The sequence below is a fragment of the Pseudoalteromonas sp. SR44-5 genome (assembly GCF_014163675.1).
GTDB classification, from domain to species: Bacteria; Pseudomonadota; Gammaproteobacteria; order Enterobacterales; family Alteromonadaceae; genus Pseudoalteromonas; species Pseudoalteromonas rhizosphaerae.
Genome location: NZ_JACJDT010000021.1, coordinates 19695 through 73431, shown reverse-complemented (window position 1 = coordinate 73431; position 53737 = coordinate 19695). Strand labels below are relative to the sequence as shown.

At 40.3% G+C, this 53737-nt stretch carries 46 protein-coding genes; 18 read left to right on the top strand and 28 right to left on the bottom strand.

Going from position 1 to position 53737, the window contains the following annotated elements; all coding sequences use genetic code 11:
• Nucleotides 1-422: 422 nt before the first annotated feature.
• Genes H5154_RS12855 through H5154_RS12840 form a run of 4 tightly spaced genes read right to left on the bottom strand, consistent with a single transcriptional unit; the run spans nucleotide 423 to nucleotide 6913 of the window.
• Complete coding sequence (locus tag H5154_RS12855) at nucleotides 423-2825, bottom strand: GNAT family N-acetyltransferase (protein ID WP_182718523.1); 2403 nt, start codon at nucleotides 2823-2825, stop codon at nucleotides 423-425.
• A complete protein-coding gene (locus H5154_RS12850; RefSeq protein ID WP_182718522.1) occupies nucleotides 2825-4021 on the bottom strand; it encodes an MFS transporter in 1197 nt (398 codons plus the stop codon). Before H5154_RS12850 ends, H5154_RS12855 begins: the two co-directional genes overlap by 1 nt.
• A complete protein-coding gene (locus H5154_RS12845) occupies nucleotides 4018-5334 on the bottom strand; it encodes a lysine N(6)-hydroxylase/L-ornithine N(5)-oxygenase family protein (protein WP_182718521.1) in 1317 nt (438 codons plus the stop codon). Before H5154_RS12845 ends, H5154_RS12850 begins: the two co-directional genes overlap by 4 nt.
• Nucleotides 5327-6913, bottom strand: coding sequence for an aspartate aminotransferase family protein (locus tag H5154_RS12840; protein ID WP_257325151.1), 1587 nt, complete (start codon nucleotides 6911-6913; stop codon nucleotides 5327-5329). The genes H5154_RS12845 and H5154_RS12840 overlap by 8 nt, the downstream gene beginning before the upstream one ends.
• A 129-nt stretch (nucleotides 6914-7042) precedes the next feature.
• Between H5154_RS12840 and H5154_RS12835 the strand changes: the two genes are divergently transcribed.
• Complete coding sequence (locus tag H5154_RS12835) at nucleotides 7043-9130, top strand: TonB-dependent siderophore receptor (protein ID WP_182718526.1); 2088 nt, start codon at nucleotides 7043-7045, stop codon at nucleotides 9128-9130.
• Between the two features lie 15 nt (nucleotides 9131-9145).
• Nucleotides 9146-9889, top strand: a complete 744-nt coding sequence (locus tag H5154_RS12830; RefSeq protein WP_182718520.1) for a siderophore ferric iron reductase — start codon at nucleotides 9146-9148, stop codon at nucleotides 9887-9889.
• A 60-nt stretch (nucleotides 9890-9949) separates the two neighbouring features.
• Here the strand turns inward: H5154_RS12830 and glmU are convergent, their stop codons facing one another.
• From glmU to rpmH, 21 genes are all read right to left on the bottom strand, one after another.
• On the bottom strand, nucleotides 9950-11308 hold the full coding sequence (gene glmU, locus H5154_RS12825) for a bifunctional UDP-N-acetylglucosamine diphosphorylase/glucosamine-1-phosphate N-acetyltransferase GlmU (RefSeq protein ID WP_182718519.1): 1359 nt from the start codon (nucleotides 11306-11308) through the stop codon (nucleotides 9950-9952).
• A 317-nt stretch (nucleotides 11309-11625) separates the two neighbouring features.
• Nucleotides 11626-12048 (bottom strand): F0F1 ATP synthase subunit epsilon, encoded by a 423-nt coding sequence (locus H5154_RS12820; RefSeq protein ID WP_145241679.1) that lies wholly within the window; start codon nucleotides 12046-12048, stop codon nucleotides 11626-11628.
• Between the two features lie 13 nt (nucleotides 12049-12061).
• Nucleotides 12062-13447, bottom strand: coding sequence for a F0F1 ATP synthase subunit beta (gene atpD, locus H5154_RS12815; protein ID WP_145241681.1), 1386 nt, complete (start codon nucleotides 13445-13447; stop codon nucleotides 12062-12064).
• Between the two features lie 33 nt (nucleotides 13448-13480).
• On the bottom strand, nucleotides 13481-14341 hold the full coding sequence (gene atpG, locus H5154_RS12810; RefSeq protein ID WP_145241683.1) for a F0F1 ATP synthase subunit gamma: 861 nt from the start codon (nucleotides 14339-14341) through the stop codon (nucleotides 13481-13483).
• Nucleotides 14342-14401: 60 nt separating this feature from the next.
• Nucleotides 14402-15943 carry a F0F1 ATP synthase subunit alpha gene (gene atpA / locus H5154_RS12805; protein ID WP_145241685.1) on the bottom strand — a complete coding sequence of 514 codons (1542 nt, stop codon included), beginning with the start codon at nucleotides 15941-15943 and terminating at the stop codon, nucleotides 14402-14404.
• Nucleotides 15944-15957: 14 nt separating this feature from the next.
• The gene (atpH, locus tag H5154_RS12800) at nucleotides 15958-16491 is read right to left on the bottom strand and encodes a F0F1 ATP synthase subunit delta (protein ID WP_145241687.1); all 534 of its coding nucleotides are present in this window, start codon (nucleotides 16489-16491) and stop codon (nucleotides 15958-15960) included.
• 15 nt (nucleotides 16492-16506) lie between these two features.
• Nucleotides 16507-16977 (bottom strand): F0F1 ATP synthase subunit B, encoded by a 471-nt coding sequence (gene atpF / locus H5154_RS12795; RefSeq protein WP_145241689.1) that lies wholly within the window; start codon nucleotides 16975-16977, stop codon nucleotides 16507-16509.
• Between the two features lie 52 nt (nucleotides 16978-17029).
• Nucleotides 17030-17263 (bottom strand): F0F1 ATP synthase subunit C, encoded by a 234-nt coding sequence (atpE, locus tag H5154_RS12790; RefSeq protein ID WP_009838908.1) that lies wholly within the window; start codon nucleotides 17261-17263, stop codon nucleotides 17030-17032.
• Nucleotides 17264-17331: 68 nt separating this feature from the next.
• The gene (gene atpB, locus H5154_RS12785; protein WP_145241691.1) at nucleotides 17332-18174 is read right to left on the bottom strand and encodes a F0F1 ATP synthase subunit A; all 843 of its coding nucleotides are present in this window, start codon (nucleotides 18172-18174) and stop codon (nucleotides 17332-17334) included.
• A 15-nt stretch (nucleotides 18175-18189) separates the two neighbouring features.
• Complete coding sequence (locus H5154_RS12780; protein ID WP_182718518.1) at nucleotides 18190-18570, bottom strand: ATP synthase subunit I; 381 nt, start codon at nucleotides 18568-18570, stop codon at nucleotides 18190-18192.
• Nucleotides 18571-18712: 142 nt separating this feature from the next.
• Nucleotides 18713-19630: a ParB/RepB/Spo0J family partition protein gene (locus H5154_RS12775; protein WP_145241695.1), complete on the bottom strand. Its 918-nt coding sequence runs from the start codon at nucleotides 19628-19630 to the stop codon at nucleotides 18713-18715.
• Between the two features lie 17 nt (nucleotides 19631-19647).
• Nucleotides 19648-20433 carry a ParA family protein gene (locus H5154_RS12770; RefSeq protein WP_145241697.1) on the bottom strand — a complete coding sequence of 262 codons (786 nt, stop codon included), beginning with the start codon at nucleotides 20431-20433 and terminating at the stop codon, nucleotides 19648-19650.
• A 14-nt stretch (nucleotides 20434-20447) separates the two neighbouring features.
• Complete coding sequence (rsmG, locus tag H5154_RS12765) at nucleotides 20448-21068, bottom strand: 16S rRNA (guanine(527)-N(7))-methyltransferase RsmG (RefSeq protein ID WP_182718517.1); 621 nt, start codon at nucleotides 21066-21068, stop codon at nucleotides 20448-20450.
• A gap of 15 nt (nucleotides 21069-21083) precedes the next feature.
• Nucleotides 21084-22973, bottom strand: a complete 1890-nt coding sequence (mnmG, locus tag H5154_RS12760) for a tRNA uridine-5-carboxymethylaminomethyl(34) synthesis enzyme MnmG (protein WP_145241701.1) — start codon at nucleotides 22971-22973, stop codon at nucleotides 21084-21086.
• Nucleotides 22974-23401: 428 nt separating this feature from the next.
• The gene (gene mioC / locus H5154_RS12755; RefSeq protein WP_182718516.1) at nucleotides 23402-23851 is read right to left on the bottom strand and encodes an FMN-binding protein MioC; all 450 of its coding nucleotides are present in this window, start codon (nucleotides 23849-23851) and stop codon (nucleotides 23402-23404) included.
• A 637-nt stretch (nucleotides 23852-24488) separates the two neighbouring features.
• Complete coding sequence (locus H5154_RS12750; protein ID WP_182718515.1) at nucleotides 24489-25277, bottom strand: isocitrate lyase/phosphoenolpyruvate mutase family protein; 789 nt, start codon at nucleotides 25275-25277, stop codon at nucleotides 24489-24491.
• A gap of 416 nt (nucleotides 25278-25693) precedes the next feature.
• Nucleotides 25694-27058 carry a tRNA uridine-5-carboxymethylaminomethyl(34) synthesis GTPase MnmE gene (mnmE, locus tag H5154_RS12745; protein WP_145241707.1) on the bottom strand — a complete coding sequence of 455 codons (1365 nt, stop codon included), beginning with the start codon at nucleotides 27056-27058 and terminating at the stop codon, nucleotides 25694-25696.
• 126 nt (nucleotides 27059-27184) lie between these two features.
• On the bottom strand, nucleotides 27185-28819 hold the full coding sequence (gene yidC, locus H5154_RS12740; protein WP_182718514.1) for a membrane protein insertase YidC: 1635 nt from the start codon (nucleotides 28817-28819) through the stop codon (nucleotides 27185-27187).
• Nucleotides 28820-28827: 8 nt separating this feature from the next.
• Complete coding sequence (gene yidD / locus H5154_RS12735) at nucleotides 28828-29103, bottom strand: membrane protein insertion efficiency factor YidD (protein WP_182718513.1); 276 nt, start codon at nucleotides 29101-29103, stop codon at nucleotides 28828-28830.
• Nucleotides 29104-29229: 126 nt separating this feature from the next.
• Nucleotides 29230-29655, bottom strand: a complete 426-nt coding sequence (gene rnpA / locus H5154_RS12730) for a ribonuclease P protein component (protein WP_145241711.1) — start codon at nucleotides 29653-29655, stop codon at nucleotides 29230-29232.
• A 7-nt stretch (nucleotides 29656-29662) separates the two neighbouring features.
• The gene (gene rpmH / locus H5154_RS12725) at nucleotides 29663-29797 is read right to left on the bottom strand and encodes a 50S ribosomal protein L34 (RefSeq protein ID WP_004335215.1); all 135 of its coding nucleotides are present in this window, start codon (nucleotides 29795-29797) and stop codon (nucleotides 29663-29665) included.
• 507 nt (nucleotides 29798-30304) lie between these two features.
• On the opposite strand from rpmH, the gene dnaA reads away from it, so the two are divergent.
• The 9 genes from dnaA (at nucleotide 30305) to H5154_RS12680 (ending at nucleotide 42501) form a co-directional block, all read left to right on the top strand.
• Nucleotides 30305-31696 (top strand): chromosomal replication initiator protein DnaA, encoded by a 1392-nt coding sequence (gene dnaA, locus H5154_RS12720; protein WP_145241713.1) that lies wholly within the window; start codon nucleotides 30305-30307, stop codon nucleotides 31694-31696.
• 13 nt (nucleotides 31697-31709) lie between these two features.
• A complete protein-coding gene (dnaN, locus tag H5154_RS12715; protein ID WP_149983170.1) occupies nucleotides 31710-32813 on the top strand; it encodes a DNA polymerase III subunit beta in 1104 nt (367 codons plus the stop codon).
• A 6-nt stretch (nucleotides 32814-32819) separates the two neighbouring features.
• Nucleotides 32820-33914, top strand: coding sequence for a DNA replication/repair protein RecF (gene recF, locus H5154_RS12710; RefSeq protein ID WP_145241717.1), 1095 nt, complete (start codon nucleotides 32820-32822; stop codon nucleotides 33912-33914).
• A 12-nt stretch (nucleotides 33915-33926) separates the two neighbouring features.
• A complete protein-coding gene (gene gyrB / locus H5154_RS12705) occupies nucleotides 33927-36353 on the top strand; it encodes a DNA topoisomerase (ATP-hydrolyzing) subunit B (RefSeq protein WP_149983171.1) in 2427 nt (808 codons plus the stop codon).
• A 143-nt stretch (nucleotides 36354-36496) separates the two neighbouring features.
• Nucleotides 36497-37399 (top strand): glycine--tRNA ligase subunit alpha, encoded by a 903-nt coding sequence (gene glyQ / locus H5154_RS12700; RefSeq protein ID WP_182718512.1) that lies wholly within the window; start codon nucleotides 36497-36499, stop codon nucleotides 37397-37399.
• Between the two features lie 2 nt (nucleotides 37400-37401).
• On the top strand, nucleotides 37402-39471 hold the full coding sequence (gene glyS, locus H5154_RS12695; RefSeq protein ID WP_182718511.1) for a glycine--tRNA ligase subunit beta: 2070 nt from the start codon (nucleotides 37402-37404) through the stop codon (nucleotides 39469-39471).
• 61 nt (nucleotides 39472-39532) lie between these two features.
• Nucleotides 39533-39982: a hypothetical protein gene (locus H5154_RS12690; protein WP_182718510.1), complete on the top strand. Its 450-nt coding sequence runs from the start codon at nucleotides 39533-39535 to the stop codon at nucleotides 39980-39982.
• Between the two features lie 202 nt (nucleotides 39983-40184).
• Nucleotides 40185-40652 carry a DUF3015 family protein gene (locus H5154_RS12685; RefSeq protein WP_149983174.1) on the top strand — a complete coding sequence of 156 codons (468 nt, stop codon included), beginning with the start codon at nucleotides 40185-40187 and terminating at the stop codon, nucleotides 40650-40652.
• 37 nt (nucleotides 40653-40689) lie between these two features.
• Nucleotides 40690-42501 carry a DUF4105 domain-containing protein gene (locus H5154_RS12680; RefSeq protein WP_182718509.1) on the top strand — a complete coding sequence of 604 codons (1812 nt, stop codon included), beginning with the start codon at nucleotides 40690-40692 and terminating at the stop codon, nucleotides 42499-42501.
• Between the two features lie 30 nt (nucleotides 42502-42531).
• Here the strand turns inward: H5154_RS12680 and tusA are convergent, their stop codons facing one another.
• From tusA to fadB, 3 genes are all read right to left on the bottom strand, one after another.
• Nucleotides 42532-42771 (bottom strand): sulfurtransferase TusA, encoded by a 240-nt coding sequence (gene tusA / locus H5154_RS12675; RefSeq protein WP_182718508.1) that lies wholly within the window; start codon nucleotides 42769-42771, stop codon nucleotides 42532-42534.
• 203 nt (nucleotides 42772-42974) lie between these two features.
• Nucleotides 42975-44144 (bottom strand): acetyl-CoA C-acyltransferase FadA, encoded by a 1170-nt coding sequence (gene fadA / locus H5154_RS12670; RefSeq protein ID WP_149983177.1) that lies wholly within the window; start codon nucleotides 44142-44144, stop codon nucleotides 42975-42977.
• Nucleotides 44145-44148: 4 nt separating this feature from the next.
• Complete coding sequence (fadB, locus tag H5154_RS12665) at nucleotides 44149-46308, bottom strand: fatty acid oxidation complex subunit alpha FadB (protein WP_182718507.1); 2160 nt, start codon at nucleotides 46306-46308, stop codon at nucleotides 44149-44151.
• Nucleotides 46309-46502: 194 nt separating this feature from the next.
• Here fadB and H5154_RS12660 point away from each other — a divergent pair, with 194 nt between their 5' ends.
• From H5154_RS12660 to H5154_RS12630, 7 genes are all read left to right on the top strand, one after another.
• Nucleotides 46503-48389: a transglycosylase SLT domain-containing protein gene (locus H5154_RS12660; RefSeq protein ID WP_182718506.1), complete on the top strand. Its 1887-nt coding sequence runs from the start codon at nucleotides 46503-46505 to the stop codon at nucleotides 48387-48389.
• 88 nt (nucleotides 48390-48477) lie between these two features.
• Entirely contained in the window at nucleotides 48478-49800 is a 1323-nt protein-coding gene (gene pepQ / locus H5154_RS12655) for a Xaa-Pro dipeptidase (protein WP_182718505.1), read from the top strand.
• 68 nt (nucleotides 49801-49868) lie between these two features.
• Nucleotides 49869-50483, top strand: a complete 615-nt coding sequence (locus H5154_RS12650; protein WP_182718504.1) for a YigZ family protein — start codon at nucleotides 49869-49871, stop codon at nucleotides 50481-50483.
• Nucleotides 50484-50534: 51 nt separating this feature from the next.
• Nucleotides 50535-51986: a TrkH family potassium uptake protein gene (locus H5154_RS12645; RefSeq protein WP_182718503.1), complete on the top strand. Its 1452-nt coding sequence runs from the start codon at nucleotides 50535-50537 to the stop codon at nucleotides 51984-51986.
• A 54-nt stretch (nucleotides 51987-52040) separates the two neighbouring features.
• The gene (locus H5154_RS12640) at nucleotides 52041-52721 is read left to right on the top strand and encodes a flagellar brake protein (protein ID WP_182718502.1); all 681 of its coding nucleotides are present in this window, start codon (nucleotides 52041-52043) and stop codon (nucleotides 52719-52721) included.
• Between the two features lie 452 nt (nucleotides 52722-53173).
• Nucleotides 53174-53386 carry a calmodulin gene (locus H5154_RS12635; RefSeq protein ID WP_182718501.1) on the top strand — a complete coding sequence of 71 codons (213 nt, stop codon included), beginning with the start codon at nucleotides 53174-53176 and terminating at the stop codon, nucleotides 53384-53386.
• A 77-nt stretch (nucleotides 53387-53463) separates the two neighbouring features.
• Entirely contained in the window at nucleotides 53464-53682 is a 219-nt protein-coding gene (locus H5154_RS12630) for a calmodulin (RefSeq protein ID WP_145241750.1), read from the top strand.
• The last annotated feature ends 55 nt before the right edge of the window (nucleotides 53683-53737 follow it).

The window sequence follows — 53737 nt, the reverse complement described above, 5'->3', positions numbered from 1 at the left end:
TCGGCTGTTAGAACTCAATCTGTACGAGTGCCCACACAGATGATTGCTTTATATTGTTAAAGAACGTTGCGGTTAAAGTTAAACTTTATCTCACTAGGGCTGCGCATATTACGCTTTCCTATTTTTTTGTCAACACTTAATTTTTAGTTTCTTTTAAAAGATTTCAAAGCTAAGTTTTACTCGACTTACTTACCGTTTGTTCAGCGCTTTTCATTGCTGCCTGCCGGGTCAGTGGATGCGCATTATAGGGATATTCTTGAGGCCGTCAACGCTTTATTTCAGTTTTATTAAATTAATTAACTATTTGCTCAAAAGGCATACAAACAAGGCGTTGCAGCGTTATTTTCGCTTAAATTTTCAGCTATGAGAGCAACCAAGCTGCGCATACAGACCTGATCCATCTCATAGCTAAATAGCAATTATTAAACTGTTGCACTGTTATCTTTTTTAATTGGATTAAATGCGGCTATCGGATTGATTAATTTTCCTTCAAATTTAAGATTTTTTGCCGGATCTGCCAAATCTATCATTTGCTGATTATTACTTAACTGTAATCGGTTTAAACACGACAAGGTAAAATCAGCACTAAATAGATCATACTTGATAAACTTATCTTTTAGTTCTGGGTGTGATTGTTGATAGCTAATTACACACTCTGCAACTTGTTGCCAAAAGTCTCGTTCTGAATAGTCGTTTTGCTGATCAAGGATATCAGCCACGAACCTAAAGAAACAATCAAACACATCTGTAAAAATTGACAACACTTTTAATTCATCGGGCACATCCACAGTTAAGCGTTGAATATTATCCGCCAGTACTAAATCTTTATTAAGAATAGCTATCTCCTCGGCAATATCTTTCATTATTGCTTTGGCTGGAATGTTGTTCTCAAGTAACAGGATCAAGTTTTCACCATGAGGCATAAAGACTAAGTCATGGGAGTAGAAACAATGAAGGAGTGGATCTAAGTATGCTTTTAGATATTTAGCAATCCATATATGAGTACCTATCTTGGCTGATTTTATCAAAGCAGGTAATAACGCTTGTCCTTGATTATCTATATGCAGCAGCGACGCCATGGTCATTAAGCGCTGATTACTCTTTATCTTTGGCATTGGGCTTTCACGCCAAAGTGCAGAAAGCATTTTTCGATATGGACTGTATTGATCGGTTGCGGCTTCTAGAGCGTGATTATAATAACCAATTGCTGCAACCTCACGCAGAATTGTAAAACCGGATCCAGCTAAGTACGGATCCTGTGATACTACTTGTGCTACCCAATCGTTAATTGCGGGAGTTGCACTCATATAATAAGGCGATAAACCACGCATGAATCCCATATTCAAAATTGACAGTGCGGTCTTTACATAGCGTTTATGCGGATGTGTTTTATTGAAAAAAGTACGAATAGACTGCTGCGGCTGATATTCATCTTCACTGTATCCTAAGCAAACCAAATGCTGATCAGCAATATCGTTAGAGAATAACGACGCGAGTTTATTAAACCACTGCCAAGGATGAACGGGGAAAAAAAAGTAATCGTCACTATTTACTCCACGCGCTAATAGCTTTTGCTTAAATGACTCTATGGTGTGCGTCGATAGCTCTTGCGTTATGAGTGTTTGATAATCTAAATCATCGGTGGTCGAAAACACCACTCTATCTTTATGCGCACCTAGCCAAACCAACTGTAAGTGCGCGCCAGTCTCTGGTGCGTATTGGCGATAATCATTGGTATCAAACCCTATTCGACCATTGTTTGCTATAAAGCAAGGATGACCTTCCGTCATCGCACTCTCTACCTGTTGAAAATCCGCAGTGGTGAGTTGCTCGGCAGTCAATGCTGGCAGCTGATGCTTATAAGCACTGCCATATAAAGTACTGGCTATTTCTTCTAAATAAGTAGGCAGCATAGCTTGGCTGATACCTAAACTATGTTGTAACTCACAAATAAAGGCGATTGAATCGAGCTCGGCTACTTGGTTATCTATTTGTTTTTCAATTGAGTCTGCTGCTATATGCCAGTGATTCAAATACCCCAGCTTGGCTTTAAAGCGATAAACAATGCTTTCTTTGTCTGTACTGAGCTCAAAATATTGCCAATCTGCATCTTCATTGGTCAATTGCGGTTTTATCAGCCGCTCATGAGCAAACTCACTCAAAGCTTTGCGAACATGTAACCTATTTACATGCCGCCATAGCTGTGGCGTTAAATGACTGACGGCTTGCTCTGGGCTCAGGGGAATGTGCTTCATAGTATTATCCTTATTTAATGCGTGATAAAAGTTATCACGCGTGCAAAATGCGAGATGTGCGGTTTTATGAGTTAACCTAACCGCAGATTGATAACGAAAGCCGGCTTTAGTATTCAAACAATGAATTTTGTTATTGCGAATATCGGGTTCAACAATAACGCGCTGATTTTTGTCATTAGCAAAAATGAAATTCATCACCAGTTGAAACACCGACCAAGTAAAGCCATGCACCTTGTTATTGCTTTGGGCAATCAGAATGTGCATGCCAATATCACCTGCTTTGACGGGGTAATGATTACCTATTTCATCTAATAGAGGGTCATATAACTCAACTAAAAAACACGCGCTATTGTTTGCGTAGCCGATATAAATATCACTATGTGCTAACAGGCTTTGATATTCTTGCTGTAACTGCTCAATAGTAAATTCCTGCATGCCCCAAAACTGCGCATGAGGCTGAGTAACCCACTGGTGAATTAACGCGAGATCTTGTGCTAGGCTAAATGGCCTTAAGCTAAGCTCTGCGATATTAGTAAACTGCTGACAAAAAACAGCTGTTGTAATGGACATTATTGAGCCCTCGTGGTCGATGCCAGATTGGCGCAAGGAGTATGGCGTCGACTTTGCTTGCTCAGTAGCCATAAACAACAAGCAGATATAGCGAGCCCACCAGCGGCGACCCAAAAAGGTATTACTAAACCAGAGCTTTTAACCAGCAAACCCGCGCAGTAAGAAGCTAAAAGTACACCTAAGCTTTGGCAAAAACTGACTTTACTAAAATCTTCAGCGTACTTGTCTGGCGTACTCACTTGGTAAAGCAGCAGATCAAGACGCACAATAATAATGAATAGCGATAGACCGAACAGGCAGCGTCCTGCGATCACTACTAAGTAAAGAGGGCTGGCTTGTAATGCAACGCCTGTAATGATCAACATAAAGACAACTAATAAGTTGATGGGGTTGCGATTTGTGTGCTGCCGCCAATGATTAAAGCACAGCGCAAGCAATGCCATAAAAGCAGGGATAGAAAACACAACACTCGCTAGGACGATACTGGAGGTGTCGCTAATACTTTGCCAATATGCCGCAAAAAAAGGCCGGATCAAAAAAGCACTAAAGTAAAAGCACAACATAACAATGCCAAGTTGATATACAGGCCAACGACTTGATGAAGTGATTGATGTTTTTGCTACTGGAGGCGACTGATTTTTACTAGGCGCTAATCTTATGAGATAGGCGCACACAAAAACCTGAGTAAAATCGCTTAGAGCCATTATTAAAAATGCGGCTTTGCCAGGAAGAGCCGATAACACAAAGCCACCAGCAAGTGCGCCAAGTATGGCGCCAAAGTGCACCACAACACTAAGCATTGCAATCGTCGCAACGTGATTTGTTTTCGCTTCCAAGCTCATTAAGTATGGATAAACCAGTAAATAGCTGGCTTTAAAAGCAAACATAGCCATGGAGGAAAACCAAAACCAATTTAAGTCGCTAGCAAAAAAGCTACTGACACTAAATACACCCGCAGCAATTTGGCTATAAACCAATAAAGGTAGCACATTAATGTATTTACTAATGAAGGCCCAAATAGGAAAACATACCATGACAACAAAGCAGCTGGCAGCAATGTAAGTGCCAACATAGGCAGGGTCACTTATATTAAATACCGCACTAAAGAAAGTAGGATAAAACGGCAATAACATTGAATCACTGAGCACTGCAAATACCGTTACCGCGATCAACAAAACTTTAAACTGCTTACTCATGCGCGAAACTGCTCTACTTCGTCGCTTAACTCATAATTGGGCGCAGCAAACTCCTGAAAAGCTATTTTACGTTCTATTGGATAATATTCATGTCCGGTGATCGCACGAATAATACAAGAGTTGCGATAACATGCCATGCCTAAATCAGGAGTCACAAAACCATGGGTGTGTTGCTCTGTATTTTGTACAAAAATACGTTGATGCTGCTTGTCTATTGAGTAATTACGAGCAACTTGATAAAGCCCCGCGTCGTCACTATCAATGCAATGACTGATCCCTGCTAAAAAGCTCGGTTGGTAAGACTGATAACCCGTTGCAAAAATAACGCTTTGGGTGTTTAGTGAATAACCTTGCTGCTGTTCAGTTTGCTCTAAGCTAAGTTCAAAACCCTGCTGGTGGCTCAGGTAGGTCATATCAATCAATGCCGAGTTTGTGTGCAAGCTTACTGGCAATTTAGCTGTTAGCCGTTTGCTATACAGCAAATCAAAAATATTGTTGATCAATTCGCTATTAATACCTTTATAGAGATTATGCTGACGACGATTTAACTGCTGGCGTTTTTGTTCTGGTAATTGATAAAAATAATCAACGTATTCTGGTGAGGTCATTTCTAACGTTAATTTAGTGTATTCGAGCGGGTAAAACCGTGAAGAACGAGTAAGCCAATTTAGTTGATAATTATGCTGATCAATCTCTTGTAATAAATCATAAAAAATCTCAGCGGCACTTTGCCCGCTACCAATAATGCTGATCGACTGTTTTTGCTGTAATTGGCTTTTATTGGCTAAGTAGTTGCTAGAATGAATAACCCCCTCTTGCAACTTAAATGCTTGAGCACATTGAGGATGACGTGGCACCGGCCCGGTGCCTAACACTAAATGTTTAGCTAGATACACTTGTTCTGCTGTTTGTACTATATAAATATCTTCGTCTTGGCTGTACTCAACATGCTGAACCTCTGAATTAAAACGTATATTAGGCAGCTGCTTTGTTGCCCACTGGCAATACTGATTATATTCTTGGCGAAGTAAGAAAAAGTTTTCCCTAATATAAAAAGAATACAGTCGACCTTGCTGCTTTATATAGTTTAAAAAGCTATAAGGGCTAGTTGGGTCAGCAAGCGTTACCAAGTCAGACATAAAGGGGGTTTGTAAACTTACCTCAGGAAGCATCATGCCTGGATGCCAATTAAACTCAGCTTTTTTATCTAAAAAGAGACTGCTGACTCCTTCAAGTGGCGCAGTTAAACATGCCAGACTTAAATTAAATGGCCCTAAACCAATACCAATAACATCATAAATGGACTTATCCATAGCTAACTTCCTCCAGTGCAAGACTTAAAGGAGCATGTTCGTTCGCTAAATCACTTGCTAAGTATTGATAACCATATTGCTTTATAAGCCTTACAACTTGCTGGATATCATTGATAGTGGTGGCACAGTTCAGTAAGGTGAACTTTAAATATTGTTTATCTGCTACCTTAGTTGCCGCGATCAACGCCTCACCTTGGCGAGATAACTGTTTACGAATATATTTATTTACGGCGTCCAATTCACTATCTGTAGCACCGCTATCGCCAACAAAACGAAATACCAGTGTACTTAACTGCGGCTGATGAATAATTTCAATATCTGCTTCAGAGGCTAATAACAAATAACCTTGTCGTGCTAAATGCATCACTTGTTCAAATGCTACACCTAAGTTTTGAGCTCCTACCGTACGCAGTGAAAACCACAACTTTAACGCATCAAAACGTCGTGTGGTTTGAATGCTCTTATTGCATAGATCTGGCGTTCCCGCTTGTTGCTGACTTAATGGGTTTAAATATTCGGCATGATAAGTAACAACTGATAGATGTTGCTTATCTTTTACAAAAAAAGCACTGCAGCTAACAGGCTGAAAAAATGACTTATGGTAATCAATAGTGACCGAATCTGCGCATTCAATACCCGCTAACTTGTGTTTATTATTGGGCGTGATTAATAAGCCCCCGCCATAAGCAGCATCAACATGAAGCCACGCACCACAGCGCTTAGCTATTTCAGCTATCTGCGTTAATGGATCGATACTACCAAAATCAGTTGTTCCAGCTGTTGCAACGATGGCCATAACGATATCGCCTTGTTGCTGACAGTGTTCGATCGCCTGATTTAAAGCGGTCATATCCATTCTAAAATATTCATCACACGGAACGCTTACAACAGCATCGTAACCAAGTCCTAAAATTGCGGCGGCTTTTTGAATACTAAAATGGCTAACTTTTGAGGTGAAAATTTTTAGTCGCCTAAAGTCGTGTGGTAAACCTTGCTGTTTATTAGTATGCCCTGCATATAAATGGCACTGAAAATCACGAGCTAACAACATCGCCATCAAATTAGATTGCGTACCACCACTGGTAAATACGCCATCAGCCTGCTCACCAAGCGCCAGTTTTGAGAGTGTCCAATCTACGATACTTTGTTCAATAAAAGTGGCACCACCACTTTGATCCCAGGTCTCTACAGCAGTATTAATCGAAGTAGCGAGCAATTCAGCAAGGATACTTTGATAAACAATCGGACAATTTAAATGCGCGAGATAGCGTGGATTATTAAAATAAACAGCATCTTTAAGATAAAGCTGAGCAACTTCTTCTAGTGCGTCCGGTATATCAAATAGCGGTTGATTAAGGTCAATACCAATAAATTTTTTAGCTAGCTCCTGCGGTAATATACCGCTAAATGGTTTTTGTTGTGTTGCGATTGTTTGCTCCAACAATTGCATAACCTGCTCAAGACCTATTTTAAAATTATCTATATTTTCCTTATTAAACATTGAATTAAGCATTGAACTTGCTTCATTAGTTGAAGCTTGCTGCTGTGAATCCGCCAGTAACACATTTAACTGAACCATGAGCACGATCACCTTTAATTGAAAACAATTGATAAATCTAAATGAGAATGTATACTAATCGCGTTTCCAATAAAGTGTCAATGGTTTAATTCTAGTAAAATTTAAGGAGTGATTGTGTTAAAAAAATCAATGTTTGGACTATCTGCAATATCATTATGTTTAATGAGTAACTATGGGTTTGCTGCAGAAAAGCCAGCCGCAGACGACATAGAAAGTATTGAAGTATATGGAAAAAGTTATCGTTCAACAGGGACCAAATCGAGTTTGACACCGATTGAATCGCCTATGAGTTTTGAGGTTTACGACAATAAATTACTAGAGTTACGCCAAGTAGATACCGTTAATGAAGCATTGCGCTATGTTTCTGGGATCACACCTGAAAATCGCAGTACAGTAACGATTTTTGACCAATATACGATTCGTGGTTTTGAAAGTTACCGTAATTTTTACGATGGTTTACCGCTGCAATACAACCTAGCTTATAACTTAGCTCCACAAGTAGATGCGTATGCAACACAAAGTGTCGAAATTTTAAAAGGCCCAGCATCGGTTTTATACGGATCGGCACCTCCAGGTGGCATGGTTAACCAAACAGCAAAAACGCCACAAGCATCCTCTGAGCACAATATTAGAGCCCGAATTGGTAGCAATAGCTTGGCTGAATTAGCTTTAGATAGCACAGGCGCTATTACCGACGGCGTTAATTATCGCTTTATTGCACTTGCCCGTAGCCGCGACGGCCAACAGCAAACAACCGAAGAAGAAAGAATCACCATTGCGCCCTCAGTAACTTTTGAGATAAGTGAGCAAACAAGCTTAAACCTTAACTTATATTATCAAGACGATCCTAAAATGGTGCCATCAACGCCATTACCCGCGAAAGGCACACTTTACGAAGCCAGTTACGGTAAGTTAGATGCTGATGCGTATGCTGGCGATGAAAACTGGGCTGAGTTTGCTCGTGAAGTCACTATGATCGGGTATAAATTAAATCATGAATTTTCAGATTCAATTTCGTTTTTACAAAACTTTCGTTATACCAATGCCGATGCCACGCAACAAAATAGCTATGACTTCGGCTTAGCGGATGCAGATAAAATTTTAACTCGTACTGCCTATAAAACCATTGAAGACGCTGAAGGCTTCGTGATTGATAACCAACTCGCTGTGCAATTTGGTTTAGCGAATACTAATCATCAGCTATTATTTGGCTTTGAATATCAAACCCTTGATTCTACATTTGACTATGCCGACACTTTTGGTGCAAATACGCCAACACTTGATTTATCAAATCCAGATCACAGCCAGTTTAATGCAGCTACTACAGCCGCTTTAGATAACTATCGTCAATTTAGCCGTTTAGAGCAATCTCAACGCGGTTTTTATCTTCAAGATGAGATAAAGCTCGATGCGCTGACAGTGATTGCTGGCCTTCGCTATGATAATTACTACAGTGTTACAGATGATACGAAAAGCGGTATATCTAGTAGTCAAGAAATCGATCAAAGCGATACCACTTTTCGTATGGCAGCAATTTATACCTTTGATAATAACATTGCTCCTTATGCCAGTTACTCAGAATCATTCGAGCCCACTTCGGGGGTAGATACCTTAACTGGCAAAGCATTTAAACCAACGACCGCAGAGCAAATTGAAGTCGGGATGAAATATCACAACAATGATGCAACAACTAAAGTAACCGCGGCCTTTTTTGATTTGCGCAAACAAGATGTGGTGGTTAACACTCCAGACTTTATGAAATACACACAAAATGGTGAAGTACAATCGAAGGGTTTTGAGATCAGTGTTTATCAGCAACTCACTGACACTCTTGATGTTACTGTAAATCTAACAGATATGGATGTTGAGGTAATAGATAATCCACAAAACCCGGCATTGGAAGGTAAAACACCAATTTGGGTAGCAGAGCAACAAGCCTCAATGTGGTTAAATTACTTCTTTAACGATGCACTGGAATTTAATGGCGGTGTACGTTATGTCGGTGAAAGTCAGTTAGATGCCTTAAATTCCGATACAGTACCGGGTTATACCTTGCTTGATGCTGCCGCTAGCTATCGTTTTAACGACAGCTATAAAATCGGTTTAGCCGTGAGTAACTTAACAGACAAACGTTATGTGGGTGCTTGTTTTGATATAAATGGCTGTTGGATGGGCGCTGAGCGCAGTGTTGAGCTTAGTTTAAACGCCTCATTTTAAGTATCTAAACTCGTTATGAACGCTGAACAACTCGCCCTTAGTAAGCTGTTAAAGCTTGCTAAGGGCTACCACAGTGCTTTAAATGTACCAGAAAAATCAACAGATTGGCTCGATATACAATCGAGTTCATTGCTGGTTGCAAGGTTACACCAGTATTGGCAGCAGCAATACCCCGCTGCTGGGCGCAGTTATTGGGCAATCAAAAGCTGGGGAATGCTGTATTGGCAACCTGTCTATTTAGCGCTTATCAGCGTTCATGAACTTAATATGAGCTTTTCTTTGCAAAACTTTAAGCAACACTATCAGCAAGGTGTTATTGCAGGGCTGCAACTATCCACTATAAAAGCGCAGTACCATCAAAACCAGCAACAGGCAGTAACGGATATGGCTGCCCATTTGAAACGCTATGTTGTTAAGTTACTCACAGATTTAAACCTCGTTACAAGGCTTAATGAGCGTTTGGCGATGTCCTTATTAGCTGACACGCTATTAGCAATACTACTACTTCATGCAAAGCGAAAGCCGCAGTTTAATATTCAAGTAATGGCAGCGCACTGGTTGCATGCTCTCGATATCTCAGAGGCAGGGGAGTTTATTATGCTTACAGCTTGCTCAGACTCATTAGCATTAACGCGAAAAACATGTTGTTTGCATTACCAAATAGGTAATGTTGCAAAGTGCGCTAATTGCCCAAAACAACCTCAGCAAATTAAAGTTCAACGGATGCAACAGGAGTTAATAGCAGTATGTTACAGCTAAATAAAAAGCAAAAAAGCGAGTATAAACTCGCTTTTCTAGCTAAGGTAAACACTACTGCACTTACTTTTTAACTGGGCGTTTCCAACCGGTTAAGTTGCGCTGTTTTGAACGCGCGATTGCTAGCTGTTCATTTTCAACGGTGCTGGTGATCACAGAACCTGCACCAACTGTTGCTGTTGCGCCAATGTTTACCGGTGCAACAAGCGATGAGTTAGAGCCAATAAAGGCATTATCACCAATAATGGTTTTGGCTTTATTTACGCCATCGTAGTTACAGGTAATAGTACCGGCACCAATATTTACTTTTTCGCCAATTTCAGCATCGCCTAAGTAAGAAAGATGGTTTGCTTTAGAGCCTTTGCCTAAACGGGTTTTTTTCATCTCAACAAAGTTACCAATATGCGAGTCTTCTTCCATAATGGCACCTGGGCGCAGGCGAGCATAAGGACCTAAAGTACACTTGTCGGCTACGCTTGCATCATCAATTAAGGTATTAGCTTTAATAATTACGTTATCGCCAATCGTACAATTTTTAAGTACGCAGTTAGGGCCAATTTCAACGTTATTACCAAGAGTAACTTTACCTTCAAAAATAACGTTTACGTCAATTAATACATCTTCACCAGTTGTCACTTCGCCGCGTACATCAATGCGAGCAGGGTCGGCAAGCGTTGCACCATTAAGCATTAACTGTTCGGCTTGCCACGACTGATATGCGCGTTCAAGGCCTGCAAGTTGTACGCGGTTATTTGCACCTTCAACTTCCATTGGATGATCTGGTTGTGCTGAGCTTATCTCTACACCTTCACTGTGCGCCATTGCGACTATATCTGTGAGGTAGTATTCACCTTGCGCGTTTTCGTTAGATAAGTTGCCTAACCAGCTTTTGAGTAATTTACCATTTACAGCCATAATGCCAGTGTTTACTTCGTTAATAAGTAATTGCTCTGCGCTTGCATCTTTTTGCTCAACAATACCCACTAGCTTGCCATCAACACGTAACATACGGCCATAACCATTAGGGTTAGCTAAATTAACAGTAAGCACGGCTAAGCCGTTTTTAGGTGTGGCAGCGAGTAAACGCTCAAGGGTTGATTGCTTTGTCAGTGGTACGTCACCGTATAAAACCAATACAGTGTCTTCATCATTAATATGTGGGTTTGCTTGTGCCACTGCATGGCCAGTACCAAGCTGCTCAGCTTGAAGTACCCAGTTTACATCGTTGTCAGCAAGTTGTTGTTGTAATAATTCGCCGCCATGACCAAAAACTAAGTTAGTAGATGTCGCACCGAGTGCTTTAGCATTATCGATAACGTGTTGCACCATAGGTTTACCGGCAACTTTATGCAGCACCTTAGGTAGAGCAGAGCGCATACGAGTACCTTTACCCGCAGCAAGAATTACAGTAGTAAGTGACATTAAAACAATTTCCTTCTTTCTTTGTTTTATTGAAATAAATAAGCGCGTGTAAATTCAAAAAGATTACGTAAGTCACATCATGTGCACTTACTCAATGGCAATCTAGCAGTAGCCACTGAATCTAAGCTGAAATCACAACTTGCTTTGTATTAGTTATATTGTAACGGGGATCGATGAAGGATATAAGTAAAAATAATGATAAAGAGCTGTAAAAGTAGAGTTTAGAAAAATGATAGCGTTCTAATAAAATAACAATGCAGTATATTTCAAGCACAAAAAAGCCCACATAAAGTGGGCTTTTTGAAAACCAGATAGGCTTACTTTTTACGTAATTGCTGAATAACGCGTAGCTGTGCAATTGCTTCTGCAAGTTGTACTGCTGCTTGTTGATAATCTAATTCAGCGGCTGAAGAATTCGCCATTTGCGCTTCAGCTTCACGTTTAGCTGCTTCTGTTGCTTGTTCGTCAAGGTCTTCACCACGAACCGCTACATCAGCCAAAATAGTCACTATGTTCGGTTGCACTTCTAGAGTACCACCAGCAACATACATTACTTCTTCGTGACCAAATTGCTTTACTAAACGTACCATACCAGGTTTAAGGGCAGTCAATAGTGGCGCATGTCCTGGGTTTACACCTAGTTCACCTTCACTACCGCTTACTTGAATCGATTCAACCAGACCAGAGAATAACTTCCGCTCTGCGCTTACTACGTCAAGATGTACAGTCATAGCTGCCATACTACCCTCCTAATTACATGTTTTTGGCTTTTTCTTGAGCTTCTTCGATAGAGCCAACCATGTAGAACGCTTGCTCTGGCATATCATCAAATTCACCGTTTAAGATGCCTTTGAAGCCAGCAATTGTGTCTTTAAGTGACACGTATTTACCCGGTGATCCTGTGAAAACCTCTGCCACGAAGAATGGCTGAGATAGGAAACGTTGGATTTTACGTGCACGAGATACAAGTTGCTTATCTTCGTCAGAAAGCTCGTCCATACCTAGGATTGCAATGATGTCTTTAAGTTCTTTATAACGCTGAAGAACTGTCTGAACGCCACGTGCTGTATCGTAGTGCTCTTGACCAATTACTAATGGATCAAGTTGACGTGAAGATGAATCAAGTGGGTCTACCGCTGGGTAGATACCAAGTGACGCGATATCACGCGAAAGTACTACTGTTGCATCTAAGTGAGCAAACGTTGTTGCTGGAGATGGATCCGTTAAATCATCCGCAGGTACGTATACCGCTTGGATTGAAGTGATTGAACCCGTCTTAGTAGATGCGATACGCTCTTGCAGTACACCCATTTCTTCAGCAAGTGTAGGCTGGTAACCTACCGCTGATGGCATACGACCAAGAAGTGCAGATACTTCAGTACCAGCAAGTGTGTAACGGTAGATGTTATCTACGAAGAAAAGTACGTCGCGACCTTCGTCACGGAACTTTTCAGCCATAGTAAGACCTGTTAACGCTACGCGTAAACGGTTACCTGGAGGCTCATTCATCTGACCGTATACAAGCGATACTTTATCAAGTACGTTTGAATCGTTCATTTCATGGTAGAAATCGTTACCCTCACGAGTACGCTCACCAACACCGGCGAATACTGAGTAGCCGCTGTGCTCGATTGCGATGTTACGAATAAGTTCCATCATGTTTACGGTTTTACCAACACCGGCACCACCGAATAAACCAACTTTACCACCTTTAGCGAATGGACATACAAGGTCGATTACCTTGATACCAGTTTCTAAAAGTTCTACTGAACTTGATTGCTCTTCGTATGAAGGCGCTGCACGGTGAATAGACATACGGTCTTCTTCGCCGATTGGACCAGCTTCATCGATTGGCTCACCAAGTACGTTCATGATACGACCAAGCGTTGCTTTACCAACTGGAACTTGAATCGCTTCACCTGTGTTTGATACTAATGCACCACGGCGTAAACCGTCAGTAGTACCTAGTGCGATAGTACGTACCACACCGCCACCTAGCTGTTGTTGAACTTCTAGAGTCAAACCAGCTAAATCGCCATCTGTTATTTTTAACGCGTCATATACGGCTGGCACGCTGTCTTGTGAAAATTCAATATCCACAACGGCGCCGATAATTTGGACGACCTTACCTAAACTCATGTCTATTCCTCTCGTTAATCTTTGCCCGAAGCATTAAACTGCTGCTGAACCAGAACAAATCTCACTAATTTCTTGTGTGATTGCCGCTTGGCGAGCCTTGTTATAAACAAGCTGTAACTCATCCATAAGGTCGCCTGCGTTATCAGTTGCAGCTTTCATTGCAACCATACGGGCGGCCTGTTCAGAGGCAGCATTTTCAACTACACCTTGGTATACTTGAGATTCCACAAAACGAACCATTAATGTATCCAAAATTGCTTTTGGATCTGGTTCGTAAATGTAATCCCAACGGTGTGCAAGTTCTTTGCTTTCGTCTTTTGGCAAAGGCAACAACTGATCGATTGTTGGCTCTTGCTTCATGGTATTTACAAACTTGTTGTAAACCACATACAAGCGGTCTAATTTGCCTTCATTGAATGCTTCTAGCATTACTTTTACCGGACCAATTACGTCGGTAATAGAAGGCGCATCGCCTAACCCTGATTTTTTGGCAAGTACTGTTCCACCAAAACGGTTAAAGAAAGTGCCGGCTTTTGAGCCCATAACTGCGAAATCTGCAGAAACACCTTTTTCTTTCCACGCTTTGATATCTAAAGATACTTTCTTAAACTCATTAGAGTTCAAGCCACCACATAAACCACGGTCGGTAGAAATGACGATATAACCAACGCGCTTGACCTCACGCTCTTCCATATATGGATGGCGATATTCAAGGTTAGCATTAGCAACATGACCGATCACTTTGCGTAAATTTTCAGCGTACGGACGGCTTGAAGCCACTCGTTCCTGTGCCTTTTTCATTTTAGACGCAGCAACCATTTCCATAGCGCTAGTGATCTTTTGAGTATTTTTAATACTACCGATCTTGCTTTTAATCTCTTTTCCGCTGGCCATGACTCTTTCTCCGAATCAAGGTGTGCTTTAGCGAACTAAAGCGCACCATTTATAACTAAATTACCAAGTTTGCGTAGATTTAAACTTCTCTAGAAGTTCTTTAAGCTGCGCTTCGATCTCGGCATTGTAGTTACCAGTTTCATTGATTTGAGCCATAAGCTCTGCGTATGTGCTGTTTGCATAAGAAAGTAACCCAGCTTCGAAATCCATGATTTTAACGATTTCGATATCTTGAAGGTAACCTTTCTCTGCTGCAAATAACGACAAAGACATTTCAGCAACAGACATTGGCGCGTACTGTTTCTGCTTCATTAGCTCTGTTACACGCTCACCATGCTCAAGTTGAGCACGAGTTGCATCATCAAGGTCAGACGCGAACTGCGAGAACGCAGCTAATTCACGATACTGAGCTAGGGCTAGACGAATACCGCCACCTAGTTTCTTAACGATTTTAGTTTGTGCAGCACCACCAACACGCGATACCGAGATACCAGCATTTACTGCCGGACGGATACCTGAGTTGAATAAGTCAGTTTCTAAGAAGATCTGACCATCGGTGATAGAGATAACGTTAGTCGGTACGAACGCAGAAACGTCGCCGCCTTGAGTTTCAATGATTGGCAATGCCGTCAATGAACCTGTTTTACCTTTCACTTCACCATTGGTGAACTTTTCAACGTACTCAGCGTTTACACGCGATGCACGCTCAAGAAGACGAGAGTGAAGATAGAATACGTCACCTGGGTATGCTTCACGACCTGGTGGACGCTTAAGTAGCAATGAGATTTGACGGTAAGCAACTGCTTGCTTAGATAAATCATCATATACGATTAATGCGTTTTCACCACGGTCACGGAAGTATTCACCCATAGTACAGCCCGCGAACGGTGCTAAGTACTGAAGTGCCGCAGACTCAGAAGCAGATGCAACAACTACGATAGTATTTGCAAGTGCACCGTGCTCTTCTAATTTACGTACTACGTTAGCAATAGTAGATGCTTTTTGACCAATCGCTACGTACACACACTTAACGCCTGTGTCTTTTTGATTGATAATTGCATCGATTGCTAGTGCAGTTTTACCTGTTTGGCGGTCACCGATCACAAGTTCACGTTGACCACGACCCACTGGGATCATCGCATCGATAGATTTATAACCAGTTTGTACTGGCTCATCTACTGATTTACGTTCGATTACACCCGGTGCAATTTTTTCTACAGGTTCAAAACCGTCGTTATCTAAAGCGCCTTTACCGTCGATAGGTGCACCTAGTGTGTTTACAACACGACCAAGTAAACCAGCACCAACAGGAACTTCTAAGATACGACCAGTTGTGTATACTTTTACGCCTTCTGTAAGGTCAGCGTATGGACCCATTACTACTGCACCAATTGAGTCACGCTCAAGGTTTAGTGCGATAGCATAACGGTTGCCTGGAAGCTCAATCATTTCACCTTGCATACAGTCAGCAAGACCGTGGATGCGAATGATACCGTCAGTAACAGATACAATTGTACCTTCGTTACGAGCTTCACTTACAACTTCGAACTTCTCAATACGTTGTTTGATCAGATCAGAAATTTCAGTGGAATTAAGTTGCATGCTCTTCTTCCCAATTACGATTGTAGTGTAGTGGCTAAACGGTTTAATTTACCGCGAACAGTGCCGTCGATTACTGTGTCTCCAGCCTTAATCATAAGGCCACCAACAAGTGATTCGTCAACACTACAATTCAGCTTAACTTTGCGTGCGAAACGTTTTTCAAGTGCCGCTACCAGTGTTTCTTGCTGCGTTGCAGCAAGGGTTGTTGCAGAGGTGATGTCAACATCAATCTCTTTATCGTAATCTGCTTTAAAAGCAGAGAACAATTGTGCAACAGCTGGTAGGGCGGTCAAACGTCCATTTTCAGCCATAACCTTTACAAGGTTTTGACCGTATTCGTTGAGTTGCTCTGCACAAACAGAAATAACAATTTCTGATTGCTTATCAGCAGAGGCGCTTCCAGTTAGGAATTGAGCGACTTGTTCATTTTTCGCCACTTCTGAAGCAAAAAACAACATATCATTCCAACTCTCAACTACGCCTTTTTCAACGGCAAATTCAAAGGCCGCTTTAGCGTATGGGCGAGCGATTGTAGTCAATTCAGACATGCTCAGACCCTCCTATTAAAGCTCAGCTACAAGTTTTTCAACAATGTCGCTGTGCGCGGCTTCATTGATTTCGCGCTCTAGAATCTTCTGTGCGCCGATAACCGCTAAAGTAGCAACTTGCTTACGCAGTTCTTCTTTAACACGGTTACGCTCGGCTTCAATTTCAGAATGACCTTGAGCAATGATGTTTTCGCGCTCGTCGTGACCACGAGATGTCTCTTCGTCTACGATTTGCGTTGCACGCTTCTTAGCTTGCTCGATGATTTCAGCAGCTTGTGATTTAGCTTCTTTAAGTTCTGCAGTTGCTTTTTTACGAGCAAGTTCAAGATCTTTTTCAGCTTTATCAGAGGCCGCTAAACCATCTTCAATTTTTTTCTGGCGAGCTTCAATAGCACCGTTAAGTGGTGGCCACACAAACTTCATGCAGAACCAAACAAAAACGATAAATGCTATTAATTCGCCGAGTAGAGTAAGGTTTAAACTCACAACCACTCCTCCTTAGTCAATAGTTGATCGCGGATAAAGTATTTTTTCAATATTAAAGTGCGAACAACATGTATAGACCAATACCTACACCGATCATCGCGATAGCATCGATAAGACCCGCTACGATGAACATTTTAACTTGTAGTTGTGGTGCAAGCTCAGGTTGACGAGCAGCAGACTCAAGGAATTTACCACCTAAGTTACCAAAACCGATAGCAGTACCTAAAGCACCAAAACCGATAAGTAACGCTACAGCGATATATTTAAGACCTAGTACGATTTCCATTGTTTTCTCCGATTAATTTTCAAAGTTTAAAGTTTAAGTAAAAAAATCTTTATTGAACTGACGTCTGATTAATGATCAGTTGACGCCATGCTCAGGTATACAATTGTTAGCATCATGAAGATGAATGCTTGCAATACGATTACGAGAATGTGGAACACAGCCCATACGAAGTGCAGTGGTAATTGGAATAAGCCAATCGCTGCAATCAGAATGAAGATCAATTCACCTGCGTATAAGTTACCAAATAAACGTAGTGCCAATGAGATTGGCTTAGCAAACAAGGTTACTAGCTCTAGTAACAAGTTTACTGGAATAAATAGTGCTTGAACCACTGGGTTCTTAACGTTAAACGGTTGTAATGTAAGTTCTTTAACAAAACCCATAACGCCTTTAACGCGAATCGAATAAAAGATGATAAGTGCGAATACACCTAAACCCATTGCTAACGTTAAGTTAAGATCGGTTGTAGGTACCACTTTCATATAAGTATGCGATTGACCGCTTGAAATAACATCCCAAGACTCACCACTAATCAATGCCGCAGCAGTTGGTAGGAAGTCAACAGGTATTAAATCCATTAAGTTCATCAAGAATACCCAGACAAAAATTGTCAGAGCAAGAGGGGCAATTAGTTTACTTTTACCGTGAAAGGTATCTTTCACGTTAGAGTCAACGAATTCTACGACCATCTCGATAAAGCACTGAAATTTACCAGGAACACCAAGCGTTGCTTTATTCGCAGCGCGCTTGAAGATCCATAGAAAGATCAATCCTAAACCGATAGACCATGCTAGGGTATCGACATTAAGTACCATCCACCAATTGTTAGGGTCGTCGGATAGACGCACCTGACCGTTGGTTAGGTGGTGCTTGATGTAACCCGTTAGAGTTAGCTCTTCACCTGCAGCCATGTTATATCCCAAAAGTTAATGATTAAAAAAAACTGGCGCGAACAATCCAACGAACATCACTAATATAAAACTACAAAAAAATGGCAAAAAGATTACCGGATACAGTTTAAATATCAGCGCAAACAAAAAGATTGTTAGCAAAAATTTTAATCCGTTGCCGCGTTTAAACGAGGCAAACACTTGTTTTGCTTTACTAGCACCCATATAACGGAATGCATAGATAACAAATACAAAATTAGGGAGCACCGCTACAGTGCCTCCAGCGATAGCTGAAAGGCCGGCATCTACTCCCCAACCAACAAAAATGATTACAGCAGCAATTAATGCTACAACACCCTGAAGACATATTAATTTTAATGCGGCAAGCCGATATGGCCTCGCTAACTTATTTGTCACGTTTAGTTAACCTTAGTGGCAATCTAATTGTCAGGGCATGAAAACTGGCGAAATTATACTGATTCCTACCAGTTTTGCAACTTGAGTCGGTGTATTGTGGTGCAAATTTGCGACGAATGTCTCTTTTTGGACATGATATTTATTAATGCTCGGAATTCTCTGCATTTATACGGCTTAAAATTCCATCTAACTCTTCTAAGTTAGTATACGAAATAACTAAGTTTCCTTTGCCTTTTTTGTTGTAGTTAATTTCAACTTTAGCACCCAAGTTTTCGGCTAATTGTTGTTCTAACTGTTTGACATCTGGATCTTTTTCAAAAGTTTCTTTTTTAGGGGCAGGTTCAATAATTGAACGAACTAATTTTTCAGTTTCGCGTACGGTTAAAGCCTTTGCTACAGCCAGTCGAGCAGCATCAGATTGTGCTTCACCCTCAAGGGCTAATAAACAACGCGCATGCCCCATTTCAATATCGCCATGTTCCAACAATATTTTAACATCATCATTAAGATTATTTAGTCGTAATAAATTAGTTACCGTCGTGCGTGATTTGCCTACGGCATCTGCAACTTGTTGGTGAGTTAATTCAAACTCAGTTAACAAACGGTGCAATGCAACCGCTTCTTCCATGGCATTTAAATCTTCGCGTTGAATATTTTCAATCAATGCGATGGCCACCGCAGCTTCATCAGGCACATCTTTAATGATACATGGTACTACGTCTAGCTTAGCTATTTGTGCAGCACGCCAGCGACGTTCACCAGCAATAATCTCATAACTGTTTTCTGCTACTGGACGAACTACAATTGGCTGAATAATCCCTTGCGATCGAATTGAGCTTGCTAGCTCTTCAAGCGCTTCTTCGGACATGTCTTTACGTGGCTGATATTTACCTGAGTGTAAAAACTCAATCGGTAGCTTTTGCAATTCACTACTAGTTGGCTGAACAATTACATCCTGCTCACTCACGTTGGGTTGTTCAGTGCGGGCACTCGGTGCTGGTTTTGACGAGCTTAATAAAGCATCGAGTCCTCGGCCTAAACCGCGTTTTTTAGCAGACATGTTCTTTTTACCTCAAGTTAGGCGACGATTGGGGATATTTTTTCTTTTCTGCGTAACATTTCACCGGCAAGTGCTAAATACGCTTTAGCGCCACTTGATGCCCGGTCATAATACATTGCGGGTGCACCAAAACTCGGCGCTTCAGCTAAACGTACATTACGTGGGATCACGGTGCGGTATACTTTATCGCCAAAATGTTGTTTAAGCTGCTCAGATACATCATTGGCCAAACGATTACGCGGATCGTACATAGTACGTAAAATCCCTTCAATCTGTAGTTTTGGATTAACTAACTTGGCTAATTGCGTAATTGTGTCCATTAATGCGGTTAAGCCTTCAAGCGCATAATATTCACATTGCATAGGCACTAAAATTGAATCCGCGGCCGCCATTGCATTCACCGTAAGCATGTTCAGCGATGGTGGGCAGTCGATAAAAATAAATTCATATTGATCAGATATTTTTTCAAGGGCATTGCGTAGTCGTACTTCTCGAGCATAAAGCTCCATCAGTTTAACTTCGGCGGCGGTAACATCACCATTGGCAGCAATTAAATGATATTCACCAGAGGTTTCTTTAGTAACAACTTCTTCAATTGGTTTATCTTCGATTAATAAATCATAAATTGTTGCCACATCGCCGTATTTGTCTACGCCGCTACCCATGGTTGCATTGCCTTGCGGATCGAGATCAATAAGCAACACTTTACGTTTAGTTGCAGCCATTGATGCCGCGAGATTAACTGCTGTGGTGGTTTTACCCACACCACCTTTTTGGTTTGCTATTGCGATGACTTTTGCCACAGTATCTCTGATCCCTAGTCTTTAGAAAGAATAATTAAATGTCTTTGCGCATCTAATTTTGGTACTTCCAAGGTGATTTTTTGCTCGAACTTAACACCTGCAGGTAAAGATTCTAGCTCTTCACTTGGAAATACGCCTTTTAAGGCAATAAACTTACCTGAATGATCAATCAAGTGCGAACACCAGTCAACCATATCTTGTAAAGATGCAAAAGCACGACTCAATACACCATCTAATTTAACACTTGGTTGATAATCTTCAACTCTAGACTGCACTGGGGTTACATTTTTCAGACCTAGCTCATGTTTTACCTGCATTAAAAAACGCACGCGTTTACCTAAACTATCTAATAAAATAAATTGTGTATCAGGTAATGCAATAGCTAATACGATACCCGGAAGGCCAGGACCCGTACCAACATCAATATAATGATGACCGGGTAGGTGAGGTGCAACAACTAAGCTATCCATAATATGCTTAATCATCATATCCTCAGGTAAACGCACTGAGGTTAAATTATAAGCTTTGTTCCATTTGTTGAGTAACTCAACATATTGAACCAATTGTTGCTGTTGTTTTTCAGTTAGCGCAATATCAGTTTGCGCTAACAAAGTAGTTAATTGTTGCTGTAACACAGTATTCCTTAATGACTACGCAATTTTACGTAGTAAGCCTTGCTTCTTCAGATAAACTAATAATAGCGAAATAGCAGCAGGCGTGATACCTGAAATACGTGATGCTTGACCGATTGTATCAGGACGCGCCTCAGTTAATTTAGCAACCACTTCATTTGATAGACCCGATACGATCGAGTAATCATAATCTTTAGGCAAAATAGTTAACTCATGACGAAGTTGCTTATTGATCTCTTCTTGCTGACGAGCAATATAACCTGCGTACTTAGTGTGGATCTCAACTTGCTCTAACGCTGTTGCATGATCAAACTCAGATCCTAATCCTTCGATCGCCATTAGATCGTTATAACGGATCTCAGGGCGACGTAATAATTCTTCTAAACTTGCTTCTCGGGTTAATGGTGTTTTAAGTAAGCCATTAACTTGATCAATTACAGCGTGATCTTTATGGATCCAAGTTTCTTTGATCCGTTGAGATTCTTTTGCAATGATATCCATTTTTTCATTAAATGCTTGCCAGCGTTCATCGTTAACTAAACCAAGTTCACGACCTTTTGCTGTTAAACGAATATCAGCGTTGTCTTCACGTAGTAACAAACGGTATTCAGCACGACTAGTAAACATACGGTACGGTTCTTTGGTACCTAGTGTAGTTAAATCGTCGATTAATACACCGACATAAGCTTCATCACGGCGTGGTGTCCAAGGCTCTTTACCTTGCACTTGCAATGCTGCATTCATACCGGCAATTAAGCCTTGTGCACCGGCTTCTTCATAGCCTGTAGTGCCATTGATCTGTCCAGCAAAGAACAAACCATCAATAAATTTGGTCTCTAATGATTTCTTTAAATCGCGTGGATCAAAAAAGTCGTACTCGATAGCATAGCCTGGACGGCAAATATGTGCATTTTCAAAGCCAGTGATTGATTGCACAATCTCTAATTGCACATCAAATGGCAAACTAGTTGAAATACCATTTGGATAAAGCTCATAAGATGTTAGGCCTTCAGGCTCAACAAAAATTTGATGTTTGTCTTTATCTGCAAAACGAACAATTTTATCTTCAATAGAAGGACAGTAACGTGGACCAATCCCTTCAATAACACCTGAGTACATAGGTGAACGATGTAAATTATTGCGGATCACATCATGAGTTTTTTCATTGGTGTATGTGATGAAGCAAGAAATTTGTTGTGGATGATCTAACTGCTTACCCATAAATGAAAACACCGGTGTTATAGCATCACCAGGTTGTTGTTCCATTTTACTAAAATCAACTGTACGGGCATCAATACGTGGTGGCGTTCCAGTTTTTAAGCGATCAACACGAAATGGTAATTCACGTAAACGATTTGCTAATGCGATTGAAGGTGGATCACCAGCGCGACCACCTTTGAAGTTTTCTAAGCCAATGTGAATTTGGCCACCAAGGAAAGTGCCTACGGTTAATACCACAGAAGGTGCGCTAAAACGCAGTCCCATTTGAGTAACAACACCTGTTACTTTATTATTTTCAACAATCAGATCATCACATGATTGCTGAAAGATCTTCAGGTTATCTTGGTGTTGTAAAATATCTTGAATAGCAGCTTTATATAAAGCGCGATCTGCTTGTGCACGAGTAGCTCTTACTGCAGGTCCCTTTGAAGAATTTAAAGTACGGAATTGAATACCGCCTTTATCAATTGCTTGGGCCATTGCACCACCTAGTGCATCAATTTCTTTAACCAAATGACCTTTGCCAATACCACCAATTGCTGGATTACATGACATCTGACCAAGGGTATCCATATTGTGAGTCAGCAGTAGGGTATTCATACCCATACGTGCAGCAGCTAACGCAGCTTCTGTACCTGCATGTCCACCACCAACAACAATAACATCAAAATTTTCGTGAAAAATCATTTCGGGATCCTACTTAATCAACCAGCAAACTTTCAAGGGGGAGCGTATTCTACCTATAAATTTACAGAAGATAAATGATTAAACTGTGGCCAAGATCTAAGTAAATGATCTCTAATAATATAAAGGATCTTTTAAAGAGATCTTTTATTACTGTTACTACTACTGAGCATGATTTCTGTTGATAAGGTTTAGTTTACTTATTAAAACATAAAGTTAGATCGGATCTAAAGGTGTTAATATGATCGGATCTAACTGATTATAAGCTCTGATCAAAAAGGCTCTTTATGCACAGGGGGTATTGGATCAGATCTTATCCAATGGATAGCATAGTCTTAAAACGCAGTTAGATCATAGCTTATCCACAATCTGATCTAAATACTCAGTAAATTGTGGGTAACTTTAAATTTGGATCTAAACTGTGATCTTAATTAAATACGGTTTATTTGCTCGATCCAGCTTGGTAACCAAGCTAATGCGGTGTCTTCTGGTAGTTCTTCATCAAGAATATTCAACTCTAAGCGCTCTGCTATACATTGCGCGCCTTTACTTACTAAAAGTTGTTCTAGATTACGGCCAGCGAGGTTATAGGTATCATAACTAGTGTCACCTAAGCCAATAACACTAAACTTTAATCCTTTTAAATCATTGACTTGATTAATATCTTCAACAAAGGATAAAAGGTTCTCAGGGTAATCACCAGCACCATAAGTAGAAGTACACAATAACCAGATAGTATTTTCTTGGTTTATCTGTGAAAAGTTAGGTTGATCATGAACTTCTGTAGTGATCCCTTGAGTAACTAACTGCTCTGCTAGTTGCTCACCTACATACTCAGCAGATCCCATTTGGCTGCCTATAATGATATTAACGGAGTTCATAATTCTATTTGATCACACAACTGCTTACTTATAGGCTTATGATAACTGAGTTTACTCAGCAGTAAAGCCTTGAATGGAAGTTTGTATAAGTATTTAAAGTACGATTTTTGATGTTTTTTATTTTAAATTCGTAATTATTTGATATATATAAATAAAATAAAGTATTCCAATATGTAATCTTCTGATCAAGCTGTTGATAAAAAGTGGGAAAGCTGGGTAGTAAAAACATAAGATCTTATTTTTATTTTACTAAGCTATTGATTTTACGTTTTATGAGTGGTGAATTTTCGTTTCATTAAGAGTTTTAAAACGAGTGATCAGAATGTGGATAGATCGCCTGTTGATAACGATCGTTTTGGCTATAAATTAATTTATGAAATGCCAAAAAATATTTCAAGTAGGGTGCTAAATAAGTAATTAATGGCAATTAAAGTTGATTTAGTGGGTTTATTGCTCGATTTATACTGTTTGAGCTAATAAATTGAGTACTTTTTATATGCCTCTCAGTTAAAAATGATCAAAAAAGCCCAAATTGTGGATAACAATTTGAGCTTGTGCTGATCAATTTCTAAATTAGTTGCTATTTTTATCACTAATTATGATTTTAATTTTGTATAAATAGCTTTTAAAACTCCGATTAGAATAAATGATCGCTACTCTTTGTGCTATTAAAAGTACTGCTAGCGGTAAAAATATAGGCTTTTGTGGCATCAAATAGTGCATTGCCAAGCGTATATCTTTGCACGCCATGTGCAAATAATGGGCTGCTATTACTACTATTATCGCAAAGGAAATCACTTTTTAATGGCTGTGCCATCACGTTAAGTGGCACCTTAAGTGTCGTTGTTATTTGCTTTATTGCTGTTAAATCGGATAATCCAGGGATAAAAATACCATCAACGCCAGCGTCTTGATAAGCCAAAGATCGAGTTATTACATGTTCAAGAGAAGCCATATTTTGGCTGTAGCAATCAGTTCTAGCATTGATAAATAGCTGTGAAAAACCATACTTTTTAAGTGTATTTTTAATCGCTTTAAGGATTTCTACTTGGTGTTCTAGGGAGCGTAACTGAGCTGTTTTTTTATCTGAATCCTCAATATTAATACCGACAGCACCTAATTTGGCTACGGCCAAAACATGCTGACAAATAGTGTTTACGTCATTACTGTAACCTGATTCAATATCCACAGAAACAGCAATATTAACAGCATCGATTATTGGTTTTAGCTGACTTATAAACTCCTCAAATGAGCATTGTTCGCCATCTTCTTGACCTCGAGATTGTGCCATCCCCCAACTTGTTGTGGCGATAGCAGCAAAACCAGTATCAGCTAATATGCGAGCGCTTAATGGATCCCACGCATTTGGTAATAAAAATAATTGCTCTTGTTTATGTAATTGATGAAAGGTTTGGTATTTATTCATAATGATCTCAAAAGTGAATTTCATTATGACTATAAAAAGATTACGGTGACTACGCTGGCCAAATTCGGCACTGAACGTAAATTTTAAGCTCGTTGTAAAAACCTAAAAGGCAGTGATAGCGACGGATAATTTGGAGCGGTTGGTCAAGTCTGGTTATTAAATAACGACTTGTATTTTTTATTGAATACAGCTAATACCAATCGTGTAAAGTTACTGACCATTTATAGCGACAGATAAATATAGTAATAACAAGGCGTAAATTTTGACATGTAGTTGTTCTACTTGAAAAAATTATAACGCAGTTAGCGCTTTATGTAGCTCGCTAGAATGGTTAAATATTTAAGTCGATTGGTATAATAATATACTGGTTTTTGAAGGGGACTAAGAGTGCTTATATAAGCACCCTTAGTTTTTAATTATTTACCGATACAAAACGAGCTGAAAATTTTGCCAAGTAGATCGTCAGAGGTAAATTCACCGGTGATCTCGTTTAAGTAGTTTTGTGTTAAACGTAGTTCTTCAGCTAGGATCTCACCGGCAATATGCATCTCTAATTGGTCTTTGCCAGTTTGTAAATGATGAGCTGCGCTATCGAGTGCATCTAAGTGACGACGACGGGCCATAAAGCCGCCTTCGGTAGCTCCCTGAAAACCTATACATGCTTTTAAGTGAGTACGAACTAACTCTATACCATCAGCATTTTTAGCACTTAAGCTGATCACTGGATATTGCTGGTTTTCGCTCATACCTACTTCGTCACCCGATAAATCGGCTTTATTTCTGATCACGGTTACGCCCATACCGGCAGGTAGTTTGGCCATAAACTCTGGCCAAATAGCATGCGGGTCAGTGTCTTTGGTATCAGTGCCATCAAGCATAAACAACACGCGATCGGCTTGTTTTATTTCATCCCATGCGCGTTCAATGCCTATTTGCTCAACGCGATCTGGGCTTTCACGCAGGCCTGCAGTATCTATAATATGTAGCGGCATGCCATCAATGTGAATGTGTTCTCGTAGTACGTCACGGGTGGTGCCGGCAATTTCAGTAACAATAGCAGCTTCACGCCCTGCAAGTGCATTTAGTAAACTAGATTTGCCTGCGTTAGGGCGCCCAGCAATTACTACGCGCATACCTTCACGCATGATGCTGCCTTGTTTTGCTTGGTTGGTCACATTGCTTAGCTGGGTGATAATGGCATTTAGATCACCAGAGACTTTACCGTCAGATAAAAAGTCTATTTCCTCATCGGGAAAATCAATGGCCGCTTCAACGTACATACGCAAGTGAATGACTTTTTCAACTAAGGTATCAATGTGCTTAGAGAACTCGCCCTGGAGTGATTGTAAGGCGCTTTTGGCTGCTTGTTCTGAAGTGGCATTAATTAAGTCAGCAATTGCTTCTGCTTGGGTTAAGTCCATTTTGTCGTTCATAAAGGCGCGCTCAGAAAACTCGCCTGGCTTTGCTAATCGTACACCTTCAATTTGGCTAATTTCTTTAAGTAGCATATCCAGTACTACAGGACCGCCATGGCCTTGTAGTTCAAGTACATCTTCGCCAGTGAAAGAGTTTGGCCCGGCAAAATAAATAGCAATACCTTGATCAAGTTGCTCGCCAGCAAGACTGTTAAATGGCACGTAATCGGCGTAACGCACCTTAGGGCAACGACCAATAATCTGTTCGGCGACGGTTTTTACTAAACTGCCAGAAACGCGAATAATACCAACGCCACCACGACCAGGTGCGGTTGCTTGTGCTGCAATTGTGTCTTGATTGATCATGCTAATAATTTGCCAACTTAAAGAGTAATGGTATGAGCGTATTGTAACCTATGCAGTTATGACTGGCGAATAGCGGGCAATAAAAAAGGCGACCAATGGTCGCCTTAATTTAAGTAACTGAGCAAATTAGCCCCTGACTTTTATTCCTTTCTTTTCCATACCGCGATAGATGATCAGCATCTGTGCGATAGAGATAAGGTTTGATACTAACCAGTAAAGTACTAGACCAGATGGGAACCAAAGGAAGAACACTGAGAAGATAACCGGCATAAAGGTCATCATCTTTTGTTGCATCGGATCAGTTACCGTCATTGGTTGTAGTTTTTGCGTAATAAACATACTGGCACCAAATAAGATTGGTAGTACGTAGTATGGGTCTTTCGCAGATAAGTCAGTTAACCAAAAAATAAATTCAGCATGACGCAGTTCTGTTGATTCTAAGAATACATAAAATAGCGCTAAGAAAATTGGCATTTGCAGCAAAATAGGGAAACAGCCACCCATAGGGTTTACTTTCTCTTTGCGGTACATTTCCATGGTTGCTTGGCCGAATTTTTGACGGTCATCACCAAACTTTTCTTTTAATGCAGCCATTTTAGGCTGTAGGGCACGCATCTTCGCCATTGACGTATATTGCGCTTTGGTAAGTGGGTACATTGCTGATTTAACAATCACAGTAATGGCGATAATTGCCACACCCCAGTTACCTAGTATGCTATGTAGCCATTTTAATAGTATAAATAACGGCTGTGAGATAAACCATAACCAACCGTAATCGACAGTTAAATCTAAGTTCGGATGAATAGCTTCAAGTATATCCGACTCTTTAGGGCCCATATAGTAAGTTGCACCAAGAGTTGCTTGTTGGTTCGCTTGTACATTTATCGGCTCACCTTTAGCACCAATAATTGCTGCGTTGCCTTTAGCAATTAAGCTGTAAAGGGTATTTTGCTGTTCTTGCGAAGGAACCCACGCACTTACAAAGTAGTGCTGAATAAAAGCAATATAACCACCTTGCGTATTAATGCTAAGGTTTTTGTCGGCCATATCAGAAAAGCTATATTTCTCGTACTTTTCCTCAGCAGAACCATAGGCAGCACCTAAGTAGTTTTGGTCAACTAAGCTGCCTTTATCTTGTACTGTGCGTTTTACTTGCGTATACAGCTGTACTTGAATTGGCTCTGCGGTGGTGTTATTTACTGAGTATTCTAAAGCAACATCGTATTGACCTTTTTTGAATACATACGTTTTAGTAAAACTAACACCTTTGCTATCAGTAAATGTAAGTGGTACGCGAAGTTCGTCACCTGTTAAAGCAAATGTTTTTTGCTCAGAGTGATAAACCGGGCGACCTTCTGCAGATGCATCTGGGCCATTTAAGCCTATTAAACCACTTTGAGAGAAATATTGTTTACCATCAAACTCACCAAGTAACATATAAGGCGTTTCGCTGCCTTTTGTTTCTTCGTATTGCAGTAAGTCAGCTTCAACAATATCACCACCACGGGTGTCAATTTTAACTTTGAATACGTCAGTCGTAATTTCAATAACTGAACGTTTCGCGGTTGTTGCTGCAGTAGGTAATTCACCATCGGTTGATGATGGAACATAATCATCAGAGTCAGGGGAATTAGTTTGTAGTGTTTGTGTGTTGGCACTAGGATCGACTTTTGGTGCGTTGTAGTCTTTATTCCACTCTTGGAACAATAAAAACGATACAAGCATCAGGCCGATGAATAAAAACGTGCGTTGCGATTCCATAACAGCTCTTATTTCTCGTGTTGGTGGTTAATATGGGTTAATTTTTCAGGTACGGGATCATCCCCACCTGAATGTAAAGGATGACATTTTAATATGCGTTTAACCGCTAACCAACTCCCTTTTACAGATCCATGCAAATTAATTGCTTGAATAGCATAACTAGAGCAGGTTGGATTAAAGCGACAATGCGGACCTAACAGCGGACTAATCCACTTTTGATAACCACGAATTAATAACACTAAACAGCACTTAGGAAAAGCAACAAGTGGTTTTAGTAACCTCATGATGTTCAAGCCTCTGCGTAATATTTAGTGAATGGATACCATGAATTTAAACGCCCAAAATGGAATTTTAAATGCATGATTAAAAGGTGAGCTAAAGATACCTTAATTAACCATGTAATTCTATTGCTATTGGCTCTGTTTATTGGATTTAGCCGATTTGTTGGGGCGTTTTTTAAACGGCGGTGGTTTTGGTGCACCAGGTTTACAGCGTTCGTTAATCTTACGCCATAATTTAGTGAGTTGTTTAGTTAGCTCTTCATTTGACTGTTCATCAATACCACTTTTAACCATCAGCACAATATCGACATTATCAATAGTGTGTTGGTTTAAACGAAAACTTTCGCGAGCAAGACGTTTAATACGGTTTCGTTGGCAAGCTTTTTTAACCCGTTTTTTAGCGACAGTGAGTCCTAAGCGAGGTTTTGCTTGGTCATTGGGTTTTGCTAATAAGGTAAAGAAAGGAGTTGCGGCCCGAGCGGGTTCATTAAAGATGCGAGAGTAATGCGAGGGAGTTAACAGACGTAACTCCCTGCCAAAGTTAAAGTCTTCCACTTATATATTAAGCAGAAAGAACTTTGCGGCCTTTAGCGCGGCGACGAGCTAATACTTTACGGCCATTTACAGTTGCCATGCGAGCACGGAAACCGTGTGCACGTTTGCGTTTTAAAACGCTAGGTTGAAAAGTTCTTTTCATAACAATTCCATCCGATCGGTTAAAGGTTAAAACATCCTATGCAGGTCGCGATCCTGGCACAGGTGCCATTGCGAGCGCGAGATATTATCGATGAAGTGCCTTAAAGTCAACCATAATCGCATTTATAATAGAGGGGTGATAATAGATCTGTTGGCAGGATCTGCTAGGATCCTTATATTAAAGAAGTTTTCCACAGGCTCTGTATAAAAAGTGCATAAAAGCTTGGGGTAAGTAAAATAGATCACATAATTTGATCGCGATCCAAGCCCTTTTTTGCTATGATCATACTTTGAAGTTAAAAATAATTGCTATTAAAAATCAACGTCTTGCTTGTTTTTTTTAGCCAGATCATATTTTTCAAAAAAATCAATCTTGTACTTGTGGATAAAGTGCATTCATAATACTCGGTCTTGGGTTAATAAATTGCCTAAATAATAGTAATAAATGTATGATTTCCGGCCACTAAAGATGACCGGGAATAGATACTAAGTCTTTGGGAGTTTAACTGTGTATCTGTCGGTTTGGCAAAGTTGTTTATATGTATTGCAAGATGAACTGCCTTCGCAGCAGTTCAGTATGTGGGTAAGACCACTACAAGCAGAAAGTACCGAAGATACCCTGACGATTTATGCACCTAATCGCTTTGTGCTTGATTGGGTAAGAGAAAAGTACTTAAACCGAATTAATGAATTACTTGTTGAGATTTGTAAGGATGAAGCGCCAGAGTTACGCTTTGATGTAGGTAGCAAGCCAATCCACAATGCGCAAGTGATCGCGCCTGCAACAACTGGCTCTGCGACCCCGATGAATCAGCCGGCAGCAAAGCAGCAACCAAAAGCAGCTAAAGCTGTGGTTGAGCCTGCTCCTAAGTCTGGTTACAAATCAAACATTAAAGAAAACTACACCTTTGATAGTTTTGTTGAAGGTAAATCTAACCAGTTAGCAAAAGCTGCTGCGACGCAAGTTGCGGATAATCCTGGTGCTGCCTTTAACCCGGTATTTATATATGGTGGAACGGGTTTAGGTAAAACGCATTTATTACATGCGGTTGGCAATGGTATTATGGCAAATAAGCCAGATGCAAAAATTGTTTATATGCACTCAGAACGCTTTGTGCAAGATATGGTTAAAGCCCTGCAAAATAATGCTATTGAAGAATTTAAGCGTTATTACCGCAGTGTTGATGCTTTAATGATCGATGATATTCAGTTTTTTGCTAACAAAGAACGCTCTCAAGAAGAATTCTTTCATACTTTCAATGCATTACTTGAAGGTAACCAACAAATTATTTTAACCTCAGATCGTTATCCAAAAGAGATTGAAGGGGTTGAAGATCGCCTTAAATCACGTTTTGGTTGGGGTTTAACCATCGCGATTGAGCCGCCAGAGCTTGAAACGCGAGTGGCTATTTTGATGAAAAAAGCCCAGCAGAGTAAAATTAATTTACCTCACGAAGTGGCCTTTTTTATCGCTAAAAAATTACGTTCAAATGTGCGTGAGTTAGAGGGCGCGCTTAATCGTGTGATTGCTAATGCAAACTTTACTGGTCGACCAATTTCGATCGACTTTGTAAAAGAAGCATTACGTGACTTACTCGCTTTGCAGGACAAACTGGTCACGATAGACAATATTCAACGTACGGTTGCTGAATATTATCGTATTCGCGTCTCAGACCTGCTATCTAAGCGCCGCAGCCGCTCTATCGCAAGACCTCGTCAAGTTGCTATGGCATTGTCTAAAGAACTTACCAATCACAGCTTACCTGAAATTGGTGATGCCTTTGGTGGCCGCGACCACACTACAGTATTGCATGCGTGCAGAAAGATTAAATCACTACGTGATGAAAGCCACGAAGTGAAAGAAGATTATCAAAACCTAATAAGAACATTGTCATCTTAGGGCTGACTTTATTATGCAAATAACTATATCAAGAGAACAATTTTTAAAACCTTTGGTGCAAGTATCTGGCGCAATTGAGCGCAAACATACCTTGCCTATCTTATCTAACGTTTTGTTAGAGGTTGAAAATGGCGAACTTTCAATGACAGGCACAGACCTTGAAATTGAACTTGTCGCAAAGGTTTTTGTTGGCGATGATACCGCTGATGCAAAATTGACTTTGCCAGCTAAAAAATTACTCGATATTTGTAAAAGTCTGCCAGACGGTTCAGATTTAACGTTGAGCAGTCAAGATCACCAACTATTACTGACCAGTGGAAAAAGCCGCTTTTCATTAACTACACTCGCTGCGGAAGACTTTCCTAATCTTGAGCAGTGGGATGGTGAAGTTGAATTTCAACTAACGCGCTTAGAACTGCGAAAGTTACTTGAAAGCACCCACTTTTCGATGGCCAATCAAGACGTACGCTATTACTTAAATGGTATGTCGTTTGAAGTAGATAATACTGATATAAAAACAGTGGCTACTGATGGTCACCGTTTAGCAATTGCGCAAAAACAATTAACGCAATCGTTAAATACTCAACGTCAGCTAATAATTCCGCGTAAAGGCGTACAAGAAATTATGCGTCTAATGGTTGCTGATGATGAGTTGGTTACAATTCAATTTGGTGCAAATCATATTCGTATTTTAGATACAGAGTTTACTTTTACGAGTAAATTAGTTGATGGACGTTTTCCTGATTACCGCCGAGTATTGCCACGTGGTGGTGATAAAGTGATTACCGCAAACCGTGAATGGTTACGCAGTGCGTTTCAACGGGTATCTATTTTATCGAACGAGAAGTTTAGAGGTGTACGGTTAAACTTATCGAATGGACTATTAAAAATTACCGCCAACAACCCAGAGCAAGAGCAAGCTGAGGAAGTGGTTGAAGTGAGCTATCAAGGCGATGACTTAGAAATTGGCTTTAACGTATCGTATGTTTTAGATGTATTAAATACATTAAAAACAGAAGACGTTTTATTTACGCTTGCTGATTCAAATAGTAGTGCATTGATAGAAGGTGCTGGCGATGAAGAGGCGATGTACGTTGTTATGCCAATGCGCTTATAAGGCACTATGAGTTTAAGTCATTTGAGCCTCAATAATTTTCGGAATATTGAGGCGCTCACTGTAGAGCCAGTGAATGGTATTAACATAATTTATGGTGAAAATGGCAGTGGCAAAACCAGCCTTCTTGAGGCTATTTATTACCTTTCTCATGGCAAGTCTTTCCGCACCCCAAAACACAAAAGTATCATTACGCACCATAAAGAAAAATTCACCATTCATGGTCGTAAATCACTTTATAACTTATCAATTCCAATCGGTATTAGTAAGACTTTAAGTGGTGAGACAGAATTAAAAATACAGGGTAAGTCTAGTCGTCGAGTGTCTGAACTTGCCCAATTAATGCCAGTACAAGTGATCACCCCAGAAAGCTATTCGTTGTTTTTTGGAGGTCCAAAAGAGCGCCGAAAATTTTTAGATTTAGGATTGTTCCACGTGGAACAAGACTTTTTTTATTTGTGGCAATCTTTCAATAAAGTATTAAAGCAACGTAATGCATTATTGAAAAGTAAGCCTAAGAATTATTTTGATCAAATCAAGTTTTGGGATAAAGAATTTGTTAGACTGGCAGACCAAATAAATAATTTACGAATTGCGTATATAAGTAGGTTTAAGCAGCAATTTTTTGATAAAATGTGTGCAGAATTAACGCTTATACGCGATTTAGAAATAAGTTTTTATGCTGGTTGGAAAGAAAATGAATCTCTAGCCGACGCTCTCGAACAAAGCTTTGAGCGTGATAGTCGCCAAGGTTTTACAAATAAAGGGCCGCATAAAGCTGATTTCAGTTTTAGTGTCGCTGGCAATAGTGTGGAAAACACCTTTTCACGCGGTCAATTGAAGCTATTGCTTTATGCGTTAAAAGTAACGCAAAATAGTTTGATTGAGTCAGAGACAGAAAAGCAATCAATATTGCTAATAGATGATCTACCTTCAGAGTTAGGGGAAGATACGAAAGAGAAAGTAGGACAGTTATTGTCGCACTGTAGCTCTCAAATATTTATCTCTACAATTCAATCTGAAAGTATTTCTGCTGTGGTGGAACCCATGCAACGAGAACTACAAATGTTCCACGTGAAACATGGCAACCTAATAACAAGATAAGTGGGATTAACCATGTCTGAGAATTACGATTCGTCGAGTATTAAAGTACTAAAAGGATTAGACGCAGTAAGAAAGCGTCCTGGAATGTATATAGGGGACACCGATGATGGCACAGGCTTACACCATATGGTGTTTGAGGTCGTTGATAACTCTATCGATGAAGCCTTAGCAGGTCACTGTGATGACATCTATGTCACAATTCATTTAGATGGTTCTGTCTCTGTTCGAGATAACGGCCGTGGTATTCCAACTTCAATTCATGAAGAAGAAGGCGTGTCAGCTGCTGAAGTAATTATGACTGTACTACATGCTGGTGGTAAGTTTGATGATAACTCATATAAAGTATCAGGCGGCTTACACGGTGTTGGTGTTTCAGTAGTAAATGCGCTTTCAGAAAAATTAAAGCTAACGGTTCGTCGTGAAGGCAAGCTACATGAGCAATTTTACACTATGGGTGTTCCTGATGCGCCACTAGCTGTAATTGGCGAATCAGAAACCACAGGTACTGAACTTCGTTTTTGGCCAAGTGGTGAGACTTTCACAAACTTAGATTTCCATTACGATATTTTAGCTAAGCGCTTACGCGAGTTATCATTCCTGAATTCAGGTGTGAGTATTATTTTAAATGATGAACGCGAAGAAAATAAAACTGACCACTTTAAATATGAAGGGGGTATTCGTGCCTTCGTTGAGTATTTAAACCGTAATAAAACACCTATTCATAAAGGTGTATTCCACTTTACTCATGAACGTGAAGAAGATGGTATTAGCGTTGAAGTATCAATGCAGTGGAATGATGCTTACCAAGAAAACATTTACTGTTTTACAAACAACATTCCACAACGTGATGGTGGTACTCACTTAGCCGGTTTTAGATCTGCGCTAACTCGTACACTTAACAACTATATGGAAAAAGAAGGCTTTAACAAAAAAGCTAAAACAACCAGTAATGCAACAGGCGATGATGCCCGTGAAGGCTTAACTGCAGTTGTTAGTGTTAAAGTTCCTGATCCTAAGTTCTCATCACAAACCAAAGATAAGCTAGTTTCAAGCGAAGTTAAATCAGCTGTAGAACAAGCAATGGCTGAGAAATTCACTGAATTCTTATTAGAAAATCCAGTAGATGCAAAAATAGTTGTTGGTAAAATCATTGATGCTTCTCGTGCTCGTGAAGCGGCGCGTAAAGCCCGTGAAATGACTCGTCGTAAAGGCGCAATGGACTTAGCAGGTTTACCTGGTAAGTTAGCGGATTGCCAAGAAAAAGATCCAGCCCTGTCTGAACTATATATAGTGGAAGGGGACTCTGCTGGCGGATCAGCTAAGCAGGGTCGTAACCGTAAGAATCAAGCGATTCTTCCGCTTAAAGGTAAAATACTAAACGTAGAGAAAGCGCGTTTTGATAAGATGTTATCTTCACAAGAAGTTGCCACGTTAATTACAGCCCTTGGTTGTGGTATTGGTCGCGATGAGTATAACCCTGAAAAATTACGCTATCACCGCATCATTATCATGACCGATGCTGACGTCGATGGTTCGCACATTCGTACGTTACTATTGACCTTTTTCTACCGTCAAATGCCAGAAATAGTTGAACGTGGTTATATCTATATTGCTCAACCACCACTTTATAAAGTGAAAAAAGGTAAACAAGAGCGCTATATTAAAGATGATCCAGCACTTGTCGAATACCTAACTTCATTAGCATTAAATGGTGCCGCACTTTATACCGGTGCTGATGCATCTGCACTTGAAGGTGAAGCTTTAGAGGCTATCGTTCATGATTATCAAAACACCGTTAAAGTTATTGAACGCTTAAAACGTAAATACCCGAATACGGTGATGGAACGTTTGATCTATCAAACAGAGCTAAACGAAACTGATTTAGCCGATGAAGCTAAAGTAATCGAGTGGACCAAAACGTTAGTCGATGACTTAGTCGCACGTGATGAAGATGCAACTATCTTCGCTGCTGCAACAGAGCATGATACTGAGCGTAACTTATATTACCCAGTTATCAATATTCGCCAACACGGTGTTGATAAGGCACACGTACTGAGCCATGATTTTATCTCTTCACGTGATTATAAACGCATCGCAGTAACTGGTACTAACATTGCCAATATCTTAAGTGAAGGTGCTTATATTCAACGTGGTGAGAAGACACTAGCTGTTGATAACTTTGTGGATGCATTGGAATGGTTGATCGCAGAATCTAAGCGTGGGCTATATATCCAGCGCTATAAAGGGCTAGGTGAGATGAATCCAAGTCAGCTGTGGGAAACTACCATGGATCCTTCAGCGCGTCGCATGTTACAAGTAACCATTGAAGATGCTGTTGGTGCAGACCAATTATTCGCAACCTTGATGGGTGACCAAGTTGAGCCGCGTCGTGAGTTCATAGAAACGAATGCACTACGTGTAGTTAACTTAGACGTATAATTAAATTATAGTAATTACAAAAAAGGAGCCTTAGGCTCCTTTTTTATTTTCTCAATTGCACAAACTGCTTAAAACATGACTACGCACAAGGTATACTGAAGGTAATTTTCACGCTACATCACAGCAGATACTAAAAGCCAAATATGCAAAAATATGACGTTAAAACCTTTCAAGGTTTGATCCTGGCTTTACAGGATTACTGGGCACAGCAAGGCTGTGTCATTATTCAGCCACTTGATATGGAAGTTGGTGCAGGCACATTTCATCCGCAAACATTTTTAAAGTCTATTGGTCCTGAGCCAATGTCGAGCGCGTATGTGCAACCGTGTCGTCGTCCTACCGATGGCCGTTATGGTGAGAATCCAAATCGCCTGCAACATTACTACCAGTTCCAAGTCGTATTAAAACCATCACCAGATAACATCCAGGAGCTATATTTAGGCTCATTAGCGGCTGTTGGCATTGATACCCTTACTGACGAAGTACGCTTCGTTGAAGACAACTGGGAATCACCTACGCTAGGCGCATGGGGTCTTGGTTGGGAGATCTGGTTAAACGGTATGGAAGTAACCCAGTTTACCTACTTCCAACAAGTAGGGGGCTTAGAGTGCTCTCCTGTTACTGGTGAGATCACTTATGGTCTTGAGCGTTTAGCTATGTACATTCAAGGCGTAGATAGCATCTACGATCTAGTATGGGCTGATGGCCCAATGGGCCGTGTTACTTACGGTGATGTATTCCATCAGAACGAAGTTGAGCAATCAACTTATAACTTTGAGCATGCAAATGTTGAAGATTTATTTGCCCAGTTTGATAAATGCGAAGCTGAGAGCCAAAAGCTGATTGAAGCAAGCTTACCATTACCTGCTTATGAGCAAGTAATGAAAGCATCACACGCATTTAACTTATTGGATGCACGTCACGCTATTTCTGTGACAGAGCGCCAGCGTTATATCTTGCGCGTTCGTGCATTATCTAAAGCGTGTGCACAAAGTTATTATGACAAACGCGAAGCGCTTGGTTTCCCGTTGTGTAAGGATAAGTAAGCATGTCAGCACAAAATTTATTAGTAGAAATTGGCACCGAAGAGTTGCCACCAAAATCATTGCGTAAACTTGCCGAAGCATTTGCTGCAAATCTAACTGCAGAGCTTGAGAGCCTAGAGCTTAATCACCAAGGCGTAAGCTGGTATGCATCTCCTCGTCGCTTAGGTTTACAAGTAACAGCACTTGAAGCTCAGCAACAAGACAAAGAAGTAGAAAAACGTGGTCCAGCAACGAAGGCTGCATTTGATGCCGATGGCAAGCCGACCAAAGCTGCAATGGGTTGGGCTCGTGGTTGTGGTATTGAAGTAAGTGAAGCGCAAACACTCGAGACCGATAAAGGTGCATGGTTGTTACACATTGCTAAAGTAGCAGGCAAAGAAACCACAGCCTTGATGGCTGATGCGGTAAATAAAGCGTTAGCTAAACTTCCGATTCCTAAACCAATGCGTTGGGGGGCGAATAAAACACAATTTATTCGTCCTGTTCATACCGCAACTATTTTATTTGGCGATCAGCTAATTGAAGGCGAAGTCCTTGGTAAAGCAGTGGGTAACCAACTGCAAGGCCATCGTTTTCATCATCCAGAAAAAATCACAATCAAACACGCTGATGATGTTTTTGAGGTGCTTAAGTCTGCACATGTTGTTGCTGATTACCAGCAGCGTAAAGCACAAATTCGTAGCCAAATCGAAGCTGCAGCAACAGCCGTTAATGCAGTAGTAGCTATGGATGAAGATTTACTTGAAGAAGTAACTTCATTGGTTGAATGGCCAGTAACTCTTACTGCAACATTTGAAGAAGCGTTTTTAGATGTACCAGCCGAAGCGCTGATCTACACTATGAAAGACGATCAAAAATACTTCCCATTACTTGATCAAGACGGCAAGCTACTTAATAAGTTTTTGTTTGTTTCAAACATCGAAAGTAAAAACCCAAGCGTAGTTATTGCTGGTAACGAGAAAGTAGTGCGCCCGCGTTTAGCTGACGCGCAGTTCTTCTTTGAAACAGATAAAAAGAAAACTCTTGAAAGCCGTTTAGAGTCACTTAATAGCGTATTGTTCCAACAGCAATTAGGTACGCTTAAAGATAAGTCAGAGCGTATTAGTGAACTTGCTGGTTACATTGCTGAGCAATTAGGTGCCGATAAAACACTTGCTAAGCGTGCTGGTTTATTAAGTAAAACCGATCTAATGACCGAAATGGTAATGGAGTTTACTGACGTACAAGGTGTGATGGGGATGCACTATGCACGCCATGACGGTGAAGCCGAAGATGTTGCCATTGCCCAAAACGAGCAATACATGCCGCGTTTTGCCGGTGATAATTTACCTACAAACTTAATTAGCTGCGCGGTAGCGATTGCCGATAAGTTCGATACACTAGTAGGTATTTTTGGTATTGGCCAAGCACCAAAAGGTGATAAAGATCCGTTTGCGCTTCGTCGTGCAGCCATTGGTTCGCTGCGTATCATGGTAGAAAAAGAACTACCACTTGATATTTTAGATCTAGTCGCAAAATCACAAACCCTGTTTGGCGATAAGCTAACTAACTTAAATGTATCAGCCGATGTATTTGAATTTATGCTAGGGCGCTTCCGCGCTTGGTATCAAGACGAAGGCATTGAAGTAGACGTTATTCAAGCAGTACTAGTGCGTCGCCCAACTAAGCCTGTTGATTTTGACCGTCGTGTTAAAGCGGTTAGTCACTTCCGTACATTAGACGCCGCAGAAGCGCTTGCAGCAGCTAATAAACGGGTAAGTAATATTCTGGCTAAAAATGATATTACAACGCAAGGCACTGTTGACGAGAGCTTATTAAACGATGATGCCGAAAAGGCATTAGCGGCACAAGTTGCTAAGTTTGCCACTGAATTAGCGCCGTTATACGCCGCTGGCGACTATCAAGAAGCGCTTGCCCAGCTTGCTGGTATTCGTGAAAGTGTTGATAACTTCTTCGACAACGTGATGGTAATGGCAGACGATGAAGCCGTTAAGCAAAACCGTTTAGCATTACTAAGTCAACTGAGTGGTCTATTTTTAGATATTGCTGATATTTCTGTATTACAGAAATAAATTCAGCTTCGCTTAAAAAGCCAGCAGCTATGCTGGCTTTTTAGTATTAGAGGGAATACCTATGAAACGTATATTAACAGTGGCTCTAGTTACTTTATTGAGTGCTTGTTCGAGCCAAATACAAATGCCAGATCTTAGCGATGTACTGCCAGGCCAAGAACTTGACCGTACAATGTACCTCCGCGGCGACTTCAATTTATGGGATGCAGAAAAGCAATATGAATTTACTCAAGTCGCGCCTGCGCTTTATCAAGCACAAGTAAAGTTTTCAACACCGGGTAAAGTGTATGAATTTAAAATTGCCGATATGGATTGGAGCGCAGGTTATAATTGCGGATTCAGTGAACAAGATCCAACCGGTCAATCTCTGACGTTAGGGCAAAGCGTCAAAGCAGATTGCAATACTACCTATAATTACTTTAGCTTCACTCCTGCAATTAAAGGCAGCTACATCGTTAGTATCGATTATCATAATAACGATCAGCCAAAAGTAACAATAACAAAGAAGTGAGAGTAGAGATTTAGGTTTGAGTACACTGATTATATTTACAAAAGTAATTACATCCTGTTAATATTGTTATTGATTTTTTGCGTTAATCGTAGTCAATCATTTTTGAGTATTATATCAAAACTTCTTTTAAATCTATAAAGAGCTCGATATCACTATACTCTGCTCGTTTATATGAATAAAAAAAATTAAAATAGGATTACAGATGTTAAAAACTACAGTAACAGCAGTTGTTTTAGCGGGGGCTTTTATAGCTGCTCCATTACAGGCTAAAGAGGGCGTTAACCCTTGGCAGGATTGTGGTATCGGCGCAATGATATTCCCAGAGAATGGAACCGCAGCAGCAATTTCAAATATTATTTGGGATTTAGGTACTACAGCAGTATCTTCAAATATATCATCTGTAGGTAGCTGTGAAGGCGCAGGTGCAAAAACAGCTCTATTTATTCAACAAACATTCCCTGTACTTGAGCAAGAAATTGCTGAAGGTGAAGGTGAGTATGTTACTGCAATGTTAAATGTGCGTGGTTGTGACGCTAGTTCTCATGGTCAAATTGTAAATGCTATCCGTAGCGATTTTGCGACTAAACCTGCTCAAGACCCTCAAGCATTATATGCAATTGTTGAAAGCAAAGTGACAACACAGTTTGCAGCTACTTGCCCAGTTATTTAACTGTTAATAGAGTAGGTGTCAGCACCTACTCATACTTATGACTACAATCAAATACTTACCAGCACTAGCACTGTTTGCTACGTTTTCATCTTATTCATCTAGCTCACTTTCCGAGCATCCAACCTGGTTGAAATTAGGGCATTATAAAAACGCATCAGCTCCTCAAAGTTATATTGAGAGTGATTCATTTTTTATCTCAAAAAATGGCAAAAATAACCCTTCATCCGAGTTAAAAGCAACGATTGATGCATTTAATAAAGACGCACAAATGCAATGCAAATATCCTGCTAGATATCAGTGGTTACTATCACAAGGGCTTGAATTCTCAGAGCCAAAGGTTGAATGCATCGAACTTATAGAGTGGAGAGATAAACAACCGATTCACTCTGTAAGTTTAGTCTTTGCTTCAGGGTATATGAGTAATCCGGCTTCGCTTTATGGTCATATGCTTTTAAAGCTAAATAGATCAACGCCAGAGCACAATAAGTTACTAGATTATAGCTTAAATTATGGCGCACTAGTTCCTGATAATGAAAACGGTTTGGTCTATATTACGAAAGGGCTATTTGGCGGTTACGAGGCCGGTTTTTCTGATCAACTATTTTACCGTCATCAACATAACTATGGTGAAATAGAGCTGAGAGATATATGGGAATATAAGCTTAACTTTAGCCAAGAAGACGTCCTCTTTTTAACTAATCATTTATGGGAAATTATGGGGGCTAAGTATTCTTACTATTTTGCGGATGAAAACTGTGCATTTCATATCGCAAGGGTTGTTGAATTAATTATAGGGGAGCAGTTAACGAATGAGCTTTCGCCTTGGGTTATTCCTGCGACTATTTTTTCTCGCTTAAATAGTGCTCAATATAATAACGAAAAGCTAGTAAAACAGATTGAGTTTACTCCTTCAAGAAGTAGTGTTTTTCATCAATATGAAAACAATCTTTCAGCGAAAGACTCCAAGCTGGCTTTAGCTATTTATCATTCGCAAAATATACTTTTTGAGCCGACATTTACAAATCTAGATGTGGTAACTAAAAAACGAATTATTGAAACTCTTTTTGAGTTTGTTCAGTTGCAACAAATAAAAAAATATGATGTTGAACACATTGAAAAGTTAAAAAAAGCTCTTATTAAAGCTCGTTTAGTCCTACCTCCAGGTAAAGAAACCTCTTTTATTAATTATGATAAACATGCACCGCATTCAGCTCAGAAACCCTCAAATATATCTATTTCTTCGACTGTGTATAAAAATGAACAAAGTCTAAATTTAGGTTTCAGATTAAGTTATTTTGATTCATTAGCTTCTGATATTGCCAGAGTTCCTTACTCTAATTTAGAGATGTTGGATGTTGAAGTTGCTTTATTTGATTCGCAGTTATATCTAGAAAAATTACATCTTTTAGATCTAGAATCATTTAACCCAGCCTATAGCCAGTGGCCAAATGAAGGCGGTTGGGCATGGCAGATAAATGTAGGTTATGAAAGAAATCGCAGCCAGTGCTTTAGTTGCTCAAGTACATTTGCCATGGCAGGAGTTGGAAAGTCATGGTTATTAAATGCTAATCAGTCGCTAGTGTACGGTATGATTAATGGTTATGCTGGTGAATTACAAAGCACCCAACAATGGCTGGATACTTCAATAGAGCTAGGATTTTTAACGACTGTAACTTCTAATTTAAAACTAAGAACATCAATTGAGAAGTTTTATCACCAACAGTTAAGCGGTATTGCAACTAACATCGAGCTATCAGTGCCTATCAATCAAGATTTCGATATACGATTTGGTTATAAACATGCAACAGAGTTTCAGTGGCAGCTGAAAATAAACTTTTACTGGGATTAATGAATGTTTTAATTATGGTTAATTATTGATTTATAGCCCTTTTTTCACTAAATATCGATACGGTACTGCATCCACTTCCTTTTCTAACAATGTGTGATCCATAAAGCGGCAGAAACTGGGGATATCACGGGTGGTGGATGGGTCGTCGGCAATAATTAATAAAGTTTCGCCATTTTCCATTTTACGTACCGCGCTTCTGATCATCATTACAGGCTCCGGACAGCGTAGGCCAATGGCATCTAATTGGTGATCGGGATTCTCAAAACTCATTGCATAACCTTTACTGTTTATTTAGCGCTTAACGATTAGTTTAAGGCTGCTAGTTTAACGACCTCAGCCTGATAAATAAAGTCACTTCACTTGTGCTTATAAAGCGACATAACTTAGCTGCAAAAAATTAATTATAAAAAAGCCGCGTCGATTTATAAATCGACGCGGCTTTTTATCACCAAGGTATTACTTAATACATTTTATTAATCTTGCACACGTTCAAATACCGTTGCGATGCCTTGGCCTAAACCAATACACATAGTGGCTAAACCATAGCGTGCATTTTTATCTTCCATCAAGTGGATTAACGAGGTGCTAATACGTGAGCCAGAACAACCCAAAGGATGACCCAGAGCGATAGCGCCGCCGTTTAAATTCACTTTTTCATCAACTACATCAGCAAGACCTAGGTCTTTTAATACTGGTAGTGATTGTGCTGCGAATGCTTCGTTAAGCTCGGCAACATCGATATCATCAATAGTGATACCGGCTTGCGCTAATGCTTTTTTACTTGCTGGTACTGGGCCGTAACCCATGATTGATGGATCGCAACCTGCAACCGCCATGGCTTTAACACGTGCACGAATTGGTAAGCCTAAAGCTTTGGCTTTTTCTTCGCTCATTACTAACATAGCAGATGCGCCGTCAGAAAGAGCTGAAGACGTACCGGCAGTGACTGAGCCCGATGCTGGGTTAAATACTGGGCGTAGCTGTGATAAGCCTTCTACGGTTGTTTCCGGGCGAATTACTTCGTCATCTTCAACTAAAATCAGTGAACCATCTGCGTCATGACCTTCCATTGCGAGGATTTCGCGGCGGAAACGTCCTTCAACCGTTGCTGCATGAGCTCGTTGATGTGAGCGGTATGCAAATTGGTCTTGCTGCTCACGGGTAATACCGTGAATAGTTGCAAGGTACTCTGCGGTTAAGCCCATTGAGCCAGATGCTTGTGCAATTGAAGTTGCTAAGCCTGGGTGAAAGTCGTTACCGTGGGTCATTGGCACATGACCCATGTGCTCAACACCACCAATGATGTAGGTATCACCAGCGCCAGTCATGATTGCGCGAGCAGCATCGTGTAATGCTTGCATTGATGATCCACATAAGCGGTTTACTGTTACCGCTGGCACTGTGTGAGGAATGCCGGCAAGTAATGCGGCATTACGAGCAACGTTAAAACCTTGCTCTAAAGTTTGTTGTACACAACCCCAATAGATATCGTCAATCGATGCTGGATCAACGGCTGGGTTGCGATCAAGTAAGCCCTTCATTAAGTGGGCGCTTAAATCTTCGGCACGCTTATGTTTAAATACACCGTTTTTTGAACGGCCCATTGGCGTGCGGATACAATCTACAATTACTGGAGTATTCATGGTCTTATCCTTCCACCTTATAGAAAATACGGCCTTCTTCAGCCCATTTGCGAGTTTGTTCAGATACTTGGTAAATCGCACCTAGATGAGCGTATTTGTCAGCTGTTGCAACAAAGTTAGCTAGTCCAGTTTGATCTAAGTAACGGAACGCGCCGCCTCTAAATGGAGGGAAACCAATACCATAAATAAGTGCCATATCAGCTTCTTGTGGAGAAGCAACAATGTTTTCTTGTAAACACAGTAGCACTTCGTTGATCATTGGTATCATACAACGGTCGATAATTTCTTGTTTATCAAACTCTTTCGGTGCATCAGTGATTGAACTAAGTAGCTCAACGGCTTGTGGATCTTGAGCTTTTTTCAAGCGACCGCGACGATCCGGAGCATACTGGTAGAAACCCGCTTTGTTCTTTTGACCAAAACGCTTTTCGTTAGCGAATATTGTTACCGGATCTTTTTCGGCACGTGACATGCGCTCAGGGAAACCATCTGCCATCACGCCAGTACAGTGGTAAGCCGTATCAATACCAACAACATCAAGTAAGTATGCAGGACCCATAGGCCAGCCAAATACGTTTTCCATTACTTTATCTACTTTGGCAAAATCAGCGCCTTCAACAACTAACTTACTAAAGCCGGCAAAGTATGGGAATAATACACGGTTTACAAAGAATCCTGGGCAATCGTTAACAACGATAGGTGATTTACCTAACTTTAAGGCGTAATCAACAACAGCGTTAATAGTTTGCTCTGAGGTTTTCTCACCGCGAATAATTTCTACCAGTGGCATTTTTGGTACTGGGTTAAAGAAGTGCATACCACAGAAATTTTCAGGTTTTTCAAGAGCCGTGGCTAATTCATCAATACGAATAGTTGATGTGTTAGACGTTAGGATAGTGCCTGCAGGCATGTCTTTTTCAAGACCGGCTAAAACGGCTTGTTTAACTTTAGGGTTTTCGACAACTGCTTCAACAATGATATCAGCGCTTTGTAAATCGCTATCATTAAGAGTTGGTTTGATTTTACCTAACGTTGCTACCATTTTGTCCATCGCCATATGGCCGCGTTGAACTTTTTGACCTAATAGCTTAGATGCTTCACCCATACCTAAATCAAGCGCATCCTGTTGGATGTCTTTCATTATAATAGGTGTTCCTTTATAAGCTGACTGGTAAGCGATACCGCCACCCATAATGCCAGCACCAAGTACTGCAGCTTGTTTAATTACTACATCACTAGTTTTAGCTTGCTTGCGCGCTTTACCTTTGATGTATTGATCTGCTAAGAAAATACCCGTTTGGGCTGCCGCTTCTGGGGTGCGTGCTAATTTAGCAAAGTTGGCATTTTCAATCGCCATTGCTTCGGCGCGTTCACAGTTTGCTGCTGCTTTAATAGTGCGAACTGCCATAATAGGAGCAGGATAGTGGCCTTTGGTTTTACCCATAACCATACCTTCAGCCATTGCAAAGCTCATACCTTGCTCAACACGGTTCAATTTAAGTGGTTGTAATTTTACTTGTCGCTTAGCTTGCCAATCTAGTTTTCCAGAGATAGCTAATTCAAGCGTTGAAATTCCTGACTCTATAAGTTTGTCAGCACTAACTACAGCGTCAACAGCACCTACTTTTAAAGCATCAGCTGCGCGGTTTTCGGCACCAGAGGTGATCCAAAGCATCGCATTATCAGCACCAACAATGCGTGGTAAGCGAACTGTGCCGCCAAATCCAGGCATGATGCCAAGTTTTACTTCTGGTAGGCCAATTTTAGCATCAGTGCTAGCAACACGATAATCGGTAGCGAGTACCCACTCACAACCACCACCAAGTGCTAAGCCATTGATAGCGCTTAAAGTTGGGAATGGTAAATCTTCTAGCGCGTCAAAAACATCAGTGGCATCTTTGATCCACGTTACTAATTCAGCTTCTGGTTTAGTAAAGGTAGGTAAAAACTCGAAAATATCGGCGCCAATAATAAAGTGTTCTTTATCACTGGTAAAAATCATGCCTTTGATATCACTGTTTGCGGCTAATTCTTTTAATGCAGAGGCGCAATCTTTCAAGGTTTGCTGAGACAAAGTGTTTACAGAACCTGCAACACAAAATTTGAACTCGGCGATATTATCCTTGATGAAAGCAACTTCAAAGGAATCGCTTTTATATAACATTATTATTCTCCCTAGTTAGTGAACTAAGACTGGTACGATGAGTTTGCATTTCAATCAGTGTGCTTGCTTTAAATTAAAAATGCAACGAAAAATTTACTGTGGTGTCTTACTACTGGTTAAAATATAGCTTGTTTGGTGCTAAGGTGTAGGCGAAGTGTTTGTCTTTTATTTACCTTTGAATATTTAAGGTCATCATGAAAAAACAATTTTTAAGTGTAACGGCAGCAGCATTATTATTTCCTTTATTTTCTGCCTACGCTAATACGGAGCATGACGCATTTTTAGATGCTGAAAAAAAAGTCAAATATGCTAGTTATCAAGAGTTTAAGGAAGTCGTTGCACAGCTAGACCATCCATTAAAGCCTTATGTAGAGCAACTCTATTGGCAGCGCCATCCTGATATTGAGCATCAATCTGAAATAGAGCGTTATTTAACTATTTATCAAAGTACGCCTTTAGAGTGGCCGGTGCGCAAAGCATGGCTGCAGAATTTACAAAAGCAAAACCGCAAAGCTGCTTTTATTAATAATTATCGCGAGACTACAAATAGTGAGCTGACTTGCACTTACCTGCAGTATCAGCTTGATTTAGGGGCGCCGGAACAAGCGATAATGAGTCAAGTAACAAATTTATGGACTGTCGGGAAATCACAGCCAGAAGAATGCGATTCACTATTTAATGTTTGGCGTAAAAAAGGTTATATGAGCCAAGAGCAAATATGGCAACGCATTACGTTATCGGCACAAGGTGGCTCGCAAAGCTTACTGCCATACTTAAAAACCTTATTACCGAAAAATGAGCAATACTTGGCTGACTTTTACCGAAAAGTTCGCAGTGATCCCAGTGCAGTAGCAGGAATGTACCGCTATAAGCATAAAACAGTTAAAGAAAGTGAAATTGCACACTATGGAATTAAACGCTTAATTTGGCGAGATAAAACCTTGGCACTTAAGGCATGGGAAAAGTTAGACAAAATGTTTAACTATTCTGACGAGCAAAAGGCTGATGTTTATTATAGTTTTGCTTTATCGCTGGCATCAAGTGGCCACCCTGAGGCGCGTTTTTGGTTGAGTAAAGTGCCCAAAGATCGCCAAGATCGTAAATTAATGCAATGGCAGTTAGGCAATATGCTAAAAACCCAAGATTGGTCGGGCATTGTGGCGTTTTTTACAGGTAAAGAAAATCTTAGTCTGGGTCAGCAATATTGGTTAGCGTATAGTTTAGAACAACGAGGTGATACACAGCGTGCTAAAGCTATTTGGCAAATAGTCGCAAAAGAGCGTGATTATTATGGATTTTTGGCTGCTGCGCGGTTGGGTTTACCTATTGAGCTCAATAATCAACCATTGTTAGTGAGCGACAAATTAATGCATGAGGTCGCTAATGCCCCTGGTTTTAAACGTGCTAAAGCGATGTATGAACTTGAGCGGTTTACTTCTGCTCGTCGCGAATGGAATTATTTAACAAGCACTTCTAGTGATGAAGAAAAGCTCGCGGCTTCAAAACTCGCAGCAGAATTAGATTGGTACGACAGTACTATTTATACTTTAGCGCAAATTAAGGCATGGGATTATGTAGAGTTACGTTTCCCATTTGCTTTTCAAGATTTATTTGAACGTTATAGTAAACGTAATCATATAGATGTTACTTGGAGCATTGCTATTTCGCGCCGTGAAAGCTCTTTTGCACCTGATGCGCGTTCTCATGCTAATGCGCGTGGCTTAATGCAGCTATTACCAAGTACAGCAAAGTATGTCAATAAAAGCACTGTTTCAGGAAACCGTTTAAGTCAACCTAAGACCAATATACGTTTAGGTACAGAGTATTTAGAATACTTAAAAAAGAAAAACCATGGCAACGAAATACTAGCAACTGCCTCGTATAACGCCGGTTACCATAGAATCAGAAAGTGGCTACCAGATGAAGCCATACCTGCTGAATTATGGATTGAGCTTATCCCGTATCGTGAAACTCGGGAGTACGTAAAAAATGTGTTTGCATATCGTCAGGTTTATCACACGCGTTTAGGGCGCGAAGGAAATATATTGGCACCAATATTGGATATGAAGATGGGTGGCTAAGGCACAAGTGCTTTAGCGCATCTGCATTGGGGTTAAACAGGGTCTATGTTAGACTTGAAATAAGTTAAATTTAACAGATGGGTTTTCTATGGATAAATTAGCCGTTTTATATGCCGAACATATTGCAACACTGCAGCAGCGTACTCGTACTATTATTGAACGTGAAGGATTAGAAGGTTTAGTGATCCATTCTGGACAAGCTAAACGTCAGTTTTTAGACGATATGTATTATCCGTTTAAAGTTAACCCGCATTTTAAAGCTTGGTTACCGGTCATCGATAATCCACATTGTTGGATTGTTGTAAATGGCAGTGATAAGCCAAAACTAATTTTTTATCGCCCAGTCGACTTTTGGCACAAAGTGCCAGATGAGCCACGAGATTTTTGGGCTGATTACTTTGATATCGAGCTATTATTACAGCCTGATCAAGTTGAAAAACTATTACCGTACGATAAAGCGAAGTACGCTTATATCGGTGAATACCTAGAAGTAGCCCAAGCGCTAGGCTTTAGCATTATGAATCCAGAGCCGGTGCTCAATTACTTTAATTACCACCGCGCTTATAAAACTCAATACGAACTTGAATGCTTACGCCAAGCTAACCGTATTGCGGTTGATGGCCATAAAGCGGCGCGTGATACCTTTTTAAACGGTGGCTCTGAATTTGATATTCAGCAAGCGTATTTAATGGCTACTCGCCAAAGCGAAAACGAAATGCCGTATGGCAATATTGTTGCGCTTAACGAAAATTGCGCTATTTTGCACTATACTCATTTTGAGCCTCAAGCCCCAAAGGCAAATCATTCGTTCTTAATTGATGCTGGCGCTAACTTTCATGGTTATGCTGCAGATATAACTCGTACTTATGATTTTAAAAAGTCGGGCGAGTTTGCCGAATTAATTGCCGCAATGACACAACATCAAATTGCATTGGGTAAAGCATTGAAACCAGGCTTGTTATACGGTGAACTGCACTTAGATTGCCATCAACGTATTGCTCAGGTGCTTAGTGATTTTAATATTGTTAAGTTACCAGCTGCTGAGATCGTTGAGCGCGGTATTACGTCGACTTTCTTCCCGCATGGACTTGGTCATCATCTTGGTTTACAAGTACATGATATGGGTGGTTTTATGGCTGATGAAAAGGGTACACATCAAGCCCCACCTGAAGGTCATCCATTCTTGCGTTGCACGCGCTTGATTGAGAAAAACCAAGTATTCACGATTGAACCTGGTTTGTACTTTATCGATTCATTACTTGGCGATTTAGCGCAAACTGACAACAAACAGTTTATTAACTGGGAAAAGGTTGAAGCGTTTAAACCATTTGGTGGTATTCGTATCGAGGACAATATTATTGTTCACGAAGATAGCTTAGAAAATATGACCCGTGATTTATCGTTAGATTAATTATCAGGTGTTAAAAGTTGGGGCCATATGGCCCCATTTTTTGCTTCATTATTTGGGTTTATCAAAGAATGTCAGAATATAAGTACCCAGCAGCAACCGTTTTTCATCAAGAAGAAATAAAAAAAAGCACCTTTATTGTGCATATCGCTCATACGCCAGATTTAGCCTCGGCAAAAGCGTTTATCCGTGAGATTGAAAGTAAATACAGTGATGCTCGTCATAACTGTTGGGCGCATGTTGCAGGCAATCCAGGTGGTAGTCATGTGTATGGTTTCTCTGATGATGGTGAACCAAATGGTACGGCAGGAAAGCCTATGCTTAATGTGTTAATGGGCTCTGGGCTTGGAGAAATCACTGCTGTGGTTACTCGTTACTTTGGCGGTATAAAATTAGGCACTGGCGGATTAGTCAGAGCATATGGCGGCTCGCTAAATAATGCCTTGGCACATTTAACAACCACATTAAAAGTTCCTAGTGTTGAGCTGGTGGGCTGTAGTGATTATAGCGCGCAAGGAGCGATAGAGCAGTTACTAAAAACGCAATATCAAGTACTTAATATAGAAAAGCAATTTACTGCTAATATTGAATGGGTTATCACTATAGATAGCCGCCAAGCCACACAAGCCATAAAAGATATTTATGATTTGAGTCATGGCGCGGTTGAGTTAAGTATTAAAGAGTAAGACAATAGCATTCACGCACTAATCATTACTTAATAAAAAAGCGATCGCTCAATGCAATTTCGTACCATCATAAAAATTCTCGGCCAATTAGTTGTACTGTTTAGTATCACTATGGTGCCGCCGGCAATTGTATCGCTCATTTATAAAGATGGTGGTGGTGTGCCATTTGTCCTCGCATTTATATTCAGTGTCATTATTGGCTTAATTGCTTACTACCCTAACCGTCATGAGCATGGGGATTTGAAAGCACGCGAAGGCTTTTTAATTGTGGTGCTATTTTGGTTAGTACTAGGGGCGTTCGCATCCTTACCGCTGATTTTTTTACAAGAACCTAATTTATCTTTAGCGGATGCGGTATTTGAAGCGTTCTCAGGTTTAACGACTACAGGGGCAACTGTGCTCACGGGCATTGAGTATCTTCCTAAATCGGTATTATTTTATCGTCAGCAATTACAATGGTTTGGCGGTATGGGGATAATCGTACTTGCGGTTGCGATACTACCAATGCTTGGTGTGGGTGGTATGCAGTTGTATCGAGCTGAAATTCCCGGACCTGTAAAAGACTCCAAAATGACGCCACGTATTGCCGATACCGCAAAACATCTTTGGTATATTTATGTGTCGTTAACTACGGCGTGTACTTTGGCATATTGGGCTGCAGGAATGAATTGGTTTGATGCAATTTGTCATTCATTTTCTACAGTTGCAATAGGCGGATTCTCTACTTACGATGCTTCTATGGGACACTTCGACAGTCCATTAATCAACTTTATTTGTGTGATATTTCTAATCATCGCTGCCGTTAATTTCACCTTGCATTACGCGGCTGTTTCGAGTCGAAATCTCAGGGTGTATATCCGCGACCCTGAGTTTAAAGTGTTTTTGTTTATTCAACTAGCGCTGGTGATTGTGTGTTTTACGGTACTGTCGTCCAATAATATATATGCAAACGGTGACGAAACGCTCGATCAGGCATTATTTCAAGCGGTATCAATTAGTACTACTGCGGGTTTTGCCACCGATAATTTTTCAGCATGGCCGTTGTTCTTGCCTATTTTACTGATATTTTCGAGTTTTATTGGTGGTTGTGCGGGTTCCACTGGCGGCGGTATGAAAGTAGTTCGGGTGTTTTTACTTTATCTGCAAGGAATACGTGAGCTTAATCGGTTAGTGCATCCTCGTGCTATTTACTCTATTAAACTTGGTCGTAAGGCATTACCAGATAAAGTAGTTGAAGCCGTATGGGGATTTTTCTCTGCTTATGCGTTGGTATTTGTCATTATTATGTTAGCGTTAATGGGCACCGGTATGGATAACATAACGGCGTTCTCAGCCACCGCAGCTTGCTTAAATAACCTCGGCCCTGGTTTGGGGGATGTTGCGTCGCATTATGGCGCTATTAGTGATGGCGCTAAATGGCTATTAACCATTGCGATGGTGTTTGGGCGATTAGAGATATTCACCTTATTAGTGTTGTTTACACCGACCTTCTGGCGTGGTTAATTTGTATAAAAGCGATTACTTGTACAAGATGATTTATTTGTAGTTGGAAAGGAAATGGCAAAAACAAGACAACAATTAAACTTAGAAAACCTTGCCTATATTAGTGCTGGTAGCATTGTTGATGTCGAAATATTAACACCCACAGCCAGCAAACGAGTTAAAACTGAATTTGTTGGTTTATTGCATGAGCGTTTTGTGATCTTAAATTACCCCTCAGCAAAGCGTTTAGGTAACGCGGGGGAATATTTAAAAGATGGTGTTGTGGTGATCGTCAGAGCGGTGCTTGAAACCGGTGGTGGGCAAGTTATAGCATTTCGTCAGCAGGTTATGTCAGTGTCGTCGCACCCGGCACGGCTTATTTATTTAAACTTCCCAACTGAAGTGCAATTATTTAGTTTACGATCACAAACTCGTATTCCCACATTATTAGCTGCAAAAATAAAGTTTAATGACGAACGCGAGATGCAAGGAGTTATTAAAGATATCTCAGTAACTGGGGTGATGTTTGATGTAAAAAGCAAAGCTGATCTCAGTGAATTAAAGAATACTCAGTGTCATATTATGCTCGATAAAAATAATAAAGGTGTTACTGAGTTTAGCGGACAAATATGCAGTGTTAAAAGCCATGCCACTAGCGCGCAGTTTGGTATTCAACTAACGGCAAGTGAAGACGAGATGAAAGTTTTCATGAAAGACCACTTTATTGACCTTACAGTGCTTGAGCCGCTGGTGTAAATTTGTGCATATTCGCTGTTTTGCGACAAAATAGCAGATATACCGTAACCTACCTTAAAGAACTCTAAATTTATTTTTATTGTTATTAATTATCAGTAACATAGACTTTTTATTTATTTCAGTTGCTAATTTTCAGCTGGTTAATTTCAGCGCCTGTCACTTTTCTTGCCTATAAAAATATAAATACGAACACTGTAAGTACGGATCTGTGTCTCTTCTATTAAACCTAATTGATTGATTTTTATAAACTATATTTCATAGGTGGTTTACGTGTTGCTAAAAAGCAACAAAAAACACCGTAAATAGCCAGTCAAAAGTAAAATTTATTTTTAACGATTTGATTTTAAAGGTTTTTTAAAATGTGGCACCGAAGTTGTAATAGTCTAGTTGTACAGAACGAAAATGTGATTAGCACATCGTTCGAAACCATAAACATTGAAGGAATATTTATTATGAACACATTAAATAAAACGTTGGCACTTATTGCTCTAGCATCTTCTTCAGCCGCATTTGCTGCAACAGACTTTGACACATTAGATGTTGATGGTAATGGCGCAATTAGCCAAAGTGAAGCTTCAGTTGATGCTGAGCTTATGAGCCAATTTGCAGAGCTTGATAGCGACGGTAACGGCGAGCTTTCAAAAGCAGAGTTTTCAAAAGCTTAATGTCGCTTTTTGACAGGGAAAAATGAAAAGGACTTCGTAACACACTATTAATCATCTCAGGTGAAAGGAGATAACCAATGAACATACTAAATAAAGCGATAGTACTTATTGCATTAACCTCTTCATCAGCAGCATTTGCCTTTGAGGCGTTAGACTTCGATACCCTTGATGTTGATGAAAATGGTGTGATCAGTCAAGTTGAAGCCGCAGAAGATGCTGAGCTTTTAAATAGATTTGCAGAGCGTGATACTGACCAAAACGGTGAGTTATCAAAAGAAGAGTTTTCAAAAGCTTAATAACCTAATACTGAGTTTATCCTGAGTTGCCAAAGACAACCTAAGTGGGCAGGGA

What these genes read in the sequence shown, in the direction of transcription:
- atpB (WP_145241691.1), bottom strand. Translation starts at nt 18,174, where the DNA reads ATGGCTGCAGGTGAAGAGCTAACTCTAACGGGTTACATCAAGCACCAC.
- tusA (WP_182718508.1), bottom strand. Translation starts at nt 42,771, where the DNA reads ATGAGTTTTGAGAATCCCGATCACCAATTAGATGCCATTGGCCTACGC.
- mioC (WP_182718516.1), bottom strand. Translation starts at nt 23,851, where the DNA reads ATGAACTCCGTTAATATCATTATAGGCAGCCAAATGGGATCTGCTGAG.
- H5154_RS12635 (WP_182718501.1), top strand. Translation starts at nt 53,174, where the DNA reads ATGAACACATTAAATAAAACGTTGGCACTTATTGCTCTAGCATCTTCT.
- H5154_RS12850 (WP_182718522.1), bottom strand. Translation starts at nt 4,021, where the DNA reads ATGAGTAAGCAGTTTAAAGTTTTGTTGATCGCGGTAACGGTATTTGCA.
- H5154_RS12835 (WP_182718526.1), top strand. Translation starts at nt 7,043, where the DNA reads ATGTTTGGACTATCTGCAATATCATTATGTTTAATGAGTAACTATGGG.
- fadB (WP_182718507.1), bottom strand. Translation starts at nt 46,308, where the DNA reads ATGTTATATAAAAGCGATTCCTTTGAAGTTGCTTTCATCAAGGATAAT.
- H5154_RS12630 (WP_145241750.1), top strand. Translation starts at nt 53,464, where the DNA reads ATGAACATACTAAATAAAGCGATAGTACTTATTGCATTAACCTCTTCA.
- fadA (WP_149983177.1), bottom strand. Translation starts at nt 44,144, where the DNA reads ATGAATACTCCAGTAATTGTAGATTGTATCCGCACGCCAATGGGCCGT.
- H5154_RS12640 (WP_182718502.1), top strand. Translation starts at nt 52,041, where the DNA reads ATGGCAAAAACAAGACAACAATTAAACTTAGAAAACCTTGCCTATATT.
- H5154_RS12840 (WP_257325151.1), bottom strand. Translation starts at nt 6,913, where the DNA reads ATGGTTCAGTTAAATGTGTTACTGGCGGATTCACAGCAGCAAGCTTCA.
- recF (WP_145241717.1), top strand. Translation starts at nt 32,820, where the DNA reads ATGAGTTTAAGTCATTTGAGCCTCAATAATTTTCGGAATATTGAGGCG.
- H5154_RS12680 (WP_182718509.1), top strand. Translation starts at nt 40,690, where the DNA reads ATGACTACAATCAAATACTTACCAGCACTAGCACTGTTTGCTACGTTT.
- dnaN (WP_149983170.1), top strand. Translation starts at nt 31,710, where the DNA reads ATGCAAATAACTATATCAAGAGAACAATTTTTAAAACCTTTGGTGCAA.
- H5154_RS12855 (WP_182718523.1), bottom strand. Translation starts at nt 2,825, where the DNA reads ATGTCCATTACAACAGCTGTTTTTTGTCAGCAGTTTACTAATATCGCA.
- glyS (WP_182718511.1), top strand. Translation starts at nt 37,402, where the DNA reads ATGTCAGCACAAAATTTATTAGTAGAAATTGGCACCGAAGAGTTGCCA.
- yidD (WP_182718513.1), bottom strand. Translation starts at nt 29,103, where the DNA reads ATGAGGTTACTAAAACCACTTGTTGCTTTTCCTAAGTGCTGTTTAGTG.
- atpG (WP_145241683.1), bottom strand. Translation starts at nt 14,341, where the DNA reads ATGGCCAGCGGAAAAGAGATTAAAAGCAAGATCGGTAGTATTAAAAAT.
- H5154_RS12750 (WP_182718515.1), bottom strand. Translation starts at nt 25,277, where the DNA reads ATGAATAAATACCAAACCTTTCATCAATTACATAAACAAGAGCAATTA.
- yidC (WP_182718514.1), bottom strand. Translation starts at nt 28,819, where the DNA reads ATGGAATCGCAACGCACGTTTTTATTCATCGGCCTGATGCTTGTATCG.
- glyQ (WP_182718512.1), top strand. Translation starts at nt 36,497, where the DNA reads ATGCAAAAATATGACGTTAAAACCTTTCAAGGTTTGATCCTGGCTTTA.
- H5154_RS12830 (WP_182718520.1), top strand. Translation starts at nt 9,146, where the DNA reads ATGAACGCTGAACAACTCGCCCTTAGTAAGCTGTTAAAGCTTGCTAAG.
- H5154_RS12685 (WP_149983174.1), top strand. Translation starts at nt 40,185, where the DNA reads ATGTTAAAAACTACAGTAACAGCAGTTGTTTTAGCGGGGGCTTTTATA.
- atpH (WP_145241687.1), bottom strand. Translation starts at nt 16,491, where the DNA reads ATGTCTGAATTGACTACAATCGCTCGCCCATACGCTAAAGCGGCCTTT.
- glmU (WP_182718519.1), bottom strand. Translation starts at nt 11,308, where the DNA reads ATGTCACTTACTACTGTAATTCTTGCTGCGGGTAAAGGTACTCGTATG.
- atpD (WP_145241681.1), bottom strand. Translation starts at nt 13,447, where the DNA reads ATGAGTTTAGGTAAGGTCGTCCAAATTATCGGCGCCGTTGTGGATATT.
- H5154_RS12845 (WP_182718521.1), bottom strand. Translation starts at nt 5,334, where the DNA reads ATGGATAAGTCCATTTATGATGTTATTGGTATTGGTTTAGGGCCATTT.
- pepQ (WP_182718505.1), top strand. Translation starts at nt 48,478, where the DNA reads ATGGATAAATTAGCCGTTTTATATGCCGAACATATTGCAACACTGCAG.
- mnmE (WP_145241707.1), bottom strand. Translation starts at nt 27,058, where the DNA reads ATGATCAATCAAGACACAATTGCAGCACAAGCAACCGCACCTGGTCGT.
- H5154_RS12820 (WP_145241679.1), bottom strand. Translation starts at nt 12,048, where the DNA reads ATGGCAGCTATGACTGTACATCTTGACGTAGTAAGCGCAGAGCGGAAG.
- mnmG (WP_145241701.1), bottom strand. Translation starts at nt 22,973, where the DNA reads ATGATTTTTCACGAAAATTTTGATGTTATTGTTGTTGGTGGTGGACAT.
- atpA (WP_145241685.1), bottom strand. Translation starts at nt 15,943, where the DNA reads ATGCAACTTAATTCCACTGAAATTTCTGATCTGATCAAACAACGTATT.
- H5154_RS12690 (WP_182718510.1), top strand. Translation starts at nt 39,533, where the DNA reads ATGAAACGTATATTAACAGTGGCTCTAGTTACTTTATTGAGTGCTTGT.
- H5154_RS12775 (WP_145241695.1), bottom strand. Translation starts at nt 19,630, where the DNA reads ATGTCTGCTAAAAAACGCGGTTTAGGCCGAGGACTCGATGCTTTATTA.
- H5154_RS12645 (WP_182718503.1), top strand. Translation starts at nt 50,535, where the DNA reads ATGCAATTTCGTACCATCATAAAAATTCTCGGCCAATTAGTTGTACTG.
- gyrB (WP_149983171.1), top strand. Translation starts at nt 33,927, where the DNA reads ATGTCTGAGAATTACGATTCGTCGAGTATTAAAGTACTAAAAGGATTA.
- H5154_RS12650 (WP_182718504.1), top strand. Translation starts at nt 49,869, where the DNA reads ATGTCAGAATATAAGTACCCAGCAGCAACCGTTTTTCATCAAGAAGAA.
- H5154_RS12660 (WP_182718506.1), top strand. Translation starts at nt 46,503, where the DNA reads ATGAAAAAACAATTTTTAAGTGTAACGGCAGCAGCATTATTATTTCCT.
- rpmH (WP_004335215.1), bottom strand. Translation starts at nt 29,797, where the DNA reads ATGAAAAGAACTTTTCAACCTAGCGTTTTAAAACGCAAACGTGCACAC.
- atpE (WP_009838908.1), bottom strand. Translation starts at nt 17,263, where the DNA reads ATGGAAATCGTACTAGGTCTTAAATATATCGCTGTAGCGTTACTTATC.